Origin of the sequence: Microbacterium sp. NPDC086615 (assembly GCF_040686055.1) — a bacterium.
Classification (GTDB): domain Bacteria; phylum Actinomycetota; class Actinomycetes; order Actinomycetales; family Microbacteriaceae; genus Microbacterium.
On record NZ_JBFBJJ010000004.1, the window covers coordinates 230,687 to 273,173 of the forward strand.

At 70.9% G+C, this 42,487-nt stretch carries 34 protein-coding genes and 1 riboswitch (1 of these 35 only partly in view); of the genes, 19 read left to right on the plus strand and 15 right to left on the minus strand.

Features of this window, described 5'->3' with window-relative positions; translation table 11 throughout:
* Nucleotides 1–1,407, plus strand: the 3' portion of a protein-coding gene (locus AB0O24_RS06525) for a helix-turn-helix domain-containing protein (RefSeq protein ID WP_363373470.1). 33 nt of this gene lie to the left of the window's left edge; 1,407 of the gene's 1,440 nt are visible here — the last part of the coding sequence; its start codon lies beyond the left edge, outside the window; it ends in the stop codon at nt 1,405–1,407.
* A gap of 240 nt (nt 1,408–1,647) precedes the next feature.
* Here the strand turns inward: AB0O24_RS06525 and AB0O24_RS06530 are convergent, their stop codons facing one another.
* The gene (locus AB0O24_RS06530) at nt 1,648–2,673 is read right to left on the minus strand and encodes a carbon-nitrogen hydrolase family protein (protein ID WP_363373473.1); all 1,026 of its coding nucleotides are present in this window, start codon (nt 2,671–2,673) and stop codon (nt 1,648–1,650) included.
* A gap of 213 nt (nt 2,674–2,886) precedes the next feature.
* Between AB0O24_RS06530 and AB0O24_RS06535 the strand changes: the two genes are divergently transcribed.
* Nucleotides 2,887–3,780: a helix-turn-helix domain-containing protein gene (locus AB0O24_RS06535; RefSeq protein WP_363373476.1), complete on the plus strand. Its 894-nt coding sequence runs from the start codon at nt 2,887–2,889 to the stop codon at nt 3,778–3,780.
* A gap of 275 nt (nt 3,781–4,055) precedes the next feature.
* Here AB0O24_RS06535 and AB0O24_RS06540 read toward each other — a convergent pair whose 3' ends face one another.
* Together AB0O24_RS06540 and AB0O24_RS06545 are read right to left on the minus strand one after the other, a co-directional pair.
* Nucleotides 4,056–5,528, minus strand: coding sequence for an NAD-dependent succinate-semialdehyde dehydrogenase (locus tag AB0O24_RS06540; protein ID WP_363373479.1), 1,473 nt, complete (start codon nt 5,526–5,528; stop codon nt 4,056–4,058).
* 250 nt (nt 5,529–5,778) lie between these two features.
* Nucleotides 5,779–7,626 carry an FAD-dependent monooxygenase gene (locus AB0O24_RS06545; protein ID WP_363373481.1) on the minus strand — a complete coding sequence of 616 codons (1,848 nt, stop codon included), beginning with the start codon at nt 7,624–7,626 and terminating at the stop codon, nt 5,779–5,781.
* A 97-nt stretch (nt 7,627–7,723) separates the two neighbouring features.
* Here AB0O24_RS06545 and AB0O24_RS06550 point away from each other — a divergent pair, with 97 nt between their 5' ends.
* From AB0O24_RS06550 to AB0O24_RS06565, 4 genes are all read left to right on the plus strand, one after another.
* Nucleotides 7,724–8,428, plus strand: a complete 705-nt coding sequence (locus tag AB0O24_RS06550) for a helix-turn-helix domain-containing protein (protein ID WP_307382418.1) — start codon at nt 7,724–7,726, stop codon at nt 8,426–8,428.
* 291 nt (nt 8,429–8,719) lie between these two features.
* Nucleotides 8,720–10,741, plus strand: a complete 2,022-nt coding sequence (locus tag AB0O24_RS06555) for a primary-amine oxidase (protein WP_363373484.1) — start codon at nt 8,720–8,722, stop codon at nt 10,739–10,741.
* Nucleotides 10,742–10,897: 156 nt separating this feature from the next.
* Nucleotides 10,898–11,491: a TetR/AcrR family transcriptional regulator gene (locus AB0O24_RS06560; protein ID WP_275796923.1), complete on the plus strand. Its 594-nt coding sequence runs from the start codon at nt 10,898–10,900 to the stop codon at nt 11,489–11,491.
* A gap of 114 nt (nt 11,492–11,605) precedes the next feature.
* Nucleotides 11,606–12,562 (plus strand): helix-turn-helix domain-containing protein, encoded by a 957-nt coding sequence (locus AB0O24_RS06565; protein ID WP_363373487.1) that lies wholly within the window; start codon nt 11,606–11,608, stop codon nt 12,560–12,562.
* 1 nt (nt 12,563) lies between these two features.
* Here AB0O24_RS06565 and AB0O24_RS06570 read toward each other — a convergent pair whose 3' ends face one another.
* Both AB0O24_RS06570 and AB0O24_RS06575 read right to left on the minus strand, forming a co-directional pair.
* Nucleotides 12,564–13,367, minus strand: coding sequence for an SDR family NAD(P)-dependent oxidoreductase (locus AB0O24_RS06570; protein WP_363373489.1), 804 nt, complete (start codon nt 13,365–13,367; stop codon nt 12,564–12,566).
* Nucleotides 13,368–13,384: 17 nt separating this feature from the next.
* Nucleotides 13,385–14,116 (minus strand): SDR family oxidoreductase, encoded by a 732-nt coding sequence (locus AB0O24_RS06575; RefSeq protein ID WP_363373492.1) that lies wholly within the window; start codon nt 14,114–14,116, stop codon nt 13,385–13,387.
* Between the two features lie 157 nt (nt 14,117–14,273).
* On the opposite strand from AB0O24_RS06575, the gene AB0O24_RS06580 reads away from it, so the two are divergent.
* Nucleotides 14,274–15,755, plus strand: coding sequence for an APC family permease (locus tag AB0O24_RS06580; RefSeq protein ID WP_363373495.1), 1,482 nt, complete (start codon nt 14,274–14,276; stop codon nt 15,753–15,755).
* A gap of 119 nt (nt 15,756–15,874) precedes the next feature.
* Entirely contained in the window at nt 15,875–16,693 is an 819-nt protein-coding gene (locus AB0O24_RS06585; protein ID WP_363373497.1) for a molybdenum cofactor biosynthesis F family protein, read from the plus strand.
* A gap of 235 nt (nt 16,694–16,928) precedes the next feature.
* Here the strand turns inward: AB0O24_RS06585 and AB0O24_RS06590 are convergent, their stop codons facing one another.
* From AB0O24_RS06590 to AB0O24_RS06620, 7 genes are all read right to left on the minus strand, one after another.
* The gene (locus AB0O24_RS06590) at nt 16,929–17,963 is read right to left on the minus strand and encodes an ABC transporter permease (protein ID WP_307382432.1); all 1,035 of its coding nucleotides are present in this window, start codon (nt 17,961–17,963) and stop codon (nt 16,929–16,931) included.
* Nucleotides 17,960–19,486: a sugar ABC transporter ATP-binding protein gene (locus AB0O24_RS06595; RefSeq protein WP_275796938.1), complete on the minus strand. Its 1,527-nt coding sequence runs from the start codon at nt 19,484–19,486 to the stop codon at nt 17,960–17,962. Before AB0O24_RS06595 ends, AB0O24_RS06590 begins: the two co-directional genes overlap by 4 nt.
* A 66-nt stretch (nt 19,487–19,552) precedes the next feature.
* Nucleotides 19,553–20,554 (minus strand): sugar ABC transporter substrate-binding protein, encoded by a 1,002-nt coding sequence (locus tag AB0O24_RS06600; protein WP_307382436.1) that lies wholly within the window; start codon nt 20,552–20,554, stop codon nt 19,553–19,555.
* A gap of 107 nt (nt 20,555–20,661) precedes the next feature.
* Nucleotides 20,662–22,311: an amidohydrolase gene (locus AB0O24_RS06605; protein ID WP_363373500.1), complete on the minus strand. Its 1,650-nt coding sequence runs from the start codon at nt 22,309–22,311 to the stop codon at nt 20,662–20,664.
* A 421-nt stretch (nt 22,312–22,732) separates the two neighbouring features.
* Nucleotides 22,733–24,208 (minus strand): aldehyde dehydrogenase family protein, encoded by a 1,476-nt coding sequence (locus AB0O24_RS06610; protein ID WP_363373501.1) that lies wholly within the window; start codon nt 24,206–24,208, stop codon nt 22,733–22,735.
* A gap of 326 nt (nt 24,209–24,534) precedes the next feature.
* Nucleotides 24,535–25,053, minus strand: coding sequence for a sigma-70 family RNA polymerase sigma factor (locus AB0O24_RS06615; RefSeq protein WP_363373503.1), 519 nt, complete (start codon nt 25,051–25,053; stop codon nt 24,535–24,537).
* Nucleotides 25,050–25,760, minus strand: coding sequence for a hypothetical protein (locus AB0O24_RS06620; RefSeq protein ID WP_275798967.1), 711 nt, complete (start codon nt 25,758–25,760; stop codon nt 25,050–25,052). Before AB0O24_RS06620 ends, AB0O24_RS06615 begins: the two co-directional genes overlap by 4 nt.
* Before the next feature lie 274 nt (nt 25,761–26,034).
* Here AB0O24_RS06620 and AB0O24_RS06625 point away from each other — a divergent pair, with 274 nt between their 5' ends.
* The 8 genes from AB0O24_RS06625 (at nt 26,035) to AB0O24_RS06660 (ending at nt 35,105) form a co-directional block, all read left to right on the plus strand.
* Entirely contained in the window at nt 26,035–27,693 is a 1,659-nt protein-coding gene (locus AB0O24_RS06625) for a thiamine pyrophosphate-binding protein (protein WP_275798970.1), read from the plus strand.
* Nucleotides 27,694–27,703: 10 nt separating this feature from the next.
* On the plus strand, nt 27,704–28,111 hold the full coding sequence (locus AB0O24_RS06630; protein WP_275798973.1) for a GNAT family N-acetyltransferase: 408 nt from the start codon (nt 27,704–27,706) through the stop codon (nt 28,109–28,111).
* Between the two features lie 199 nt (nt 28,112–28,310).
* Entirely contained in the window at nt 28,311–29,771 is a 1,461-nt protein-coding gene (locus AB0O24_RS06635; RefSeq protein ID WP_363373507.1) for a fumarylacetoacetate hydrolase family protein, read from the plus strand.
* Nucleotides 29,768–30,454 (plus strand): GntR family transcriptional regulator, encoded by a 687-nt coding sequence (locus AB0O24_RS06640; protein ID WP_275798978.1) that lies wholly within the window; start codon nt 29,768–29,770, stop codon nt 30,452–30,454. Before AB0O24_RS06635 ends, AB0O24_RS06640 begins: the two co-directional genes overlap by 4 nt.
* A 44-nt stretch (nt 30,455–30,498) precedes the next feature.
* Nucleotides 30,499–32,001 carry a 5-carboxymethyl-2-hydroxymuconate semialdehyde dehydrogenase gene (gene hpaE / locus AB0O24_RS06645; protein ID WP_275798981.1) on the plus strand — a complete coding sequence of 501 codons (1,503 nt, stop codon included), beginning with the start codon at nt 30,499–30,501 and terminating at the stop codon, nt 31,999–32,001.
* Nucleotides 32,002–32,183: 182 nt separating this feature from the next.
* Nucleotides 32,184–33,335 carry a 3,4-dihydroxyphenylacetate 2,3-dioxygenase gene (hpaD, locus tag AB0O24_RS06650; RefSeq protein WP_275798985.1) on the plus strand — a complete coding sequence of 384 codons (1,152 nt, stop codon included), beginning with the start codon at nt 32,184–32,186 and terminating at the stop codon, nt 33,333–33,335.
* A gap of 193 nt (nt 33,336–33,528) precedes the next feature.
* Nucleotides 33,529–34,314 (plus strand): fumarylacetoacetate hydrolase family protein, encoded by a 786-nt coding sequence (locus AB0O24_RS06655; RefSeq protein WP_275798988.1) that lies wholly within the window; start codon nt 33,529–33,531, stop codon nt 34,312–34,314.
* Nucleotides 34,299–35,105, plus strand: coding sequence for an aldolase/citrate lyase family protein (locus AB0O24_RS06660; protein WP_275798991.1), 807 nt, complete (start codon nt 34,299–34,301; stop codon nt 35,103–35,105). The genes AB0O24_RS06655 and AB0O24_RS06660 overlap by 16 nt, the downstream gene beginning before the upstream one ends.
* Before the next feature lie 301 nt (nt 35,106–35,406).
* Here the strand turns inward: AB0O24_RS06660 and AB0O24_RS06665 are convergent, their stop codons facing one another.
* From AB0O24_RS06665 to glyA, 3 genes are all read right to left on the minus strand, one after another.
* Entirely contained in the window at nt 35,407–35,883 is a 477-nt protein-coding gene (locus tag AB0O24_RS06665; protein WP_275798994.1) for a cytochrome C5, read from the minus strand.
* A gap of 90 nt (nt 35,884–35,973) precedes the next feature.
* Entirely contained in the window at nt 35,974–36,858 is an 885-nt protein-coding gene (locus AB0O24_RS06670) for a bifunctional methylenetetrahydrofolate dehydrogenase/methenyltetrahydrofolate cyclohydrolase (RefSeq protein ID WP_275798997.1), read from the minus strand.
* Nucleotides 36,859–37,217: 359 nt separating this feature from the next.
* A complete protein-coding gene (gene glyA / locus AB0O24_RS06675; protein ID WP_275799000.1) occupies nt 37,218–38,492 on the minus strand; it encodes a serine hydroxymethyltransferase in 1,275 nt (424 codons plus the stop codon).
* 57 nt (nt 38,493–38,549) lie between these two features.
* Nucleotides 38,550–38,635, minus strand: a riboswitch (ZMP/ZTP riboswitch).
* Nucleotides 38,636–38,977: 342 nt separating this feature from the next.
* Between glyA and AB0O24_RS06680 the strand changes: the two genes are divergently transcribed.
* The 3 genes from AB0O24_RS06680 to AB0O24_RS06690 all read left to right on the plus strand — a co-directional run bounded on the left by AB0O24_RS06680 (nt 38,978) and on the right by AB0O24_RS06690 (nt 42,301).
* On the plus strand, nt 38,978–39,364 hold the full coding sequence (locus tag AB0O24_RS06680; protein WP_275796141.1) for a YrdB family protein: 387 nt from the start codon (nt 38,978–38,980) through the stop codon (nt 39,362–39,364).
* Nucleotides 39,361–40,764, plus strand: coding sequence for an FAD-linked oxidase C-terminal domain-containing protein (locus tag AB0O24_RS06685; protein WP_363373512.1), 1,404 nt, complete (start codon nt 39,361–39,363; stop codon nt 40,762–40,764). Before AB0O24_RS06680 ends, AB0O24_RS06685 begins: the two co-directional genes overlap by 4 nt.
* Before the next feature lie 136 nt (nt 40,765–40,900).
* Nucleotides 40,901–42,301 carry a L,D-transpeptidase family protein gene (locus AB0O24_RS06690; RefSeq protein ID WP_275796145.1) on the plus strand — a complete coding sequence of 467 codons (1,401 nt, stop codon included), beginning with the start codon at nt 40,901–40,903 and terminating at the stop codon, nt 42,299–42,301.
* The last annotated feature ends 186 nt before the right edge of the window (nt 42,302–42,487 follow it).

Below are 42,487 nucleotides of genomic sequence, written 5' to 3' on the forward strand. Positions count from 1 at the left end.
CACCGCATCCGCCACCACCGACTCGCGCGCGGGCTCACCCTGGACGAACTCGGCGCGCTGGTGGGCGTCGCGGGCAGCCAGCTCAGCCTGATCGAGAACGGTAAGCGCGAGCCGAAGCTCTCCCTCCTGCAGGAGATCGCCCGCGCGACCGAGACCGAGGTCACCGAGCTGCTCTCGACCGAGCCGCCGAACCGGCGCGCGGCGCTCGAGATCGAGCTCGAGCGCGCGCAGTCGAGCCCGTTCTTCCAGCAGCTCGGCATCCCTCCCATGAAGGTGACCAAGGGCACCAGCGACGAGACGATCGAAGCCGTGCTCGGCCTGCACCGCGAATTGCAGCGCCGGGAGCGCGAGACGATCGCGAGCCCCGAAGAGGCGCGGCGCGCGAACACCGAGATGCGCCTGCGCATGCGCGCGGTCGACAATCACCTGCCGGACATCGAGAAGCTGGCCGAGAAGCAGCTCAAGGCCGCGGGTCATTCCTCCGGCGCCCTGACCCACCGCACGGTGAGCATCATGGCCGAGCAGTTGGGCTTCGAGCTGATCTACGTCAGCGACCTCCCCCACTCGGCCCGCTCGGTCACCGACCTCGAGAACGGACGCATCTACCTTCCCCCGGCATCCATTCCCGGTGGCCACGGTCTGCGCTCGATGGCCTTGCAGGCGATGGCCCACCGTCTGCTCGGGCACCGGCCACCCACCGACTACGCGGACTTCCTGCAGCAGCGCCTCGAGATCAACTACTACGCCGCCTGCTGTCTCATGCCCGAAACGAGCTCCGTCGCGTTCCTCGCTCAGGCGAAGAAGGACCGCAACCTCGCCGTCGAAGACTTCCGTGACGCGTTCGGCGTCACGCACGAGGCCGCCGCGATGCGGATGACGAATCTCATGACGGCGCATCTCGGCATCCGTCTGCATTTCCTCCGCGTGGACGGCGACGGGGCCATTTCGCGCGTGTACGAGAACGACGGCCTCCCCCTGCCCACCGACGTGACCGGGTCGGTCGAGGGGCAGATCGTGTGCAAGAAGTTCTCGGCGCGATCGGCCTTCGACGAGCACAACCGCACCACCGAGCACTACCAGTACACCGACACCCCCGCCGGGACGTTCTGGTGCTCGACCCAGACCGGCTCGACATCCGACGGTGACTTCTCGATCACCGTGGGGGTGCCCTTCGACGACGCGCGCTGGTTCCGCGGCCGCGAGACCTCGACGCGCGGCGTCTCACGCTGCCCCGACGAGTCGTGCTGCCGTCGCCCCGACTCCGAGGCGGCCGAACGCTGGTCGGGCAAGGCGTGGCCGAGCGCCCGCGTGCACCGGCACATGTTCTCGCCGCTCCCCCGCGGTATGTTCCCCGGCGTCGACGACGCCGAGGTGTTCGCGTTCCTGGACCGGCACGCGGGCGACTGACTGTCGCGAGGTCCATGCCACCGGCCGTGCGAAACTCCCGAGAAACGTGGCGAGACATCCCCCACGGGACCGATTCAGCCGCCACCGGCACCGAAACTCCGGAGTTTCGCACGCGGGACGGGGGAAACATCGCCGGATGCCACGGCCCCGGGCCCTCGCGGGGCGCCGAGACCGTGGCATCCGGGCTCGCCGGGTCGTCAGCGCGTCGACCCGAGCCGAGGCGTCAGACAGCGCGGAGCGTCATCGCGCCGTATCGGCAGCGACGAGCTCATCGGCTTCGACTACGGCGGCCGGCGGGACATCGGCACCGGATGCCGTCACCTTGGGCAACCGGCCCATGTCGCGGTGGTGCAGGGTGAAGACGTCGGGCCGGGAGTAGTGCCCCACCGGGTCGGCGGCGTTCTTGGCGGCCAGGATGGCGGAGTAGTCGATGTCGGCGAAGAGGATGCCCTCCTCGTCGGGGGCGAGAGGGTCGGCGAGCGAGCTGCCGTCGGGGCCGAAGATGCGAGCGTAGCCGCCGCCGAGCGGCAGCATGGCGCGCTTGGCCTCGGAGTCGGCGAACAGCTCCTGGGCGGCGGGCCCGACCGTCGCGCAGGGAGCGAGCACGAACGTCTGCCCCTCGACGGCGTACTGCCGTGACGCGCCGACGTTCACCTCGGGCCCGAGGGCGTTGACCGCGCCGCCGAAGATCGAGAAGCTCGGCCATGCCGCGACGTGCAGTTGCTCGTCCTGCGAGAACATCGCGTACTTGGTCAACGGCTGCAGGTGCTCCCAGCAGTTGAGCGATCCGACGCGACCGACCGGGGTGTCGACCACCACGACGTCGGAGCCGTCGCCGTCGCCGAACTGCGTACGTTCGACGTGCGTCGGCTTGAGCTTGCGGCGCGTGCTGAGTGTGCGTCCGTCGGCTCCGATCACCGCCTGCCCCATGTACAGCGAACCGCCCGCGCGCTCGCTGAAGCCGAACGCGAGAGAGATGCCGATCGAACGGGCGATGCCCTCGAGCCGCTGCCACTCCGGGCTGCCGATCTCGATCGAGTTGGCCGCGTAGGGAACGACGAACTGCGACTGCCAGGCGACCGAATCCAGCCACAGGAACCACGGGTAGCCGGGGATCCACACCTCCGGGAACGCGACGATCTCGGCCCCGCCGTGAGAGGCGTCGCGTGCGTAGGACTCCAGCTTGTCGATACCTCCGTCGACGTCATTCCAGACGGGTTCGGCCTGGACGGCGGCGGCGCGGAAGCTCTTGCGATAGTCGGGCATAGCGGCTCCTTCGGGTGAGCGGGGTCGGATGCCCCGCGGTGCCCACACGCTAGGAGCGCGCGGCGTTCGCGCCCCCGACCTCACGCGCACGTCGACCGGCGTTACGCGCACCGGTCAGCGGATGCTCGGGCGACATCCGGCGATCCGCGCACGATGTCCGGCGACGGCGCAAACCGGTGCCCGCGGCGACAGCGGGAGGCGTAGCATCCCCGCATGTCGCCTGTGGCCGTCTCCTCCGTCACGGAGTGGACGCGCGCGTGCAGTGGAGCGTTCGTTCCCTTGCGGGTGCACACGGCGGCATCCGCGTTCCGCGCCAGCCTCTCGCAGGTCCGGCTCGGACCCGCGGTGACGGTCACGCGAGTGGTGAGCGAGGCATCGACCGTGTTTCGCGACGTCGATCTCATTCGACGCCAACCGCGTGACGACGTCCTCATCTCTCTGCACCGCCGCGGGCGCGGATCGATCCGCCAGCATGAGCGCACGGCCGTCCTCGGGAGCGGTTCGGCGGTGATGTACGACGCCGCCTCCCCCTACGTGCTGGCGTTCCCGGGAACGATGAGCGAGGTCGTGCTGCAGCTCCCCCGCCGCACACTCACGAGCACCGGACACACGTTCGCCGGGCTCACGGCGGTGGAGCTGCCGGACTCGGCGCAACTTCGCTCGCTGACGATGCTTGCGGCGTCCGTCGATCGGCCCGGGGGCGACGAAGCGGAGGCCATCGGCGAGGCACTCGTCGGCCTCCTCCGCGCGGTCGTCCGCGGCCGCGACGACGGTTCGCCGGCCGCGGACCCCCGGCTTCTCGCTGAGGGGATCCGACTCTGGATCGACGAGAACGCCGCTGACCCCGATCTCACCCCCGAACGGGTCGCCGCCCACTTCCACATCGCCGTGCGCACCCTGCAGAAACTGTTCGCCGCGGACGGTGAATCACCGGCGGCGTTCATCCGCAGCTGTCGGCTACACCACAGCCGGAGGCTGCTGGTCGGCGGCGCGACCGTGAACGAGGCCGCGCGCCGCAGCGGCTTCCTCGACATCGACAGCTTCACCCGCGCGTTCAAGCGCGAGTTCGCGCAGACGCCGTCGTCGGTGCGCAGCACTGCCCCGTGACGGCGGCGCCACGGGGTCGAGTCTCGTCGCGAGCGCGACTCCTCCGCGCATCAGGTCGAGGCGCTGACTCTCCCTCACGCCGGCTCCCCCTCCGCCGCAGCCTCGACCCGACCCGACCCGATCCGACCCGACCCGACCCGGCCCGGCCGACCCCGCTGACTTGCGCCATATGCGCGGCCGGGAGGCCTCGCAGCGGACATACGGCGCAACTCACCGCCTCGCGCGGCACGACCCCGGGCCCTCTCGGGGCACCGGGGTCGTGGCATCCGGTGTCTTTACGCGTACGGGTTGGCCGTCAGCGTGTACTTCGTCTGCAGGTACTCGTGGATGCCCTCGTCGCCGCCCTCGCGGCCGAGGCCGGACTGCTTCCAGCCGCCGAAGGGCGCGGCGGCGTTGGAGACGACGCCGACGTTGAGGCCCATCATCCCGGTCTCGAGCTTGTCGATCATGCGCTGACCGCGCGCGAGCGACTCGGTGAAGACGTACGAGACGAGGCCGTACTCGGTGTCGTTGGCGATGCGCACGGCGTCGTCCTCGTCGTCGAAGGGGACGATCGCGAGCACGGGTCCGAAGATCTCCTCGCGGAGGATGTCGCTGCCGGGCTGCACGTCCGAGACGACCGTGGGCTCGAAGAACGTGCCGGGGCCGTCGACGGGCGACCCGCCGGTGGTGACGGTGGCGCCGCGCTCGACGGCATCCCCGACGAGGGTCTTTGCCTTGTCGACCGCGCGGTCGTCGATCAGCGGGCCGATCTGCACGCCCTCCTCGGTGCCGCGGCCGATCTTCATACCCTGCACGCGCTCGGTGACCCGGCGGGTGAAATCCTCGACGACGCTGCGCTGCACGATGAAGCGGTTGGCGGCGGTGCACGCCTGGCCGATGTTGCGGAACTTCGCGAGCATCGCTCCGTCGACCGCCTTGTCGAGGTCGGCATCCTCGAAGACGACGAACGGGGCGTTGCCGCCGAGCTCCATCGAGGTGCGGAGCACACCGGGAGCCGCCTGCTGCAGGAGCTTCACACCGACCGGGGTGGAGCCGGTGAACGACAGCTTGCGCAGCCGCGGGTCGGAGATGATGCGCTCCGAGACCGGGCCGGTGTTCGTCGTGGTGACGACGTTGACGACACCGGCCGGGACGCCCGCGTCCTGGAGGATCTGTGCGAAGAACAGCGTGGTGAGAGGGGTGAGGGTCGCCGGCTTGATGACCACCGTGCAGCCGGCGGCGAGCGCGGGGGCGATCTTGCGGGTGGCCATCGCGAGGGGGAAGTTCCACGGGGTGATGAGGTAGCAGGGACCCACCGGGTGATGCGTGACGATCATGCGACCGGTGCCCTCGGGGTTCGCGCCGTAACGGCCCTGCGTGTGCGCAGTGACCTCGCTGAACCAGCGCAGGAACTCCCCGCCGTAGACGACCTCGCCGCGCGCCTCGGCGAGGGGCTTGCCCATCTCGAGCGTCATCAGCAGCGCGATGTCTTCCTTGCGCTCCTGCAGCAGGTCGAAGGCGCGGCGGAGGATCTCGGCCCGCTCCCGCGACGGGGTCGCCGCCCAGGACGGGAACGCGTCGGCCGCGGCATCCATCGCCTTGACGCCGTCATCCACGCTCGCATCGGCGATCTCGATCAGCACGTCGCCGGTCGCCGGGTCGTACACGGCGACGGTCTTGCCGCCCTCGGCCGCGCGCCACTCGCCGTTGATCAACAGGCCGGTGGGTACGGATGCCAGCAGCTCGCTCTCGCGCGAATCGGTCATGGGTCCTCCTGTGTCGGGGCGGGGCGTTCCCGCTCATTCTGGTCAGCGCGCGTCTCGGCGCCGATATACGTGGCGTACAAAGCGAGCGTCCGGGTCGCCGCGGTGGACGGCTGGGGGTGGCGTCGTTGCGGGTGGGTTGGTTTGCGGTGGTGGGGACCTCGTCGCGCGACCCCGACGCCGCCGTGTCACGCATAAACGCCATTCGCTCGCATAAACACGGTGTGCTCGCGTTTCTGCGCGTCGATCGCGTTTATGCGGGGGATGCCACCGCCGCCGGCACGGCCATCACCCCCGCGAGGAACCGCTCGAGTCCCTCCGGCTCCGAGAGCGGCAGCACGTGCGCGACGTACTGGTCGGGACGCACCAGCACCACGGCCCCTTCGGCGCCGATGCCGCGCTCGGCGAAGATGTCGCTGCTCGTCCAGGCCGAGGGGGCGGCGGCGAACACCTTCTCGAGGTCGGTGAGACCGAGCGGTCCCGAGCGGGGGCGGAACAGCGACGGCACGTCGACGACGTCCTCCCATCGACCGGGATAGATCGCCTTCACGTCGAACACCGCGTCGAGGTCGGCTCCGGCGGGGGTGAACCTCTCCACGATGGCCCGCGCCTCCGCCGCCCAGGCGGGCAGGGCCGAGCCCTCGGCATCCGCGAACGCGTAGATCCGCCAGCGGCCGTCGGCCTTCGCGTGGTGCCCGAGGTGCACGGCGTTGCCGTCGCAGACCCGCACGACCTCGACGCTCTTGAAGCGCTTGCCCACGGGGAATCCGGATGCCAGTGCCTCCGTCGCGTCGGCTGCGACGATCTGAGAGGGGGCGTAGTGCGTCATGAAACCCGAGGGGAACTCGGCCGTGGCGAGGTAGTAGGTCGCGAGGTCGTCGGGGTCGGTGATCTCGCTGGGCTTGCGGGCCATGAGCGACGACCATTCGCGATCGAAGTCGATCAGCTGCTGGGCGACCGGGCGGCGCTCCTCGTCGTAGGTACGCAACAGCTCCGCGGGAGCGAGGCCCGTGAGCACGTGGCCGAGCTTCCAACCGAGGTTGAAGCCGTCCTGCATCGAGACGTTCATGCCCTGCCCGGCCTTCGCGCTGTGCGTGTGACACGCGTCACCCGTGAGGAAGACGCGAGGGCTGTCGAGATCGTCGACGAACTGATCGGTCACGCGGTGTCCCACCTCGTAGACGCTGTGCCAGGCGACCTGTTTCACGTCGATCGTGTAGGGATGGAGGATCTCGTTCGCCCGGCGGATGATGTCGTCGATCGGGGTCTGCCGCACGCGACGGTCGTCGTCGGCCGCCACCTCGCCCAGGTCGATGTACATGCGGCTCAGGTATCCGCCCTCGCGCGGGATGTGGAGGATGTTTCCCGCGGCGGCGTTGATCGCGCACTTGATGCGCCAGTCGGGGAAGTCGGTCTCGACGAGCACGTCCATGACGCCCCACGCGTGCTGCGCGGCGGCACCGACGTGCGTGCGCCCGATCGCCTGGCGCACGCCGCTGCGCGCCCCGTCGCAACCGACCACGTAGGTCGCGCGGATGGTCCGCTCCCCCGCGGCATCCCGTACCCGCACCTCGACGTCGTCGTCGTGCACCGTGAGACCGACGAACTCCACGCCGTAGTCGGGCGTGATCCGCGCGGGCCCGTTGGCGGCAGCCTCGGCGAAGTAGTCGAGCACGCGCGCCTGGTTGACGATGAGGTGCGGGAACTCGCTGATCTTGAAGCCGTAGTCCTCGGTGCGGGTCGTGCGGATGATCCGCCGCGGGTCGTCGGGGTCGGGGGCCCAGAAGTTCATCCACCCGATGTTGTACGCCTCGGCGGTGATGCGGTCGGCGAAGCCGAAGGCCTGGAAGGTCTCGACGCTGCGGGGCTGGATGCCGTCCGCCTGCCCGAGCGCGAGTCGTCCGTCGCGCTTCTCGATGAGGCGCGTGGTGAGCTGCGGGAACTGCGACATCTGCGCGGCGAGCAGCATGCCCGCGGGGCCGGAGCCGACGATGAGGACGTCGACGCGGTCGGGCAGGTCGGTCGGGCGGTCGATTCCCGTACCCGCGGCGTTCTGCACGCGCGGATCACCGGAGACGTAGCCGTGGTGGTGGAACTGCATCGTTGCTCCTGACGTCGATGTCGGGCTTGCCCTTCGGGATACTCTGTTCTATATTCGAACACAGCGTTCTTCTATCGAACGAGAGGTTAGCTCGCCCATGCCCGCACGGCAAGATGCGTCGCCCGCATCGCAGACGTTGAGCCGCGGCATCCGGTTGCTCGAAGAGCTCGCCGACGCGCGCGCTCCCCTGTCGATCGACGACCTCGCCGCCCGCGTCGAGCTGCATCGCTCGGTGGCCTACCGCTTGCTCCGCACCCTCGAGGACCACGGGCTCGTGACGAGGGATGCCGCGGGCGCGGTGCGCCTGGGAACGGGTCTCGCCGCTCTTGCCGCGGGCGTCGCCGCCGACCTGCAGGCCGAGGCCCTGCCCGAACTGACCGCGGCCGCGAACGAGCTGGGCATGACGTGCTTCCTCGTCGTGCTCGACCACGACGAATGCGTCACGCTCACCAGCGTCGAGCCGCGACACGCGGTCACCGCCGTGGCGCAGCGGCCAGGGGCTCGGCATCCGGTCACCCGGGGCGCACCCGGCCGGGCGATCCTGGCCCAGCTGCCCCCTCGCCGCTGGCCCGAGGCGGTCGACGCGCGCCTCGCGGCCGAGGTCGCGGACGCCGCGGAGCGCGGGTGGGCGACCAGTCACGACGAGGTGGTGCCGTCGCTGCGCGCGGTGGCCGTGCCGCTCAGCGTGCAGGGTCGCCAACCCGCCGCGGTTGCAGCGGTCTACGTCGCGACCAGCCTCGACGACGCCGCGATCGCCGCGCGCCTGGCATCCGCGGCCGCGGCGGTGCGCGTGGCGCTGTAGCCACGCGCGAGGGGCTGTCGCTCACGCCTCACGCCCGGGGTGCCCCTCGCACGGTTTCGTCCGACGGATGACGTGCGCCGAATGTCCGCCGCGACACCGCGCGCACGAGCATTCGGCGCACGTCAGCGGTCGCGAGGCGGGCGCGACTCGGCGCGAGGCCGCAGCGTTTGCTGCGGCGCTCTGTGTCATCGCTCGGTGATACAGCGATCCGCACGCGCAGTCACTCGGTGTGCGCAGCCAGACAACCCCTGCGACGCGGGGGCGGGTGAGAGTGGATGCCGGAGGCCCACCATGCACGATCACGCACACGCCGTCCCCGACCAGGCGATGGAGAACCCCGACCTCGAGCGCGCGGACGGCGCTCGTCCCGCCGCCCACCCGCTGGATCCACTCAGCGCGGAGGAGATCGAGCGCACGCGCGACGTCCTCGTCGCCGCCGGCCTGCTCGGCGAGACCGTGCGGGTGCCGATGCTGCTGCCGGCGGAACCCGACAAGAAGGCCGTGGCATCGTGGCACCCGGGAGACCCGTTCGACCGACGCGCCGACGTCACGCTGCTCGACACGGCGACCGGCGAGGTGACGGAGGCGATCGTCTCGATCACTGCCGGAGAGGTGGTGCGCAGCCACCGCCACGCCGCCGACACCTCCCCGTACGGGCAACCGCAGTACCTCTTCGAGGAGTACGAGCGCGCCGCCGAACTGGTCAAGGAATCGCCCGAATGGCGGGCTGCGATGGAGCGTCGGGGCCTGGGCGATCGAATCGACCTCGCGTTCTGCACCCCCCTGGCCCCCGGCTTCGTCGGACGCGAGAACGAGGTCGGGCGTCGCGTCATCCGGTCTCTCACGTTCCTCCGCGACAGCGAGGACGATATCGCCTGGGCACACCCCGTCGAGGGGCTCATCGTGCACATCGACCTCACCGCGAACCGTGTGATCGGCATCGAGGACAAGGGCGACACCCCCGTGCCGGCCGGCAGCGGCAGGTACGACCCCGAGGCCACCGGCCCCGCGCGGACGACGCTGAAGCCGATCGAGATCACGCAGCCCGAGGGCCCGAGCTTCCGCGTCGACGGATCGCACGTGCAGTGGGAGAACTGGACGCTGCGCGTCGACTTCAACGCCCGCGAGGGTCTCGTGCTGCACGACGTGCGCTTCGACGATCGCCCGGTGCTGTCGCGTGCGAGCGTGCCCGAGATGGTCGTGCCGTACGGCGACACGAGCAACACGCGATTCTGGATCAGCTACTTCGACGCGGGCGAGTACCTGCTCGGCAAGAACGCGAACCACCTCGAACTCGGATGCGACTGCCTCGGCGTCATCCACTACTTCGACGGACATGTCGCCGACGATCGCGGGCACGCCATGCGCATCCCGAACGCGGTGTGCATGCACGAGGAGGACTACGGCGTGCTGTGGAAGCACACCGAGCCGGGCCCGGTCGGCTCGCATGTACGCCGCTCACGCCGCCTGGTCGTGTCGTACTTCGCGACCATCGGCAACTACGACTACGGCTTCTTCTGGTACTTCTACCTCGACGGCTCGATCCAGGTCGAGGCCAAGGCCACCGGGATCGTGTTCGTCGGCGGCGGCGAGCCCGGCTCGCTCAATCGACACGCGCCCGAGATCGCTCCCGGCGTCTTCGCCCCCGTGCACCAGCACCTGTTCTCGGCGCGCCTCGACATGGCGATCGATGGCGACGAGAACCGCCTGTTCGAGGTCGATGCCGTGCGCATCCCGATGGGCGACGACAACCCGTTCGGCAACGCCTTCACGTGGTCGCACACCCCGCTGCGCACCGAGCAGGAGGCGCAGCGCGAGGCCGACACCTCGGTGGCGCGCGTGTGGGAGGTGCAGTCGACGACCCGCACGAACTATGTCGGCAAGCCCACCGCGTACCACCTGATTCCCGAACCCACCGCCCTGCTGATGGCCGACCCGGCCTCGACCGTCGCCGCCCGCGCCGCTTTCGCGACGAAGCACCTGTGGGGCACCGCCTACGACCCCGAGGAGCGCTGGCCGGCTGGCCGCTACCCCAACGCGCACGCCGGGGGCGCGGGGCTGCCCGCGTACACCGCCGACGACCGGTCGATCGACGGCGCCGACCTCGTGCTCTGGCACACCTTCGGCCTCACGCACGTGCCGCGACCCGAGGACTGGCCGATCATGCCGGTCGACTACGCCGGGTTCTGGCTCAAGCCCTACGGCTTCCTCGACCGCAATCCCGCCCTCGACCTCCCCGAGTCGTCGCAGGCGCACGCGGACGGCGACGACGGGTGCTGTGGCGGAGGCGCGGCCTGCCGCTGCGCGCACTGAGCGGCGGCAAGCCGTGGCGGGCGCCTCTGCCGACCCGACGATGACGGATGCTGCGGAGGATACGCGATGGCGCTGACCGACCGATCCCGGCCCGCCGGATAGGGTGAGCCGGTCCGGGCGCTCCCCCGCGGCATCCGGACACGAAGGAGGACGTCCATGCCCCGACTGGTCGATCACGAAGCCCGCCGACACGAGATCGTACTGGCGACCTGGCGCCTGATCGCCCAGCGCGGCATCGAGGCGACGACCATGCGGGAGCTCGCGCGCGAGCTGGGCCTGGCCAACGGCAGCGTCACGCACTACTTCCCGGACAAGAGCGCGATCCTCACGGCCGCCTTCGCGCACGTCTTCGCCGCGACGAACGCGCGCGTCGCCGCGCACCGCGCCGCGTCCGGGGCGACGGGGCTCGCCGCACTCCGGGCCTTCCTGCTCGAGGCCGCGCCGATCGACGAGGAACGCGCCCTGGAGGCGCGCATCGTGATCGCGTTCCTCGAGTACGCGGCGGCCGACCCCGCGCTGGCCGAGATGTTCCGCGATCTGATGCGCGAATGGCAGCAGGCGTTCGGCGAGATGGTCGCCGAGGCCCGGGCCCAGGGCGAGGTGCGTGACAGCCTCGACGTGCAGGCCGTGAGCGACGCGATCCTGCACGCGGTCAACGGGATGCAGGCCAACGGCATCCTGCTGCCCGAGACCGCGCGCGAGCAGCGCATGCGTGCCACCGTCGACGCGCTCGTCGACATGTTGCGCTGAGGAGTACTCGCGGCCGCCGATACAGAGAGGTAATATTCGGGAAACTTTGGCTCTACAAGCGTCGGATAAAAATGATGCGGGAGCCGAATGTCGAGGGAAACGAGGAGGTCTCCCATGTCGATCGTCATGACCCGACCCGGATCGGGTGTCACCGCCGTCCACGCCGCCGACCTGACCGCGTTCCGCGCGGCGGTCGACGACAGCTTCGTGCCGCTGCACGTCACCGCGGCCGCCCCCGACCGGTTCCGCGGGTCCATCCGCGCGGCCTCGGCCGATGGCATCCACGTCAGTACCGTCGCCGCCTCGCCGCACGTGGTCGAGCGCACGCCCGACCTGATCGCGCGCGCCGACGGCCCCGCGGTCAAGATGAGCCTCATGCTCGCCGGCACCGGCCTGTTGATCCAGGACGGCCGCGAAGCACTCCTGCGACCCGGAGACTTCGCCGTCTACGACACCTCGCGGCCCTACACGCTGTGCTTCAGCGGCGAGTTCCGCACGATCGTCACGATGTTCGCGCCGAGCGCCCTCCCCCTGCCGCCGTCGGCCCTCGCGCAGCTGACGGCCGTGCGCGTGCCCGGCGACGGAGGACTCGGGGGCGTCGTCGCGCCCTTCCTCGCCCAGCTGGGCACGCACCTGGATCAGGTCGCGAGCCCCTCCGGATCGCGGCTCGTTCATACGGCCCTCGATCTGCTGACGACCGTGTACGCGCACGAACTCGGCAGCGATGTCGCCGCGAGCGATCCGCACGCCGCGCTGCGCCGCCGCGTCGAGGAGCACATCGACACGCACCTCGCCTCCCCCGACCTGGGACCCGGAACGATCGCCGCCGCGCACTACATCTCGACGCGGCACCTGCACACGCTCTTCCAGGGGCAGGGCACCACGGTCGCCGCGCTCATCCGCTCACGCCGCCTCGAGCGCTGCCGCCGCGACCTGACGGATCCGCTGCTCGCCGATCAGTCGGTGTCGGCGATCGGTGCCCGGTGGGGGTTTCCGGATGCCGCGCACTTCAGCCGCACGTTCAAGTCGGCGTTCGGCTTCTCGCCGAGCGAGTGCCGCGCGGGGCGTTGACTCACATCCCCGCGTGGTCGAACGCGATCGTCGGAACGTCGACGATGTGCGCCCCGCCGTCGGCGACGATCGTCGCGCCGGTGACGTACGACGACTCACTCGACACGAGGAAGCGCACGACCGCGGCGATCTCGTCGGGCTCGGCGGGGCGGGCCAGGGGCACATCGCGCGTCACCGTCGCGTAGGCCTCCTCGCGGTCGGTCAGCCCCGCCGCCGCGGCGAAGGCGTCCATCTCGTCGTCGGCCATGGGCGTCGCCACCCATCCCGGGCAGACCGTGTTGACCCGCACGCCGTCTCGACCGTAATCACGGGCGAGCGAGCGGGTCAGCCCGATCAGTGCGTGCTTTCCGACGGTATAGCCCGCGACCGAGGGACCGGCCGCGAGGCCCGCGATCGACGACATCACGACCACCCGGCCGCGCGCCGCGACGAGAGCGGGCAGGGCCGCGCGGACCACGACGAACGCCGTGGTGACGTTCGCGCGCAGCGCCGCTTCCCACGCGTCGTCGTCGGTGTCGGCGACGGTCGCGAAGCCGTGCCCGCCGGCGTTGGCGACGACGATGTCGAGCCGCCCGCGCTCCTCGAGGATGCGCGCGATCATGGCCGCCGCGTCGGCGGAGCGCGCGGCGTCCGCGGCGATCGCGGTGCCCCCGATCCCGGCCGCGACGCGCTCGAGGGGTTCGAGGCGCCTGCCCGTCACGACGACGTGCACCCCCTCGCGCGCGAGCCGACGAGCGACCGCCTCGCCGATCCCCGTCCCACCACCGGTCACCAGGGCCACCTGGCCACGCAGGTCTTCGTTCATCGTTCCTCCTCTTTCGCTCACGCGGGAAACCCCGATCGCGCGCTCACACCGAAATCCGACACCCAGGTCGCCGCCGACACCGGACGCAGACGTGGGGATGCCAAGAGCACGATCTGGTCCGCCACCTCGGCCGGCGTCTGCACCGGGTACTCCGCGGCGGCGAAGCCGTTCGGCATCCCGAGATCTCCCCGGCTCATCGGGGTGTCGACGATCGACGGGCACACGGCGTTGACCCGGATCCCCTCGGGGGCGAGCTCCACGGCAGCGGCTCGAGCGAGCTGCAGCAGTGCGGCCTTCGATGCGCCGTAGGGCACCATGCCGGCGGTCGCGACGAGGGCCGAATCGCTCGCGACGACGACGACCGCGGGCGCGTCCGACCGCCGCAGCCACGGCAGCACCGCGCGCAGGGTGAGGAACGCCCCGGTGACGTTGACGGCGAAGACCCGCTCCCAGTCCGCCACGACGGTCTGTTCGAGAGGCGTGCCCACCGGACCCGAGATGCCCGCGGCGAGGACCACCACGTCGATCCCTCCGAGTCCGCGCGCGCACGCGTCGACCGCGGCGGCCACCGCCTCGGCATCCGTGAGGTCGGCGACGGCCGTCGGCGGGACCAGCTCACGCACCCGCGGGTCGACGTCGATCGCGCCCACGCGCGCGCCCTCGGCGGCGAGCGCCTCGACGGCCGCACGACCGATCCCTCCGGCGGCGCCGGTCACGAGGGCGCGGCGCGAAGTCAGCTGAAGGTCCATGCCGCCCATCCTGTGCGGGTCCCGAGGTCTTGGCATCCGTCCCTGCACGGACGCAACAGGCCCCCTCACCCGCGGTCAAGTCCGCAGCTGCCGGGCGGAGCAGGATCGCTGCAGCGGGCACCGACGCCCGCCCGGAACCCGAACCGAAGGACTCGCCATGACCGACCCGACTTCCGCCGGCTCCTCCACCGCCTTGCAGCGCGGCGCGCTCGGTGTCGCCGGCATCGTCTTCCTCGTTCTCGCCGCCGTCGCGCCGCTGACCGGCATCGTCGTCGTCGCGTCGCTGGCGATCGCGCTCGGCAACGGCGGCGGCACGCCCGCGTCGTTCCTCATCATCGCGGCGATCCTGCTGCTCTTCGCCGTCGGCTACGGGCAGATGTCGAAGCAGCTGGTGAACGCGGGCGGGTTCTACGCCTTCGTCGTCAAGGGCCTGGGGCGCACCGGCGGCCTCATCGCGGGACTGATCGCCACGCTCGGCTACAACTTCTTCGTCGTCGGCACGATCGGCACGAGCGGCTTCTTCATGCAGTCGATCATCGCGGGGCTCACGGGCTTCGACCTGCACTGGTACGTGTGGGGGCTGCTCTCGATCATCGTGTGCTTCGTCATGGCTCGGACGGGCGTCGACTTCTCGTCGAAGGTGCTCGGGGTCGCGCTCGTGCTCGAGGTGCTGATGCTCGTGGTGTTCGACGTGTCCGTCCTCGTCCAGACCGGCTTCGATCTCGGCGCCTTCTCGCCCGAGGCCGTCTTCTCGGGATCGCTCCCGATCGGCCTGCTGCTCGCGGCGACCGGCTTCCTCGGGTTCGAGGCGACCGCGCTCTTCGGCGAAGAGGCGCGCAACCCGCTCAAGACCATCCCCCGTGCGACCTACACCGCGATCATCGCCATCGGCGTGATCCTCGGCGTCACCACCTGGGCCGTCGTCAGCGCGACCGGCGTCGCTCAGGCCCAGGGCACCGCCCAGGAGCACCTCGCGACCGGCGACCTCATCTTCAGCCTCGCGGCGACCTACCTGGGCCCGCAGCTGACGGTCGTCATGGAGATCCTGCTCCTGGTGAGCCTGTTCGCCGCGATGCTCGCGTTCCACAACTCGGCGACCCGCTACCTCTACGCCCTCGGCCGCGCTCGAGTGCTGCCCTTCGCCCTCGCCCGCACCCGCTCGTCGGGCGCCCCGCAGCTCGCGGGCATCGTCCAGGCCGGTTTCGCGGCGATCGTCGCGGGGATCTTCGCCCTCGCCGGTCTCGACCCGATCCTCAACCTCGTGCCCGCGATGCTCGGCTTCGGAACCCTCGCCGTGATCGTGCTGCAGGCGCTCGCGGCCCTGTCGATCGTGGTGTTCTTCCGCCGCCGCGGCGACCGCCGCTGGTGGAGCACGCTGATCGCGCCGGGTATCGGCTTCGTCGCCCTGTCGGTGATCGTGGTGCTGGCCGTGGCGAACTTCGACATCGTCGCGGGCTCGAGCGAACCCGCGATCCGCCTGATGCCTCTGCTGCTCGTGCTCGCGGTCATCGGCGGCATCGGGTACGCCGCGTTCCTGCGTCGTCGCAAGCCCGCCGTCTACGCCGGACTCTCCGACGACCTCGAGGCCTTCAACGTGGCCTCCGCCGACAAGGGCAAAGACCCGGTCCCCGGACTCTGATTCCGGATGCCGCACCCCGGCGGGTCCTTCCACGTACGCCCCGCCCGGCCGACGCGCCGCGTGGCGTGGGGCCGTGGCATCCATCCCCTTCCTCCCCTCCCTCCAGAGAAAGAGATCGCATGACGACCGACACCCTGAACCTGTCCGACACGCGCACCTGGCTGCCGCTCGACGGGCTCGCTCCCGGCTTCGACGCCGCCAAGGCCGACCTGACCGACGCCCTCGCCGGGCGCACCTTCACCACCGTCGACGACGAGGGCGCGCGCACGGCGTACCGCTTCGACGCGGATGCCGTGGAGTGGACCGACGGTACCGAGACCGGACGCGACACCGTCGAGGTCATCGAGGTGGACGAGGACCTCTATTACGCGCAGTACACCCCCTCGGCGCACCCCGACGAAGCCGTGACGCTGATCCTCGACCTGCGCAGCGGATACGCACTGACCGTGGTCAGCACCCTCGGCACCGCCGCCCCCGGGCGCACCGCGGTGCAGATGAGCTTCGCACCCGCGCGCATCGAGGAGCTCGACCAGCAGGGAGAGGCCCCGGCGCCCACCGACGAGCTGATCGGCCGCCGCGTGCTGTGGGTGTACTCGACCGTGCACGCGTACGAGCACGTGTACCTCTCGCCGCACTGGTACTCGTGGCACTGCCTCGCCGGCCCCGAGCAGGGCCTTGCCGACACCGACGAGAACACGGTGTGGCGTGTGCGGCCCGGCATCTACGTGTTCACCTGGCGCGAGAAGGTCATCCCGTGCGGCTCGGTCACGATCGCGGACCACCGCGACCAGAAGGCCCTGCGCGCCCACGGGGTGCTGTTCGGCACCGACGAGTCGGGCTCGGGTGCCACGCACTTCACCTTCGGCGCGCACGGACGCCTGCTGTCGAACACGGTTCACCCGCTCGAGTACGACCCGGCGCGTCCGCTGGAGCGCTGAGCCGGGAGTCGCCGGGAGCCGCGTCCCTCCGGGGGCGCGGCTCTTTCGCGTGCCGGGGGGCTCGTGACGAGCCCGGGGACCGCCCGCGACGAGCAGAGGGCCAGGGGCGAGCGGAGGACAACCCGCGCCGCTTCGGTCCTCCCTCCACCCCCCACCCTCCGCCCGCCACAGCACCGGCTCTGAAGCACACGAAAGCCGCGCCCCCGAGGGAGCGCGGCTTCGCGAGGAACGGGCTTCAGGCGGCCAACGCCACCAACCTCTGCGCGCGCGCCGTCGCCAACCGCACCCGCAGCACGTGCGTCAGAGCGCTGAGGCCGATCGCCGCGACGAGCGCGAGGCCGCTGGCCACCGCCTGCCAGAACGTCGTGACGCCCAGCAGGACCAGCGAGTTGTTCAGCGCGCCGTAGAACAGCACCCCGACGACGACGCCGAAGATCGTGCCCTCTCCTCCCGTGAGCGCGACACCGCCGAGCAGCACCGCCGTGAGCACGATGAGCTCGAAACCGGCGCCCAGCTGCCCGGCCGGAGCGCTGTTGAGGCGGGCCGCGACGATCGTGCCGGCAAAGCCCGACATCGCCCCCGACAGCACGAACAGCGCGAACGGCAGTCGGCGCACCGGCACGCCCGACAGGTATGCCGCCTGCCGGTTGACGCCGACGGCGTACACGTGACGGCCGGTGGGAGTGAGCGAGAGGAAGATCCCCGCGGCGATCAGCAGCAGCGCCGCGATCCACACCGACAGGGGAACACCCGCGACCGTCCCGACGCCGAGCAGGCCGAACTGGTCGCCGAAGTTGTTGCGCGGCGTGGGACTGATGAGCTGCGCCACCCCGCGCACCGCGGTGAGCGTGCCGAGAGTGGTGATGAACGAGTTCAGGCCCAACACCGTGACGATCACGGCGTTCACGAGCCCGACCACCGCTCCGGCGAGGATCGCGAGCACGATCGCGACCGCCGGTTGTCCGGCTCCCTTGTCCATGACGAGGGATGCCACGACCCCGCCGAGAGCGAGACTCGAGCCCACGGAGAGGTCGATGTATCCGGCGATGAGCAGCATCGCGACGGGGATGGCGACGATCGCGATCACGGCGCTGTCCTGCAGGATGCCGCGGATGTTCTGCCATCCGAAGAAGGAGTCGGTCGCGATCTGCACGCCGATGACCAGGACGATCAGCACGATGAGCAGCGGGGTGCGCACGACGCCTTCGACGGCGGCGCGGATGAAGCGGTTCTCTGTGACGGGTCGGGGCGTCACGGACGAGTCAGTCACGATCGGGTTCCTTCGATGAGTTCGGCGGGGGCGGCCGGGGCGGTGTGGACGGCGGAGAGCAGACCGTCGGCCGTGGTGTGGGCGACGTCGACCTCGTCGATGACGGCACCCTTCGCGAAGATGAGGCAGCGGTGAGCGAGATCGACGACCTCTTCGGGTTCGTTCGTGGCGACGATCACGCCGATGCCCTTCTCGGCGGCCAGCGTCTTGATCGCGTCGTAGATGTCTTTGCGGGCACCGACGTCGACGCCCTGCGTCGGATCGTCGAGCAGGATCACCCGGGTGCGTGCCGCGTCGTTGACCCAGCGCCCGAGCAGGATCTTCTGTTGGTTGCCGCCGCTGAACCGACCGGCCGGGAGGTCGGCCGCGCGCGGACGCAGAGCGAGCGTGTCGGCCACACGGTCGAACACTGCGCGCTCCGCCTTCAGCGAGCGCAGTCCCCACGACCCGAGCCGGCGCATCGCGTCGATCACGGTGTTGTCCTGCGCGGGGAGGGCGGCGAACAGTCCCTCGCGCGCACGGTCCGCCGGCACCAGGGCGATCCCGGCGCGCAGCCCCTGCGCGGGTGAACCGGTCTCCCGGGGCACGCCGTCGACGGCGAGCGTGCCGCCCGAGCGCGGGATGCGCCCGAAGATCGTGCTGAGAAAACGCGTGCGCCCCGATCCGACGAGGCCGTAGCAGGCGACGATCTCGCCCGGCGCGACCGCGAGATCGACCGGACGAAGGCCCGGAGCCGTGAGTCCCCGGACCTCGAGCACCGGGGTCTCGCCCGTGCGGGGAGGAGCGGGGCGGTCGTTCGTGGCCCCGTGTCCGTCGCTGATGGCCGCGACCAGCGACTCGCGGCTGATCGCCGCGCCTTCGGCGGACCACACGGCGCGGCCGTTGCGCATGACGGTCGCCGCATCCGCCAGGGCGAGCACCTCGCCCAGCAGGTGCGTGACGTAGAGGATCGCGATCCCGCGGCCGGCGAGGTCACGGACGAGCTCGCCCAGACGCGCCGCTTCCGCCCGTGACAGAGCGGCGGTCGGCTCGTCGAACACGATGAGCCGCGCATCGCGACGCACGACCTTCGCGATCTCGACGAGCTGGCGCTGCCCGATGGGCAGGGTCGCGACCTTCACGTCGGGGTCGATGCCGGTGGCACCGACGGCGTCGAGAGCCTCGCGGGCGAGACGGCGCTGCGCACCGCGGCGGATGAGCCCCGCGGCGGTGAGCTCTTGACCGATGAAGAGGTTCTCGGCCACCGTCATGTTCTCGAGCAGGCTCAGGTGCTGGTAGATCACCGCCACCCCCGCCGCGATCGAGGTCCGCGGGGTCAGGGAGTCGTGGGCGACGCCCCCGATCTCGATGGTGCCGGAGGTCGGGGCGACGCCGCCGCCGAGGCAGGCGATGAGCGTGGATTTTCCGGCGCCGTTGTGGCCGAGGAGCGCGTGGATGCGCCCGCCGGGGATGTCGAGGGTGACGTCGTCGAGAGCGAGGGTGGCCCCGTACCGCTTCGTCAGACCGCGCACGGTGACAGACATGACTGGTTCCGATCTCGTCGAGGGCGAAGGAGGGGGTGGGGCGGGGTCGACCCGCCCCACCGGGCGTCAGCCGCCGAGCTCGGTGATGTAGCTCGACAGGTCGGGGTCGGAGACCGTGACCACCTTCACGGGGAGGTCGACGCTGGCATCCGTCTTCCCCTCGCCGAGGGCGATGGGGATGTCGATGACGTTGTCGACGAGGTCCTTCAGCGAGAAGTACGTGGCGGCGCGGAAGAAGTTCCCGTCCCGCATCTTCTGCAGCAGGAACAGGTTGGGGTCGAGGCCGCCGACGTAGGTCTTCGGGTCGTTCTCGGCGCGACCCGAGGCGACGAGCGCCTGGTACGCCCCCTGCGCCGCGTCGCCGACCGCCGAGACGACGACATTGGCGTTCGGGTGCTGCGCGAGGAGCGTCGTCGTGACGGACAGTCCGTCGTCGGGGGTCACCGCCTGCTGCTCACCGACGATTTGGAGGTCGGGGCCGGTTTCCTTGAGGCCGTCGAGCAGACCCTTCGTGCGCTCCTGGCCGATCTGCCGCTCCGTCTCGCTGAGAACGATGACCTCGGCGTTCGGGCCCACGTTCTTCAGCGCCCACTCCGCGGCGTCCTTCCCCAGGTCGTAGCCCGACTGGTAGAAGCTGAACTGCAGGGTGGCGTCTTGGTTGGTCATGTCGCCGCCGTACGTGACCCAGTACTTGCCCGCGGCCCGGTACTGCTGCGCGACCGACTCGAGGCTGGCGGGGTCGACGGGGAAAGAGACGACGGCGTCGACGTCGCTGCCGAGGTTCGACGTGAGCTGGCTGACCTGCTTCTGCAGGTCCATCTCGTCGTTGGTGAAGCTCACCTCGACCCCCTTCTCTGCTGCGCGGGCCTCCACGATGCCGGTGATGGCTCCGTAGACCGGCAGCGCGGTGAAGGGGTAGTCGAACAGGATCTTCTTGACGGGGCCGCGCTCGGCGGGAGCGGTGGCCGCGCTCCCGGCGTCGTCGGCGGCGGTCGTGCTGCAGGCCGAGAGGGCGAGGCCGACGATGGCGACCGAGGCCATCGCGGTCAGGCGGAGACTGCGCTTCATGATGCTCCTAGCGGTGAGGTGATGCGGGTGACGGGTGCTGTCGTGCGGGTGGTGCAGGGGGGAAAGCCTGGGGACGAGCGCGGGTGCCGGAACGCGGATGCCGGATCTCAGGGCGTCCACACGCGTCGACCCGAGAACCAGGTCTCGACCGCGCGGGTGCGGACCACCTGCTCGATGTCGACGGCGAACGGGTCTTGATCGAGGACGACGAAGTCGGCCGACTTGCCGGGGGTGAGCGAACCGGTGACGTCGCCCAGCCCCATCGCCGTGGCGGCATTGATCGTGAACACCTCGAACGCCTCGTCGAGGGTCAGCGCCTGCTCCGGCCACAGCGTGCCGGGCGCTCGACCGAGGGGGTCGGCTCGGGTCACGAGCCCCTGGATGCCCTCCCACGGGTTGGGCGAGACGCTGACGGGCCAGTCCGAACCTCCCGCGACGAGCACGCCGCGGTCGACCAGGTCGCGGTTGGGCTGGACCTGCGAGGCCTCGGGTTGGGGACGCACCTGGGCGATGGCATCCGGGATCACGCCGGGGAACCACAGGAACGGCGAGATATCGGCCGAGACGTCGAGGTCGACGAAGCGCTGCCGGTCGTCGGGGTGGATGAATTGGCCGTGGGCGATCTGGTAGCGCGTGCTCGAGTCACCCGTGGAGCGCACCACCGCGATCGCGTCGAGCGCGACGCGGACGGCGGCGTCTCCCGTGCAGTGGATCTTGGCCCCGAGCCCCTGCGCCGCCGTGCGGGTGAGCCACGCGGTCAGCTCGTCGGGGGCCATCGTGGTGACTCCGCAGTGCGCGTGTCCGTGATCGGCGCTCGGCAGGTAGGGGGTGAGGAACGCGCCCGTGTGGGTGGGCGGCACGCCGTCGAGCGCGACCTTGACGAAGTCGGGGCGGTGGTGCGGGGTGCGGAACTCCTCGCGCCGCGCGACGAGCTCGTCGCCCACGGGCGTGTTCGCGAAGAGGAACTCGCTGGACAGCAGCGACGAAACGACCCACGCGTGCAGATCGCCGGTGTCGTCGAGGTCGCGCAGCGCTCCCATGATCTCGACGGTGGCGGCGGCATCCTGGAACGCGGTGATCCCGAACGAGTGCAGGATCTCGATCGCGCGGGCACTCGCGCGGCGGTAACGCTCGGGGGTGCGGGCGAGACTGCGATCGAGCGCCTCGGTCACCGGGAGCGTCGCGGACTCCATGAGCAGTCCGGTCGGCTCCCCCGTCTCGGCGTCGCGCACGATGTGCCCCTGCGCGGGGTCGGGAGTATCGGAACGGATGCCGGCTGCCGCCAGCGCCGCGGAGTTCGCGAAGCGGTTGTGGTGGCTGTCGTCGGTCAGCACGACCGGGCGTCCACCAGCCGCCTCGTCGAAGCGCGCGCGGGTCTCGGAGCGAGAGAAGTCGTCGAGCAGAACGCTGCCGAACGCCTCGCCCACGACCCATTCGTCGGGGCCCAGTCCGGCGGCGTAGGCGCGGACGGCGGCGAGCACCTCGTCGAGTCCCGCGGTGGGAGGGAAGGCGAGCTGGAAGAGATCGGCCTCGCCGGCCATGAGGTGGTGGTTGTGCACGTCGACGAGACCCGGGACGACGGTTGCGCCGTCGAGGTCGCGGATCTCGGTCGCGGGCCCCGCGATGGCGAGCACCTCGTCGTCCGTGCCCACGGCGAGCAGACGCCCATCGGCCACGGCGAGCGCCGTCGCGGTCGGGCGGGAGCGGTCGGCGGTGTGCACCACGGCACCCCGCAGGATGAGGTCGGCGACGGTCATGGGGTCTCCCGGGGATTCGGCGAGGTCGGTGGACGACCCCGGTACGGCGGAGCGACGGAGGGTGGAGCGGGTTTCGCCGGGCGCGGGTCCCGGGGAGCGGCGGAGCGACGGAGCGACGGCGTGCGGGGTGGAGCAGCGGTGCGGAACGAGCCGTGGTTCCGGACCGGCTGAGGACATCCTCCGCGCATCCGAGCCGCTCGACTTGACCACGGATGCCGCCGCGTTGACGACGGACGCACGACCCGCGCCGGAACCGCTCGGCGATCACGGCTGCACCCCGGCATAAACGCGATCCGCTCGCAGAAACACGCTGTGCACGTGTTTCCATGAGCGGATCGCGTTTATGCGGGGTCGAGGCCGGGGCGGGTCGGGCGGCTGTGCAGCGCCGACGCCGCGGCGGCGCACGCACAGCCCGCGCCGCTCAGCCGTTGATGACCTGAGGCACGCCGAGGGCCTTGAGCCCCTCGACGCCGAACTCGAGGCCGTAGCCCGAGCCCTTCACCCCGCCGAACGGGATCATCGGGTGCACACCGCCGTGCGAGTTGATCCAGACCGTCCCGGCCTGCAGGCGCGCGGCCACGCGCCGGGCGGCATCGCGATCGCTCGACCACACCGAGGCGCCGAGACCCACATCGAGGCCGTTCGCGCTCGCGATGGCATCCTCGACGTCGGAGTACCGGATGACCGGAAGCGCCGGGCCGAACTGCTCCTCGTCGACGAGCGCGACGCCGTCGGTCACGTCGGCGACGATCGTCGTGCGGTAGAACAGTTCGCCGAGATCGCCGGCCGGCTCTCCGCCGAGCACGACGCGGCCTCCGGAGGCCTTGGCATCCTGGACGAGTCGATCGACGATGTCGAACTGCTGCCTGTTCTGCAGGGGTCCCAGCACCGTCCCCTCGTCGAGACCGCGGCCCATCGGCACCTGCGCGGCGTACCCGGCGAGGGCGTCGACCACGGCGTCGTACACGTCGTCATGGACATACAGGCGCTTGAGCGCGGCACAGGTCTGCCCCGTGTTGATGAAGGCGCCCCAGAACAGCCCCTCGGCGATGGCCGCGGGATCGACGTCGGGCAGCACGATGCCGGCGTCGTTGCCGCCGAGCTCGAGGGTCAGGCGAGCGAGGTTGCCCGCGGAGCTCTCGATGATCCTGCGGCCGGTGGCCGTCGATCCGGTGAACATGACCTTGTCGACGTCGGGGTGGGCGACCAGGCGCGCGCCGGCATCACGGTCGCCCGAGAGGGCGATCACCACGTCGTCGGGCAGCACCTCGTTGATCACGTCGACGAGGGCCAGCACGCTCAGCGGCGTGTACTCGCTCGGCTTGACCACGACGGTATTGCCCATGCGCAGCGCGGGGGCGATCTGCCAGACGGTGATCATCATGGGCCAGTTCCAGGGGCCGACGGCCGCGACGACGCCGAGGGCACGGTAGTGCAGCTCGGCGTACACCTCCCCGTCGTCGACGACCACCTCCGGCTCCAGCTCGGTGCCGGCGGCGGTGCGCAGCCACGCGGCGCACGCGCCCACCTCGAACCGGGCGTTGGGTCCGTCGAGAGGCTTGCCCTGCTCGCGCGAGAGCAGACGCGCGAGCGCCTCGGCGTTCGCCTCGATGCGATCGGCCGCGGCCCTCAGCAGACGACGGCGTTCTTCGTGCCCGACGGAATCCCACCCCGGCTGCGCCGCACGGGCGCGGGCGACGGCGGCATCGACGTCGGCGACCGTGTGCACGGGCGCTCGTCCGATGACCTCGCGCGTGGCGGCATCCGGAATCTCCCTCCCCTGCCCCTCGGGTGCCTGCACGCGCGCGAGGAGGGCTGCATCGTCGGCGTTCGTTGATGCGTCGGCAGCGGATGCCTCGACCGCGGGATCGGCCAGGGCGGGGGTGGGGTCGGACATCTCGGCTCCTTCGGTTCGTGTCCCGGGCCGTCGTGCGGGCCCGTTCCGTCAGCCTCCGCCGCGCGTGCGCGTGGCGCTTGTCCGCCCGCGCGCGCCCCATGACCGGCGGTGCCGGTTCTGCCCCCGCCTCCCTCTCCCTCTCCCCGCTGACTGGCGTCGTCGGCACGGCCCGCCCCCGCTTCTACGAGCGCCCGGCGCACGTCAGCGGAGCGGTCACGACGCCGGGGGGAGCGTGGGCCAGCGCAACGGCGACGCCGCCGCCCGGGGCGGGTCGACGCCGCCACCCGGCCGGTGTCCCCGCACGGGTCGACTCCGGCCGGCGCGGGTCAGCGCAGCGTCGTCTCGCGCTCGCTCCCCGGCTCGAGGGCGAGGAACGCCGCTCGCAGCCGCCCGCGCGCCCGCTCGTACCTCTTGCGCGCCGCCGCCGGCCGTACCCCGGCGAGCGCTCCGGCTTCCGCGATTCCGAAGCCGTCCCAGAGCACGAGCCTGAGCAATTCCTGATCCGCCGGCGCGAGTGTGCCGAGGGCCTCCAGAGCGACGAACGCGTCGTCGCTCACCGGCTCGTGCTCCTCGCGCACGAGGGTCTCGTCGATCCGTGCGCGACGCGCGCGTTTGCGCCGGTGATTCGCGAGCACGTTCCGGGCGATCCCGAACGCCCACATGCGCTGATCCTCGGATGCCACGGGCAACCGCGCGCGATGCCGCCACAGCGCGAGCGCCGTCTCCGACACGCAGTCGTCGGCGTCGGCGCGCGGCTCGACCCGGCGGACGAAGTACCGCAGGAGGTCGGGCATCAGCGGGGCGACGGCTTCCTCGAAGCGCCGCCGTTCAGCATCCGGGGTCACCACGAGAGCCCCGCGAGCATTTCGCCGCACCAGGCGTCGGCGGCCTCGACGCCCGCGCGGTCACCCGCCGTCGCGGCACGGGCGACGAGCTTCTCTTCGTCGACGATCCCTCCGCCGTCGGTCGCCACCGTCGCGGGCCAGGTCGCCGCCGTCGTCAACGTCTGCGCAGCGGTCTGTGCGCGAGCGGTGTCGCCGAGCGCGTCGGCATCCAGCCACTCCGCCCGCCAGGCGCACCGCGCGTACTGTTCGAACTCGGACCGGATGCCGGTGACCTGACGAAGCCCCTCACCCTGCGTCGCCGTCCGCTCGGCGATCGAGGTCGCGAAGCGCATGGTGTCGGAGCCGGGCGGCAGGATCGCCTGAGCGGGCCACAGCCCCACCGCGACCTCGACGTAATCGGGCGCGTCGATCTCGATCCACTCGCTGCCGTCGGCCTCGGTGCCGACGGGCTGAGTACCTTCGGGGGAACCGGGGTTGGGCGAACCGAACCAGCCGGTGCGGGCGAGGTATCCGGATGCCGCGGCCACCCCCGGCACCCCGATCGCGAACACCGCGATGATCGCGGCCGTCGGCACGACCCAGCGACGACGCCGTCGCCGGGGACGCTCGATCGCCGCGCGCACCAGGTGCCGCGCCTCGTCGGGGCTCAGTGCGACGTCGCGCGCGGGGTCGGCGGCGCTCAGCGCCGCGAAGGGGTCGGTGTTCATCGGGTGTCCTTTCTCATTCTCTTCACCCCGTACCTGTCGCGACCGCTCCCGAACGTGACACCCCGCGCACCGTCTCTTCGCTGATTCGCGCCGAATGCTCGCTCGAACGCCGTTTCCTTGAGCATTCGGCGCAACTCAGCCGGCGAGGAAGCCCCTATACTCGATCCCGTCAGGCGCACGAGGTCGTGCGTCGCTGCTCGAAAAAAGGGCACGTAGCGGAGTCCCCGCGAGACACATACGGCATTCATCCCGTCGTCTCGAAAGGCTCGTCGTCATGCCCACCGTCTCCGCGCACGTCGCGCACACCCTCGCCCGCCACATCGACACCGTCTTCGGCGTCATGGGCAACGGCAACGCCTACTTCCTCGACGCGCTCGGCCGCGATACCGGCTCGAGCTTCGTCGCCGTGCGGCACGAGGCCGCCGGGGTCGTCGCCGCTGACGCGCACTACCGCGCGTGCGGACGCCTCGCCGCGGCCACCGCCACCTACGGCGCCGGGTTCACCAACACCCTCACCGCGTTGGCCGAGGCGGTGCAGGCCCGCAGTCCCCTCGTCCTCATCGTCGGTGACGAGCCCACCTCGGGCCCGCGCCCGTGGGGGGTCGACCAGATCGCCCTCGCCGCCGCTGTCGGCGCTCGCACTTACACGGTCGGCCACCGCGACGCCGCCGCGACGATCGTGATCGCCATCGAGCACGCCCTCACCTACCGCCTCCCGGTCGTGGTCGGCATCCCGTACGACGTCGCGACCCGCGAGGCGGGCCCGATTCCGGATGCCGCGGCCCCCGGCGCCGAGCCCCAGGTCACCCCGGAGCACCCCCCGCTGGACGCGTATGCGGACGGCGTGATCGACCAGATCGTCGACGCGCTCGCGACGGCCGAGCGTCCCGTACTTCTGGGGGGACGCGGCGCCTGGCTCGCGGGGGCGGGTGCCGCTCTCGACGACGTCGCCGCCCTGACCGGCGCCCTCACCACCACCAGCGCCCTGGGCCGCGGTCTGTTCTCCGACCCCACGCGCGATCTCGGTGTCGCCGGCGGCTTCGGAGCCCCCGGGGCGATGGAGCTCGCACGGGAGGCCGACGTGGCCGTCGTCTTCGGCGCGGGCCTGAACCAGTTCACGATGCGCTTCGGCGAACTCTTCGCCCCCGGAACGCGCGTGTTCCAGGTCGACCTCGCGGCCGCCGCCACCCACCCTCACGTGGGCGGGTACGTGCGAGCAGATGCCGGAGACGTCGCGCGCGAGATCGCCCACCGCTTGCGCACGCGCGGCGCCATGCCGTCGACCTGGGGCGACGGCCTCGACCTCGCCGTGGCTCGACGCCAACCCGAGGGACAGGGGCTCGGACCCGACCGCCGCCTCGACCCACGGACGGCGGCCGCTCGCCTCGCCGAGTTGCTGCCGTCGGACCGCGTGGTGGTGCACGACGGCGGGCACTTCATGGGCTGGTCGAACATGTACTGGCCGGTCGAATCGCCCGACCGCATGATCATGGTCGGCACGGCGTACCAGTCGATCGGCCTGGGATTCCCGAGCGTCCCAGGAGCCGCGATCGCCCGCCCCGACTCCACGATCGTGCTGAGCACCGGCGACGGCGGCGGACTCATGGCCCTCGCCGATCTCGAGACCGCGGTCCGTGTCGCCGGTGGCCGAGGCATGGCGATCGTGTGGAACGACGCGCAGTACGGCGCCGAGGTCCTCAACTACGGTGTCAAAGGTCTGCACCCCGACCCGATGCTCATCCCCCAGGTCGACTTCGCCGCCGTCGCGCGAGGCTTCGGCGCCGAGGGCCTGGTCGTCGAGACGGTCGATGACCTGCAGGCCCTGGCATCCTGGGTCTCCCGCTCACCCGAAGACCGGGGCTTCCTCGTGCTCGACCTGCGGGTGAGCGCGGCGATCGTGGCACCGTTCTGGGAGGAAATCGCGGCGCGGTAGTGTCGGGGACGTGCGGTACTCGTTCGACTCCCCGACCCCGGCCGAGTTCGCGGCCCTGTACGCCGAGACCGGATGGGGTGAGTGGCCTGCCGACACGTTCGAGCGCGCCCTCGTCGGCAGCTGGGTCGTCTGCGCCGCCCGCGACGACGACGGTGCACTGGTGGGCATGGGCCGCCTCATCAGCGACGGGGCGCTCCACGCCTTCGTGACCGAGATGATCGTCGCCGAGACCGCCCGGGGAGGCGGTGTCGGCGCCGAGATCCTCCGCCAGCTCGTCGCCGAAGCGCATCGCCGCGGCGTCCGCGACGTCCAACTCTTCGCAGCCCGCGGCCGCGTGGGCTTCTACGAGCGCAACGGCTTCGTCCGCCGGCCGCCCGAGGGCCCCGGGATGGATCTGGCCGCTCCGCCCGGCGACTGACCGACCCTCCCGAACACAACGCGGAGATCAGCCGCGCGGCCCGTACCGTGCTGTGCGGTTGCGGCCCGCGGCCGTCTCTTCTCCTGCACGGCGTCGTGATCTGTGCCGATCAGCCCTGGCCGGTGTGGTCGACCGGAAGACGTGTTGTCGTCGCCGAGCGGATCGTATACGATTTCGAATACGACGCGAGGGAGCATCCATGACCGACACCGACCCCCGGTTCACCGCCCTCGGCGCGCGCCCCGGCAAGATCGTGGCCGTCCACCTCTCCTACGCCTCGCGCGCCGACCAGCGCGGCCGCCGCCCGGCCGCCCCCTCCTACTTCTTCAAGCCGTCCAGCTCACTCGCTGCCTCGGGCGCCGAGATCGTCCGCCCCGCCGGCACCGAACTCCTCGCCTTCGAGGGCGAGATCGCGCTCGTCATCGGCGAGCCCGCGCGATGGGTGACTCCGGATGCTGCGTGGTCGCACGTGGCATCCGTCACCGCCGCCAACGACTTCGGCCTGTACGACCTCCGCGCGAACGACAAAGGCTCGAACGTCCGCTCCAAGGGCGGCGACGGCTACACGCCCGTGGGCCCCGAGCTCATCGACGCCCGCGACGTCGACCCCGCCGCCCTCCGGCTGCGCACCTGGATGAACGGCGAGATCGTGCAGGACGACACCACAGCCGGGCTCATCTTCCCGCTCGCGCAGATCGTCGCCGACCTCTCACAGCACTTCACCCTCGAGACCGGAGACGTCATCCTCACCGGCACCCCCGCGGGGTCCTCGGTCGTCGTGCCCGGCGACGTGGTGGAGGTGCAGGTGGATGCCGGCATCCACTCGACCGGCCCGCTCCGCACCACGGTGGTCCAGGGCGACCGCGCCTTCGATGCCGCGGTCGGCTCTCTCCCCACGGTGGACGACACCCAGCGCACCGAGGCGTGGGGCTCCGCCGAGGCCGCGGGGCTGACCCCGCCCGCTCCCACCCTCACCCCGGAGCTCCGCGCGAAGCTCGAGCGCGTCCCCGTCGCCGCGCTCAGCGGACAGCTGCGCAAGCGCGGCCTGAACGACGTCACCATCGACGGCGTGCACGCCCTCACCCCCGGTAGCCGCTTCGTCGGCACGGCCCGCACGCTCCGCTTCCTCCCCCACCGCGAAGACCTCTTCGCCTCCCACGGCGGCGGGCAGAACGCCCAGAAGCGCGCCTTCGACGCGGTCGAGAAGGGCGAGGTCATCGTGATCGAGGCCCGCGGCGAGACCGGCTCCGGAACCCTCGGCGACATCCTCGCGATCCGCGCCCACGCCCGAGGGGCCGCCGCCATCGTCACCGACGGCGGAGTCCGCGATGCCGAGGCCGTCGCCGCGGTGGGCATCCCGGTGTTCACCGCCGGTCCCCATCCCGCCGTCCTCGGCCGCCGGCACGTGCCGTGGGAGACCGACGTCGCGATCGGCTGCGGCGGCACGACCGTCGAGCCCGGCGACATCCTCGTCGGCGACGGCGACGGCGTGATCGTGCTCCCGCCGGCCCTGGCCGAGGAGGTCGTCGACGCGGCCCTCGCTCAAGAGGCCGAAGACGCCTGGATCGCCGAGCAGGTGGCATCCGGTCACCCGATCGAGGGCCTGTTCCCCATGAATGCCGAGTGGCGCGCCCGCTACGAGAGCGAGGTCACCCGATGACGGACGTGACGGCGAGCAGAAGCAAGTCGCAGCAGGCATACCACTGGATCAAAGACCGCATCGCGTCGCAAGACTTCACCCCCGGCTATCGCCTCGTGCTCGGCTCGATCGCCGGAGAACTCGACATGAGCGTCGTGCCGGTGCGCGAGGCGATCCGTCAGCTCGAGGCCGAGGGCCTGGTGATGTTCGAGCGCAACGTGGGCGCGCGGGTGTCGATGGTCGACGACACCGCCTACCGCTTCAGCATGCAGTCGCTCAGCATCCTGGAGGGGGCGGCGACCGCGCTGTCGGCGCGTGCGCTCACGACCGACGACGTGCGCCGCGCCCGCCAGGTGAACGAGCTGATGGTCGAGACGCTCGAGCACTTCGACCCCCGCGCCTTCACCGCGCTGAACCAGGAGTTCCACGCGATTCTCTTCGCCAAGTGCGCGAATCCGCGCATGCTCGAACTCGTCCAAGCCGAGTGGGCCCGCCTCGGGCACCTCCGCGACTCGACCTTCAGCTTCGTGCCGGGCCGCGCCGCCGAGTCGGTGCGCGAGCACGACAACATCCTCGTGCTCATCGAGACCGGCGCCCCGCTCGCCGAGATCGAGAAGACCGCTCGGCGTCACCGCTCGGCCACGCTCGACGCCTACATGATCCACGAGCACCCCGATCAGGTGCTCGGCCTGCCCGCTTTCTGATTCCGGATGCCATCGGCATCCGCCCCTCCAAAGAAGGAGTTCGTATGACCCGCCGTATTCCCGCCGACCTGCCCGAGCGCATCCAGCACTACATCGGTGGTTCCTTCGTCGACTCGGTCGACGGTGACATATTCGACGTGCTCGACCCGGTGACGAACCAGACGTATCTGCGCGCCGCCGCGGGCAAAAAGGCCGACATCGACCTCGCCGTCGCCGCCGCGCGAAAGGCGTTCACCGAGGGTCCGTGGCCGCGCATGCTCCCGCGCGAACGCTCGCGGGTGCTGCACCGCATCGCCGACATCGTCGAGTCGCGCGACGAGCGCCTCGCCGAGCTCGAGTCGTTCGACTCGGGCCTGCCGATCACGCAGGCACTCGGCCAGGCCCGCCGCGCGGCCGAGAACTTCCGCTTCTTCGCCGACCTGATCGTCGCCCAGACCGATGACGCCTTCAAGGTGCCCGGTCGCCAGCTCAACTACGTCAACCGCAAGCCGATCGGCGTCGCCGGCCTCATCACGCCGTGGAACACGCCCTTCATGCTCGAGTCGTGGAAGCTGGGACCCGCGCTCGCCACCGGCAACACCGTGGTGCTCAAGCCCGCGGAGTTCACGCCGCTGTCGGCATCCCTGTGGGCCGGCATCTTCGAGGAGGCGGGCCTGCCCGAGGGCGTGTTCAACCTCGTCAACGGCCTCGGCGAAGACGCCGGCGACGCGCTCGTGAAGCACCCCGAGGTGCCGCTCATCTCGTTCACCGGCGAGAGCAGCACCGGGTCGCTGATCTTCGCGAACTCGGCGCCGTTCCTGAAAGGCCTGTCGATGGAGCTCGGCGGCAAGAGCCCCGCGATCGTGTTCGCGGACGCCGATCTGGATGCCGCGATCGACGCGACCATCTTCGGGGTGTTCTCGCTCAACGGCGAGCGATGCACTGCGGGCAGCCGCATCCTCGTCCAGCGCGAGGTCTACGACGCGTTCGTCGAGCGCTACGCGGCGCAGGCGGACCGCGTGAAGGTCGGCTACCCCGACGACCCCGCGACCGAGGTCGGTGCACTCGTGCACCCCGAGCACTACGCGAAGGTCATGTCGTACGTCGAGCTCGGCAAGACCGAGGGGCGCCTGGTCGCCGGCGGCGGCCGCCCGGACGAGTTCCCCGAGGGCAACTTCGTCCGCCCCACGGTGTTCGCCGACGTCGCTCCCGACGCGCGGATCTTCCAGGAGGAGATCTTCGGCCCGGTCGTCGCGATCACGCCCTTCGACACCGACGAAGAGGCTCTGGCCCTCGCGAATAACACGAAGTACGGTCTCGCCGCCTATGTGTGGACGAACGACCTCAAGCGCGCGCACCTGTTCGCGCAGAACGTCGAGGCCGGCATGGTGTGGCTGAACTCCAACAACGTCCGCGACCTCCGCACCCCCTTCGGCGGGGTGAAGGCCTCGGGTCTCGGCCACGAGGGCGGCTACCGCTCGATCGACTTCTACACCGACCAGCAGGCCGTGCACATCACGCTCGGTCCCGCCCACAACCCGACGTTCGGCAAGGCGTCGGCGCACTGAGCCCGGCGGCCGGTGGTCGGTGGCTGAGCTTGTCGAAGCCACCGCCGACCCGCAGAACGACCGGTCCCTTCGACAGGCTCAGGGATCTCCACCGAAACCGGTGGCTGAGCCCGACCACCGATGGCTGAGCCCGTCGAAGCCACCCCCGACCCGCAGAACACCCCACGCAAGGACGCGACCCCATGGCAAAGCACACCGAAGAAGAGAAGACCTCCTCCGGCTTCTGGGTGACCCAGGAAGCCCCCATCGTCTCGGACGACCCCATCCCCACCCCGACGGCCCCCGCGCCCGACATCCTCCGCTGCGCGTACATGGAGCTCGTGGTCACCGACCTCGCCGCATCCCGTGTCTTCTACGTCGACATCCTCGGGCTGCACGTCACCGAGGAGGACGGCGAGGCGATCTACCTCCGCTCGACCGAGGAGTTCATCCACCACAACCTCGTCCTGCGCAAAGGCCCCGTCGCCGCCGTGGCCGCGTTCTCGTACCGCGTGCGCTCCGCCGACGACCTCGACAAGGCGGTCGCGTTCTACGAGGAGCTCGGCTGCGACGTGCGCCGCGCGCCGAACGGGTTCACGAAGGGCATCGGTGACTCCGTCCGCGTCGTAGACCCGCTCGGCTTCCCGTACGAGTTCTTCTTCGACACCGAGCACCAGGAGCGCCTCTCGTGGCGCTACGACCTGCACTCCCCCGGCGAGCTCGTGCGCCTCGACCACTTCAACCAGATCACGCCCGACGTCCCCCGCGCGGTGAACTTCATGCAGGCGCTGGGCTTCCGCGTGACCGAGGACATCCAAGACGAAGAGGGCACGGTGTACGCCGCCTGGATGCGCCGCAAGCCCACCGTGCACGACACCGCGATGACCGGCGGCGACGGCCCGCGCATGCATCACGTGTGCTTCGCGACGCACGAGAAGCACAACATCCTGGCGATCTGCGACAAGCTCGGTGCCCTCCGCCGTTCGGATGCCATCGAGCGCGGCCCCGGCCGCCACGGCGTCTCGAACGCGTTCTACCTCTACCTGCGCGACCCCGACGGGCATCGCGTCGAGGTGTACACGCAGGACTACTACACCGGCGATCCCGACAACCCCGTCATCACCTGGGACGTGCACGACAACCAGCGCCGCGACTGGTGGGGCAACCCCGTCGTGCCGTCCTGGTACACCGACGGCTCGCTCGTGCTCGATCTCGACGGCAATCCCCAACCGGTGCGCGCCCGCGAGCACTCGAGCGAGATGGCGGTGACGATCGGCGCCGACGGCTTCAGCTACACCCGCCCGCCCGAGGACGAGGCATCCGGATCCGAGTTCAAGCTCGGCAACCAGCTCTGACCCGCCTCCCCCGCAGCGTCCAGGCATGTCCCACTTTGTGCAGGAACCACCTCCAGAACCTGCACGAAGTGGGACACGCAGCGCGCACCTCCCCCCACCCCCTCGACCCATGTCCCACTTCGTGCCGAAATCACCACGGAAACCTGCACAAAGGGGGACACGCCCGGTTCCACCGACCTCCAGGAAGGACACCATGCTCACCGACGCACAGCTCGACGCCATCGCGGCCGAGCTCGCCGAGGCCGACCGCACCCATTCGGTGATCCCGCGCATCACGGCGAGATTCCCGGATGCCACGGTCGACGACTCGTACCGCATCCAGGGCCGCTGGCGCGACACGCAGCTCGCCGCGGGGCGAACGCTGGTGGGGCGCAAGATCGGGCTGACCTCCAAGGCCATGCAGCAGGCGACGGGGATCACCGAGCCCGACTACGGCGTGATGTTCGACGACACCGTCTACCGCTCGGGCGACGAGATCCCGGTCGACCACTTCTCGAACGTGCGCATCGAGGTGGAGCTCGCCTTCGTGCTCAAGGAACCGCTCGAGGGCCCCGACTGCACGCTCGACGACGCCCTGGCCGCGATCGATTACGCCGTCCCCGCGCTCGAGGTGCTGAACTCCCACATCGAGCTCGAAGGCCGCACGATCGTCGACACGATCAGCGACAACGCCGCCTACGGCGCCATGGTGCTGGGCGACGTCCGCAAGCGCCCCGACGAGATCGACCTGCGGTGGGTGCCGGGCGTGCTCAGCCGCAACGGCGAGATCGAAGAGACCGGGGTCGCCGCGGGCGTCCTCGGCCACCCCGCAACCGGTGTCGCGTGGCTGGCGAACAAGTTCCACCAGCACGGCGCGCGCCTGGAGGCGGGCGAGATCATCCTGGCAGGATCGTTCACGCGCCCGATGTGGGTGTCGCGGGGCGACGACGTGCTCTGCGACTACGGACCGATGGGAACGATCTCGTGCCGCTTCGTCTGAACCCGACCTTCCGCGCGGCTCTCGCGGCATCCGATCGTCCCCTCGCGGGGATGTGGGTGTGTTCGGGCAGTGCCGTCGCCGCGGAGATCGCCGCGGGCTCGGGGCTGGACTGGCTGCTGCTCGACATGGAGCACTCGGCCACCTCGCTCGAGACCGTGCTCACGCTCCTGCAGGTGAGCGCGGCGTACCCCGTGACCCCGGTCGTCCGCGTGCCGTGGAACGACCCGGTCGTGATCAAGCAGGTGCTCGACCTCGGCGCGCAGAACCTCATCGTGCCGATGGTGTCGTCGGCGGACGAGGCCCGCGCCGCCGTCGCCGCGACCCGGTACCCGCCGGCAGGCATCCGCGGGGTCGGCAGTGCCCTCGCCCGCAGCGCCCGCTGGAACCGCGTCGACGGCTATCTCACGGGCGCGGCCGAGCACGTCTCGCTCACCGTCCAGATCGAGACCACCGCCGGAGTCGCCGCCGCGGCCGAGATCGCCGCCGTCGAGGGAGTGGATGCCATCTTCGTCGGCCCCTCCGACCTGTCGGCATCCATGGGTCTTCTCGGTCAGCAGTCGCACCCCGACGTCGTCGCCGCGGTCCACGCCGTGTTCGCCGCGGGACAGGATGCCGGGACCCCGGTCGGCGTGAACGCGTTCGACCCCGCGGTGGCCGAGGCGTACCTCGACGCAGGAGCCGACTTCGTCGCGGTCGGGGCCGACGTCGCCCTGCTCGCGCGCGCCTCCGAGGCCCTGGCGCAGCGGTTCGCCGCCCCGCCCTCCGCCACCATCCCTCGCGCCAGCTACTGACCGGCCTCGGTCGAGCACGGGCCAAGGCTCCGAGCCGCACGCCCACGCCCCGCGCCAACCCGCCCGCGCCCGGCACGCGCCAGCCACGGGCCAAACTCCTGAGTTCTCGCACTCGCCAGCACGCGCCAGGCCATCGAAACCCGCTCCAGGCCCCGTTCTCAGGAGTGTGGCCCGCGCGCCGCGGCGCATACGCCCGAACGAGCCCTCGCCGGGAGGCGGGACGCCCGCTGAGCCCGGACACGCGAAGGGGGCCGGACGATCCGTCCGGCCCCCTTCGTCACGCCTCAGTCTTCGTCGCGTCTCAGTCCTCGTCGTCCTCGTCGTCGTCGCCGATGATCTCGATGTCCTCGACCTCGAGCTCGGGCGTGAGCTGCACGTGCACGAGCGCGTCGGGGAATGCCGTCTCCCCCGCGAACACGACGATGATCGCGTCGGCGAAGATGCCCACGCCGATCGCCTCGAGGTCGGTGCGCAGGTCGATGTCCGCGCTCAGCTCGTCGTCGTCTACCGCCTCCTCGATCTCGGTGGCGATCTCGTCGACGATCGCGCTCCAACGGTCCTCGGTCACCGAGAGGATGTCCTTCAGGTTGGACAGGATGCCGTCGAGGTCGGGCTCGTCCTCGTCGTCGATCTCGGGGTCGAGGTCGACCTCCACCTCGACGCCCGCGGCATCCAGGTGTCCGACACCGATCACGCTGTCTTCGTCGATCTGGGCGTCGTCGAGCAGGCCGCTCTCGGTGACGCGGCGGAGGAGGTCGTTCAGCACGGACTCAGTCATGCACATACGATCCCACGGGGAGAGGGATCCTGCCCAGCCCTTGCACGCGAGGCTCCGTCCGTTCGCTCGGCGGTCGCACCCCGTTCACCGTCAGACCGCGGCGGCGCGCTCCGCGGCCTCGACGACGTTCGTCATCAGCAGGGCGACCGTCATGGGTCCGACGCCGCCCGGGTTGGGCGACACGAAGCCCGCGACCTCAGCCACGTCAGGGTGCACGTCGCCGTAGACGCGGGACTTCCCGGTCTCGGGGTCGGTCTCGCGCGTCACGCCCACGTCGAGCACCGCGGCGCCCGGCTTGACGTCTTCGGCGCGCACGATGTGCTTCACGCCCGCGGCGGCGACGATCACGTCGGCCTCGCGCAGGTGCTTCGCGAGGTCGGCCGTACCCGTGTGGGTCAGCGTCACGGTGGCGTTGATCTCGCGACGCGTCAGCAGCAGGCCGATCGAACGCCCGATCGTGACGCCGCGGCCGACGACCACGACCTCCTTGCCCTTCAGGTCGTAGTCGTTGCGCAGCAGCAGCTCGATCACACCGCGTGGGGTGCACGGCAGGGGCGTGAGGATCGGCGCGTTGACGTTGAGCACGAGGCGCCCGAGGTTCGTGGGGTGGAGGCCGTCGGCATCCTTGGCCGGATCGATGCGCTCGAGGATCGCATCGGTGTCGATGTGCTTCGGCAACGGCAGCTGCACGATGTAGCCGTGGCAGGCGGGGTCGGCGTTGAGGCGGTCGATGACGGCCTCGACCTCTTCCTGGGTGGACTCCGCGGGCAGTTCGACCTGGATCGAGTTCATGCCGATGGCCTCGGACTGCTTGTGCTTCATGCCGACGTACAGCTGCGAGGCGGGGTCGGCTCCGACGAGCACCGTCGCGATGCCCGGAACGATCCCCTTCTCCCGCAGAGCGGCGACGCGCTCGGTGAGCTCCGCCTTGATCGCCGCCGACGCGGCCTTACCGTCGAGAATCGTCGCCGTCATGGCATCCCTCTTCCTGGGTGTCGATGGGTCGTGCGGGGTGTGCCCACGCATAAACGCTTCCTGCTCACATAAACGCGCTCTGCGCGTGTTTCTGTGCGCGAATCGTGTTTATGCGTGGGTGATCGGGGCGGTACGGGTTGCGGGCCACCCGGGGGCGGGCGATGGCCGCGCCTCGACCCGAGGAGACGCGATCCCGAGCCCTCCGTGACGCATAAACGCCATCCACTCACGTAAACGCGCTGTCCCCGTGTTTCCGCGCGTGGATTGCGTTTATGCGTGGGCCTGGCGGCCACCCGCAGGACGCGAGCACCGGATGCCGAGACGGGACCGCCGCGACGACGGCCCCGCCCCGGCGGGGCTCACTGCTGCAGGTCGGGGTACAGCGGGAACGCGTCGGTCAGCTTCGCCACACGCGCGCGCAGGGCCTCGACGTCGGCACCGGGGATCAGCGCGAGGGCGATGATGTCGGCCACCTCGGTGAACTCGGCATCGCCGAAGCCGCGGGTCGCGAGCGCCGGGGTGCCGATGCGCAGGCCCGAGGTCACCATCGGCGGACGCGGGTCGTTCGGCACCGCGTTGCGGTTGACCGTGATGTGGATGTCGTGCAGCAGGTCTTCGGCCTGCTTGCCGTCGATCTCGGCCTCGCGGAGGTCCACGAGCACGAGGTGCACGTCGGTGCCGCCCGAGCGCACGGCGATGCCGGCGTTCTTGACGTCGTCCTGGGTGAGACGGTCCGCGAGGATCGCCGCACCGCGGAGGGTGCGCTCCTGGCGCTCCTTGAACTCCGGCGTCATCGCGAGCTTGAACGCGGTCGCCTTCGCGGCGATCACGTGCATGAGCGGGCCGCCCTGCTGCCCGGGGAAGACCGCGGTGTTGATCTTCTTCGCCAGCGCCTCGTCGTTGGTGAGGATGAGGCCCGAACGGGGGCCGCCGATCGTCTTGTGCACGGTGGTCGAGACGACGTGCGCGTGCGGGATGGGGCTCGGGTGAACGCCCGCGGCGACGAGACCGGCGAAGTGCGCCATGTCGACCCACAGCAGCGCACCCACCTCGTCGGCGATCGCGCGGAAGGCCGCGAAGTCGAGCTGACGCGGGTAGGCCGACCAGCCGGCGATGATGACCTTCGGCTTGTGCTCGACGGCGAGGCGGCGCACCTCGTCCATGTCGATGACGCTGGTCTCGGGGTCGACGCCGTAGGCGACGATGTCGTAGAGACGGCCCGAGAAGTTGATCTTCATGCCGTGCGTCAGGTGGCCGCCCTGGTCGAGGGCGAGGCCGAGCAGCGTGTCGCCGGGGCGCGCGATCGCGTGCAGCACGGCGGCGTTCGCCGAGGCACCCGAGTGCGGCTGGACGTTCGCGAACTCCGCGCCGAACAGCTGCTTCGCCCGCTCGATCGCGAGCGACTCGGCGACGTCGACCTCTTCGCAGCCGCCGTAGTAGCGGCGACCCGGGTAGCCCTCGGCGTACTTGTTGGTCAGCACCGAGCCCTGCGACTGCAGCACCGAGACGGGAACGAAGTTCTCCGACGCGATCATCTCGAGGAATCCGCGCTGACGGTTCAGCTCGCGCTCGAGCACCTCGGCGATCTCGGGGTCGACCTCGGAGAGGGGGGCGTTGAAATACGGATCGGTCATGCGATCTCCTTGACGATGGTTCCGGATGCCACGGACTCGGCGAGTCCGCGGAGATACCGCATCGACCCAGGCGTGCGGTCGAATACCGTCAAGCGGTCGCTCCCCGGTGGTGTCCCACCTCAACGCCAGTCGCGACGGTGCCACTTTAGCGGGTAAAGGCGACCGCGCCCCACGGGTCCCGGCATCCACTGTTCCTCCACAGGTTCCGCGTGAAGCAGAGATGGCTGAGCTCGTCGAAGCCACCGGGGCCCCGCAGGTTCTGCCCGAAGGAGAGGTGGCTGAGCTCGTCGAAGCCACCGGGGTCCGCGTGGGTCCGGTCCCTTCGACAAGCTCAGGGACCTCGACGGGCTCAGGGACCTCGACACGCTCAGGGACCTCGGGACTCTCAGGACCTCGACACGCTCGGGGACCCCGGTTGCGCCGCGATCGGCTCGACGGTGAGCGATCCCGGATGCCGCGGCGCGGCGCCCGCGTAAAATGGCGGGGTGACCGACTCCCCCAACGTCCGCGCGCAGGCACCGCTCGCTCCGGGCATGCGCCCGCGTCCGACCGCGATCGAGATCGGCAGCGTGCTCTGCGGGATCTTCGCGTTCGTGACCCTCGCGATCTGGGGTTTCACCGCGTGGCCGCTGCCGTGGAACATCGTCGCGGGGGTCGGCGCCCCCCTCCTCGCGATCCTGGTCTGGGCCCTGTTCGTGTCACCGCGCGCGGTGCTCGCGGTGCACCCATTCGTCCGCGCCCTCGTCGAGCTCTTCGTGTACGCCGCCGCCACCGTCGCGTGGTGGAGCATGGGCCAGGCGTGGATCGGCCTCGGCTTCGCGATCGTCGCCGTGGTCCTCGGCGCGCTGAACGGCCGGCGGCGCCTGGCGTGAGCGCCGACGGCGCGGCGGCGACTCCCGCGCGCGATGCGGCGGACGCGACGCTCGCGCTTCTCCGCGCCGAGCTCGGCGACCGCGTCGACACCTCCCCCGACTCTCTGGCCGCCGTCCGCGCCGACAAGTCGGGCCATGCCTCCGGCGGCACGCCCCTGGCCGTCGTGCACGCGGCATCCGTCTCCGACGTGCAGGCGGTCATGCGCATCGCGACCGCGACGCGGACCCCCGTGGTGCCGCGCGGTGCAGGGACGGGCCTCGCGGGCGGAGCGAACACCGGGGGCGGTGAGATCGCCCTCTCGCTGCGCGGCATGGACCGTCTCCTCGAGGTGCGCCCCGACGACCTCCTCGCGGTGGTCGAGCCGGGCATCGTCAACGCCGAGCTCAACGCCCTTCTCGAGTCGCACGAGGTGTGGTGGGCTCCCGACCCCGCGAGCCGGGCCATCTCGACGGTCGGTGGCAACATCGCCACCGGTGCCGGCGGCCTGCTCTGCGCGAAGTACGGCGTCGTGCGCGACGCGGTGCTCGGCGTCGACCTCGTGCTCGCCGACGGTCGACTGATGCACCTCGGCCACCGCAGCGTGAAGGGCGTCACGGGCCTCGACCTCACCTCTCTCGTGATCGGCTCCGAGGGCACCCTCGGCGTGGTGGTGGGCGCGACTCTCAAGCTCCGACGTCTCGTCGAGGGCGAGCGCGTCACCCTCACCGCCCTGTTCGACGGGGTGCGCGCCGCCGCTGTGGCCTCCGCCGCGGTGACGGCATCCGGAGTCCAGCCCGCGATCATGGAGCTGATGGATGCCAGGTGCCTCGCGGCCGTGCACCGCCTGCTGTCGCTGCCCGAGCCGCCGCCGGGAGCTGCCCAGCTGACGATCCAGACCGACGGTCCGGTCGCCGCGGCTGAGGCGCGCACGATCGCCGAGGTCCTGACCTCGGTCGGCGGGACGGTCTCCGTCGCGGCCGACGATGCCGAGGGCGAGGAGCTTCTCGCCGTGCGCCGATCGATGCACGCCGCCATGGAGTCTCTCGGGACCACCCTCATCGAAGACGTGTCGGTGCCGCGCAGCGCGCTGCCCGCGATGTTCGACGAGATCGCGCGGATCGAGCAGAAGTACGGCCTCGTCATCCCGACCGTCGCGCACTCCGGCGACGGCAACCTGCACCCGAACTTCGTCTTCGACGGCCCCGACGTGCCCCCGATCGTGTGGGAGGCGGCCGAAGAGGTGTTCCGCGCGGCGCTGGAGCTCGGTGGAACGCTCACCGGCGAGCACGGGATCGGCGTGCTCAAGCGCCGCTGGCTCGCCGACGAGCTCGGGGACGATCAGTGGCAGCTGCAGCGCGAGATCGCTCGGGTGTTCGACCCCCTCGGCATCCTGAATCCGGGCAAAGTCTTCGCCGCCTGACACCCGTCCGGTGGACGCTGCCGCGAGCCCCCGAACTGCGTCGCCCCGCGACGTGATAAGACCGTGATAAAGCTCACGGCGCACACGCAACACTCGCCTTTACCATGAGAAGACTGACTATCGGGGGGTTTGACTTATGACCGACGGCGCGAACAGCACCGACGGCGCGACGTACGCGTGGGCACCGCCCGAGCCGAAGAAGCGCAAGAACCGATCGGGCCTGTGGATCGGCATCCCGGCCGGCGCGACGGCCGTCGCGCTGCTGGCGGCCTCTTTCGTGCTCATCGCCCCCGGAGCCTCCGTCGCGGGCGTGCAGATCGGCGGCCTCACGGCGGGAGCTGCGGCCCAGGCCATCTCCGACCGCCTCTCGCAGACGACCGTCGCGGTCGAGAGCCCGGCGGGCTCCGTCACCGTCACGGGTGCCGAGCTCGGTGCCACGGTCGACGCCCAGGCCATCGCAGACAAGGCGTTCGCCGAAAACCCGATGTGGAAGCCTTCGTCGTGGTTCCCCGCGGGCACGGGCGTCTCGATCAACGTCGACCCCGCCAAGGCGGCAGCGGCGCTGCGCGACCTCGCACCCGACACTTACAAGGCCCCGGTCGACGCCACCGTCGCGTTCGACGCCGGATCGCAGTCCTACGTCTCCACTCCCGCGCAGCCCGGTGAGGGCATCGACCCGGCCGCGGTCACCGCCGCCCTCCAGAGCGCCTTCGACGCCGGAACGGTCAGCACCACCGCGCAGGCGGGCGTCGTCCCGGTCGAGGCCCCGGTCACCACCGAAGAGGCCGACGCGGCCGTCGCGCAGCTGAACGGCATCCTCGACAACGCCGGGTTCTACGTCGGCGACGAGCGCACGGTCCCCATCGACCGGGCCACCGCCGCATCGTGGCTCACGATCACGCCCGACGGCAAGGGTGACTTCGCGATCTCCGCCGACGAAGCGGCGATCCAGCAGGCCGTCGCGGGCCTCCCCGCGGCCGTCAACCGCGGCGCGGTGAACGCGGACGTGATCGTGGACAAGGGTGGCGAGGTCATCCACACGAACACCGAGGGCCAGACCGGGCGCGCGCTCGGCGACACCGCGGGGATCGCCGCGGCCTTCGCCTCGCAGCTCGCCGAGGGCAATGGACGATTCGCTCTGACCGTGAGCGAGACGCCGTTCGAGACGACGAAGACCGAGCGCTGGATCGACGTCAACCTCAGCACGCAGACCACGACGCTCTGGCAGAACGGCCAGGTCTACCGCTCCTGGTCGATCTCGTCGGGCACGAGCGAGCACGCCACCCACACCGGCGAGTTCCGCATCGGCTGGAAGACGTCGATGCAGGACATGGGTTGCGTCCCCGGCTACGACTACTGCACGAAGGACGTTCCCTGGGTCTCGTACTTCAACGGTGACGAGGGCTTCCACGGCACGTACTGGCACAACAACTTCGGCACGCCGATGAGCCACGGTTGCATCAACATGACGATCTCCGCCGCGAAGGAGCTCTACGACTGGGCGTACCGCGGCACCGAGGTCTCGGTCCACTACTGAGCCCGGACACGCGAGGGGGCGGATGCCATGGCATCCGCCCCCTTCGTCGTCTCCGCGCCCGCACCCCGGGCCCGAGCAGCCCCCGTTGAGTGTCCAAGACACGCCGTAATCGGGGCGGCCGTTACGGCGTGTGTTGGTGCCGCGAACGGTGCCGGCGGGGCGGGGGGCGCCCGCACGCTCCCCCCC

What these genes read in the sequence shown, in the direction of transcription:
- AB0O24_RS06530 (WP_363373473.1), bottom strand. Translation starts at nt 2,673, where the DNA reads ATGCCCGACTATCGCAAGAGCTTCCGCGCCGCCGCCGTCCAGGCCGAA.
- AB0O24_RS06535 (WP_363373476.1), top strand. Translation starts at nt 2,887, where the DNA reads ATGTCGCCTGTGGCCGTCTCCTCCGTCACGGAGTGGACGCGCGCGTGC.
- AB0O24_RS06540 (WP_363373479.1), bottom strand. Translation starts at nt 5,528, where the DNA reads ATGACCGATTCGCGCGAGAGCGAGCTGCTGGCATCCGTACCCACCGGC.
- AB0O24_RS06545 (WP_363373481.1), bottom strand. Translation starts at nt 7,626, where the DNA reads ATGCAGTTCCACCACCACGGCTACGTCTCCGGTGATCCGCGCGTGCAG.
- AB0O24_RS06550 (WP_307382418.1), top strand. Translation starts at nt 7,724, where the DNA reads ATGCCCGCACGGCAAGATGCGTCGCCCGCATCGCAGACGTTGAGCCGC.
- AB0O24_RS06555 (WP_363373484.1), top strand. Translation starts at nt 8,720, where the DNA reads ATGCACGATCACGCACACGCCGTCCCCGACCAGGCGATGGAGAACCCC.
- AB0O24_RS06560 (WP_275796923.1), top strand. Translation starts at nt 10,898, where the DNA reads ATGCCCCGACTGGTCGATCACGAAGCCCGCCGACACGAGATCGTACTG.
- AB0O24_RS06565 (WP_363373487.1), top strand. Translation starts at nt 11,606, where the DNA reads ATGTCGATCGTCATGACCCGACCCGGATCGGGTGTCACCGCCGTCCAC.
- AB0O24_RS06570 (WP_363373489.1), bottom strand. Translation starts at nt 13,367, where the DNA reads ATGAACGAAGACCTGCGTGGCCAGGTGGCCCTGGTGACCGGTGGTGGG.
- AB0O24_RS06575 (WP_363373492.1), bottom strand. Translation starts at nt 14,116, where the DNA reads ATGGACCTTCAGCTGACTTCGCGCCGCGCCCTCGTGACCGGCGCCGCC.
- AB0O24_RS06580 (WP_363373495.1), top strand. Translation starts at nt 14,274, where the DNA reads ATGACCGACCCGACTTCCGCCGGCTCCTCCACCGCCTTGCAGCGCGGC.
- AB0O24_RS06585 (WP_363373497.1), top strand. Translation starts at nt 15,875, where the DNA reads ATGACGACCGACACCCTGAACCTGTCCGACACGCGCACCTGGCTGCCG.
- AB0O24_RS06595 (WP_275796938.1), bottom strand. Translation starts at nt 19,486, where the DNA reads ATGTCTGTCACCGTGCGCGGTCTGACGAAGCGGTACGGGGCCACCCTC.
- AB0O24_RS06600 (WP_307382436.1), bottom strand. Translation starts at nt 20,554, where the DNA reads ATGAAGCGCAGTCTCCGCCTGACCGCGATGGCCTCGGTCGCCATCGTC.
- AB0O24_RS06605 (WP_363373500.1), bottom strand. Translation starts at nt 22,311, where the DNA reads ATGACCGTCGCCGACCTCATCCTGCGGGGTGCCGTGGTGCACACCGCC.
- AB0O24_RS06610 (WP_363373501.1), bottom strand. Translation starts at nt 24,208, where the DNA reads ATGTCCGACCCCACCCCCGCCCTGGCCGATCCCGCGGTCGAGGCATCC.
- AB0O24_RS06620 (WP_275798967.1), bottom strand. Translation starts at nt 25,760, where the DNA reads ATGAACACCGACCCCTTCGCGGCGCTGAGCGCCGCCGACCCCGCGCGC.
- AB0O24_RS06625 (WP_275798970.1), top strand. Translation starts at nt 26,035, where the DNA reads ATGCCCACCGTCTCCGCGCACGTCGCGCACACCCTCGCCCGCCACATC.
- AB0O24_RS06635 (WP_363373507.1), top strand. Translation starts at nt 28,311, where the DNA reads ATGACCGACACCGACCCCCGGTTCACCGCCCTCGGCGCGCGCCCCGGC.
- AB0O24_RS06640 (WP_275798978.1), top strand. Translation starts at nt 29,768, where the DNA reads ATGACGGACGTGACGGCGAGCAGAAGCAAGTCGCAGCAGGCATACCAC.
- hpaE (WP_275798981.1), top strand. Translation starts at nt 30,499, where the DNA reads ATGACCCGCCGTATTCCCGCCGACCTGCCCGAGCGCATCCAGCACTAC.
- hpaD (WP_275798985.1), top strand. Translation starts at nt 32,184, where the DNA reads ATGGCAAAGCACACCGAAGAAGAGAAGACCTCCTCCGGCTTCTGGGTG.
- AB0O24_RS06655 (WP_275798988.1), top strand. Translation starts at nt 33,529, where the DNA reads ATGCTCACCGACGCACAGCTCGACGCCATCGCGGCCGAGCTCGCCGAG.
- AB0O24_RS06665 (WP_275798994.1), bottom strand. Translation starts at nt 35,883, where the DNA reads ATGACTGAGTCCGTGCTGAACGACCTCCTCCGCCGCGTCACCGAGAGC.
- AB0O24_RS06670 (WP_275798997.1), bottom strand. Translation starts at nt 36,858, where the DNA reads ATGACGGCGACGATTCTCGACGGTAAGGCCGCGTCGGCGGCGATCAAG.
- glyA (WP_275799000.1), bottom strand. Translation starts at nt 38,492, where the DNA reads ATGACCGATCCGTATTTCAACGCCCCCCTCTCCGAGGTCGACCCCGAG.
- AB0O24_RS06690 (WP_275796145.1), top strand. Translation starts at nt 40,901, where the DNA reads ATGACCGACGGCGCGAACAGCACCGACGGCGCGACGTACGCGTGGGCA.